Below are 54,793 nucleotides of genomic sequence, written 5' to 3' on the forward strand. Positions count from 1 at the left end.
GTGTCACCAACACTAGATATTATAGAGCCCTTTTTTACTTTTCAAAGATCAATCCTTGTTGTAAATAAATCCGTGTTCTGAAGTTGTAGAAATTACAATAGCCAAATGCAATCTGTTTAATCAATTTAATTTTGTTGTTTAGCCCTTCTGTTACACCAATTGAAAGTTTCACTTTAAACGCATTGGCGATACCAGAATGATAGCGATAAAAGATCTTGAATTTCTTTTTGAATGATTTAGGCAAGGTAGAGTCTATGTGTTTCAGCGTTTATTGAAGAAATAGCGTAGAAGCTGCACAAACGTAAAGGCCTTTCTTAGTTCTTCGCTATAACTCAGGAGTTCGTCAATCACTTCTCTCTGGCTAATTTCCTTTTTGAACAGCCGATGATAGTGCCGCTTGAGCGGCTCTATCTTGTCCGAATCTTTGAGTAAAGTTTCCAATAGTGCTTCAGTCGGCGGTATTTCTTTTGACTTTCTGAACTAGAGAGGCGAAAACGGTTCATGATTTGTACGCGCAAGTGATTGAAATTCCGATTAACGTGCTGCACAATATGAAAGCGGTCCATGATGATTTCCGCATTGGGAAAGGCCTATTTTAGTAGCTGATTATAGCTGAAGTTCATGTACATGAAAAGGAATTTGACATTTAGTCGCGCCTTTCGATCCAGCGACGTATTTCATAGATTTGAATTCATCCATACATAAAACAGCGGGCTAGTATTTTTTGTTTGGTTGATAGACCTTCGTCGCTTCTCGCAAAATCCGAGTGATGGTTCCGTCAGAAACAAAGTATTTCTTTGCGATTAATTTGCGGGACTGATTTTCAAATAGCTCCATGAGTATCGCATGTTTCAGTTCTTTCGTTAGTTGTTGGTGATCATCAACTACGTCCGTTTTGGCAGAAAACTTTGTGCCGCAAGCATGGCACAAGAAGCGAGAACGTTTCAATTCTAAGATAGTCAGCTTTTCTTTGATTCTTAGCATCTGAGAATGGGACGTATAAGGAGCCATTGCGAATGATTTCTAAGGAGCCGTAGTTTTTACAACGACAAGGAAATGTGATTAGTTTTACTTTAATGAATTGGGCTTGAACCCCTTTGTATCTTCTTTCTTCGAGCCAATCGTCATCGAAGTGTAAATGTATGTCTGTTAATCCAAGTAAATTTCTAGTGTGATTATCCATAGAGGGGCTCCTTTGGTTGAGGTGGTTTTAGAAGGCTAAATCTTACCAAACGGTAGTCTTTTTTTGAATTGAGGACAAGTAAAAAGTGTTGGTGGAAAATCGGGGTCGATTTTCCACCAACACAAAATATTATAGAACCAAAAAACTAAATGAACATATATTATCGTTATTGGTAATGGGTTCGTTCGATTTTTTCTCACTTATTCCTTAATCGCTTACAAGGATTTTATACAATAGTTATTTATACTAAAGCACTCAAGTGGCGAATAATTTTATCATTGTCTTGATTTTCCAACTCTTGAATAATATGCAGATACGTTTCCTGAGTGGTTGTCATGCTTGAATGCCCTAACCTTCTAGCAACACTCGCAATGGAAACACCCGCAAAAAGTAGCAAAGAGGCATGAGTATGACGTAAACCATGTATAGTAATGATTGGAACATTTGCTTTTTTACACAACGCTTCAAGTCTTTTATTGATTGTTGAATTGAACACTCGTCCATTCACAAATATCAAGCTATCTTCATTCATATTCTTGGTTAATTGAGAGAACTGCATACTAACCTGCCAATCAATTTGAATTTTTCTTTTTGAGGATTCATTTTTTGTAGGTTGAATTTCACCATTTGATTTTTTGTAATTCCACGTTTTAGTTACTGTTAGACTCTGGTTGAAATAATCAAAATCTTTTGGAGTTAAGGCAAGAGCCTCTGAAAAACGTAGTCCAGTTTTTGCGATAAGCAGAATAAACCAATCCCAGTTAATTTCTTTTTCTAATTCCAATTGCTTAAGTAAAGATTGTAACTCAAATTGATTCAAAAACTTTGGTTTCTTTTTGCAAGGCTCTTTACCTTTAATAATAATTTTCCGAGTAGGATTTTTCTCAATTAAACCTTCATCAACTGCGTCCAAAATAGCCCCTTTTATTTGATGATGAAAATCCATAGTTGTCTGCTTTTCATGGGTAATAGCATATTCATTCAAAAGTCTTTGATAATTTCTCCGATCCAAATCAGATAATCGTAGATTAGGTGCCAATTCCATAATCCTCTGATGTGTTACGTAATATTTGTCCAATGTAATCTCTCGAATCGCTCCAACTTTATAAAGTTCCAACCATTCTTTAAAGTATTGGTGAAACAGTACATCCTTTTACCTTTTTCGCATACAAAATACCTCCTGAAATAGTTATTCAGATTCCATCATAACTATTTTTAGAAGGTAATACTTTTTTATATGAACATTTTTTTAGGAAAGCAGATTTTAAAATATTAAGTTGAGTAATTAGATTCTGTTGAATATCGACAATGTTGTCGAATTGTTTGAAGAAGATTCCTATTTGTTTTTGTTCCTCTAATTCTGGATAAAGCAAATTCACTTGTTTTAAATCAGAATTATGAAGATGAACAACAGATTTCCCTTGAGCCCTCTTAGTCATTTCTTTCTGTTGTGTCCCATTAGAAATAGTCAGCGCTAAAAACACTGAATCAATAAACTTTTTGGGTCTGATAATATTTAAATCTCCACCAATGATAATGCCAGACTTTTCAATAACAGATGCCCTAGATATATCTTTTGACGTTTCACCTGATGCGGGAACAATAACTTCATTTCCCTTACTAATTACGGAATTATCTTTTTCAATAGCAAAAGAATCAACATTATTGATTATTGTTTGGTACTTGGTATAAAGCCTTCCGTATAATATAATTGGATTCCCAATTTCGGTTAAATCATTTTTTGTATAGCCATTCCCCTTTGAAAAGTTCGCTAACCCTGCTAATTTACGCTGTTCCCATTTCTCGTCAAAATCCGCAAATCGTATTTCAGGTACTTTCTCCCCATTCTTAGGAAACATTTTCTGTAAGTAAGCCTGCTTCAACTGCTTTAATAAGTCAAGTTTACGCTGATGAAGGGCGATAGAGTTGTCGAGTTGTCGGAAAAACAATCCTATTCTCTGTTGTTCTTCCATACTAGGAACCAATATAGATGTTTTCAAGAAATCTTTCGCAACTAGATTGGTCATCATTGTTGCTTTTGTGGTTACTTTTCTAAGAATATGTCCCATGACATTTTCATTGTTAATATAATATTTCCAAAAACTTAGATCGTAATTTACTATCGGTCGAAACACATCAAAAACGTGTGAGACTATACCATCACCAATATCGTTTTCAACAAAACGACCATAAGAGTAATTTTTATTTTTATTTCCTTCAAAAGCAATATCTCCAACTCGCATGATATTATAAGTCCTCATGTAATCTTCCGTTGATTTCGATTTATCCTCTTGATCCTTATAATACATATTTGCTACTGAAATAATCTGAGATGGACCAAATGACAAATCATTTTTTTCAATGACCTTTTTATATATCTTATTAAACTTACGCAGTTCCCAATCGTCAAAACAATAGTAAGGTTAAAAATAGTACATTAATTGATTTCTTTCCCTCCTTGACTTTCCCCAAAGAACCCGTATCATAGCTTATGAAAGTTTGCTGAGGCGGAGGATGGGGAGAGAGCTTGCTGAGAATTAAGAAGATTTTTAACAACAATGTTGTCTTGGTGATTGATACGAAGGGTCTGGAGCGGATCTTGATCGGCAGAGGGATCGCCTTTCGGAAACGGGTTGGCGAAACAGTCGAGAAGGATAAAATCGAGAAGACGTTCGTGGTGGATTCGCCGAATGTGGCGGATCGGTTTGTGCAGTTGATCGAGGAAGTTCCGATCAATCGGCTGGAGATGGTGACGGTGATCATCAAGGGTGCGGAAGCGGAGCTGGAGCGGACCTTTGATGGGAATACTTATATAGGGTTAGCGGATCACATTAATTATGCGGTGAATCGGTTTAGAAAGGGCGAAACGATTCAGAATGCGTTGTTATTGGAGATCAGGAAGTTTTATCCGAAGGAATTTGCGGCGGGGATGAAGGCGCTGGAGCAGATCAGCTATTATGAGGGGATCGAGCTGAATGAGGATGAGGCGGGCTTTATCGCGCTTCACTTTATCAATGGCGGCTTGAACAATGATACGGCTCAGACGTTATTGACGACGGAGATGCTGCAGAAGGTGGTCTTGATCGTCGAGGATTGTTTGGGGATTGAGCTGGATACGGAATCGCTGAATTATGTTCGTTTCGTTACCCACTTGAAATTCTTTATTCAACGTGTCATAATTAACGAACCGAGGCAGGAGTCGGTGCCGGAGATGTTTGAGCAAGTCGTTCAATTTTATCCGAAGGCGACGGAGAGTGTCGGGATCATCAAACATTATCTACAGGACAAGCTGGCTTGTCGGATCTATCCGGAGGAGGAGATGTACTTGATTCTCCATGTCCAACGGTTAATTAAATAAACGGGATTGTAACTGATTATGCAGGCAACACCCAAGCAAGGGATGAAGAGTCTCTTGTTTGAGTGTTGCCTTTTTTATATGCCAAAAAAGGGGGAAGCAACATGGATAAGTATCAAGCTTTGGTGTCATTTATTTTGGAAAAGGTCGGAGGAAAGGAGAATGTGTTGAGCGTCACGCATTGTATGACACGGCTGCGTTTTACCTTGAAGGATGATTCACTGGTGCAGAAAGAGGAAGTCGTGAAATCACCGGATGTCATGAGTGCACAGTTTGCCAGCGGACGGTTTCAGGTAGTTGTAGGGACAAATGTAGCGGATATTTTTCAAGTGGTTCAGGAGCAATTGAATGGGAAAACTGTCGAGGCAGCGGAAGAGAAAAAAGGCTTAGTCAGCACTTTAGTGGATACCATTACCAAGGTGATTACGCCAGTCTTAGGGATATTAACGGCTTCTGGTCTGCTTCAGGGGATCTTGGCTTTATTGACAGCGACAAATGTTTTGTCGGTTAATGATGGTGCGTATATTATTTTACATGCGATGGGACAGGCGGTCTTTTACTTTTTACCTGTGACATTAGGCTACACGAGTGCGAAGGCCTTCAAGATGAATCCTTTTGTGGGGATGATGCTAGGGGCAACGTTGCTGATTCCAGAGTTGATGACGGGATTGACGAGCGGCGATGCTTTGTACACCTTGTTTAAGGAGACACTGTTCCAAACGCCGGTGTTTAATACCTTCTTTGGTATTCCGATTCTTTTTCCGTCTAACGGCTATCAGTACACCGTGATTCCGATCATTTTTATTGTGTATGTCGGATCGAAGGTGGAAAAATGGTTGAAAAAAGTCGTGCCGACAGTGATTGCCCACAACGTGAATTCCTTCTTGACGATCCTAATCACGGTTCCTTTAGCGATTTTAGTGGTTGGTCCAGTCACGAATGTTCTTAGCTCACTGATCAGTGCGGGCGTGTCAGGGTTGTATGGTATTTCACCTGTAGTGACTTCTTTAGTTGTCGCGTTGCTATATCAGCCATTAGTTATCTTTGGCTTGCATTGGCCGATTTCAGCGATCGGGATCACGAATTTGGCGCAATCAGGTGTGGACTATATTTTCCCAATGTCCTTTACCTCCAACTTTGCGCAAACAGCGGTTGTTTTGGCTGTCTTTTTACGGACGCGTTCGAAGGATCAAAAGGCTTTGGCGATTCCGGCGATGGTATCAGGCTTGTTCTGTATCATCGAACCGGCGATCTATGGGTTTAGCTTGCCAGTGAAAAAACGTTTTGCTTATTCTATGATTGGTGGCGCGGTTGGTTCATTGATCTTGGCGTTAACTTCTACAAAAATGTACGCGATGTCCTTTGGTATTCTTGGATTTGCGGCCTTTATCAATCCTAAGAGCGGCAGTATGAATGGCGTGATTCTTGCGGTCATTGCTTCCGTCGCTACAGCTGCGGTGGCCTTTGTCCTTACGTATATGACGTTTAAGAAGGAAGAAGATGTCGTTGATCCAGAGGAAAAAAGCTTAGTGAAAGCTGAAGTGCTGGTGTCTCCTTTAGAAGGAGAGATCAAACCCATCGAAACGGCAGATGATCCAAGCTTCGCCTCAAAAGCGTTAGGCAACGGATTCGTGATCGTTCCTGAAAAAGGGGACGTTGTTTCTCCAGTATCAGGCACTGTCGAAACAGTTTTTCCAAGCGGGCATGCGATTGGACTGGTTAGTGATACGGGTATCGAAGTGTTGATCCATATCGGGATCGACACTGTTGAGCTAGAAGGCAATGGCTTTAAACCTTTAGTTGAAAAAGGTCAATCAGTGACGCAAGGTGAGAAAATCTTGGCCGTCGATTTGGAAAAAATTGCCGAAGCTGGCTATTCTATCGAGTCCTTTGTGACGGTCACAAATTCGGATCAATTTCTCGATATTCTTAGTCAGCAGGATGGTCATGTTAAGACTAAGGACAAAGTAATGACTGTCATTCCTTTTAATAATCAAGCAGAAACAATCAATTTAGCGGAGGTAAATTAAGTGAGAGAAAAGATTTGGGGCGTACTAGCTGGCGGAGCATTAGGTGACGCGATGGGAATGCCGACAGAATGCTGGTCGCAGGAAAAAATCCGTCAGAATTTTCCCGATGGAGTGACCGAATTAATCGCTTCGAATGAAAATGATGTCTTTGGTCGGAAATTAGCGGCGGGAGCGATTACGGATGATACGTTAAATGTGCTGATGATCCTGTCCATGATCAAAAAGAATCAAGGAGAGATTCGGGTGGAGGACTATATCGCAGAGCTGCGAGAGTGGAATGACAACTCGCCAGTTTCCGCATTTGTTTCAGGACCTTCCACCTTGAAGGCATTGGATAAGATCGCTCAAGGAGTGCCGATTGAAGAGACAGGTGTCACGGGAACAACGAATGGGGCATCGATGAAAATCGCGCCGATTGGATTGATCAGTGATTATCGTGATTTAGCTGCATTGGTGAAAAATGTCGCGGAAATCTGTCTGCCGACACACAATACGAAAATCGCAATTGCAGGTGCCAGCGCTGTAGCAGCAGCCATCAGCTATACCGTTCGAGGCGGTCAGTCCATTGAAGAAATCTGGTCAATCGCCTTTGATGCAATCAACGCAGCCAAAGAGTACGGACACGATTTTCCAGCTGCTTCCTTAACCTTCCGTATGAATCAAGCACGAAAGATCCTCCGGCAGGAAGCGAATGAGCAGCTTATTTTGCAACGATTGTACGAAGAGATCGGCACAGGAATGGAAACCATCGAAACGATCCCCAGCGCCTTTGTGATCGTCGAATTAGCCCAAGGCGATCCATTGAAGGCCGCACAATTAAGCGTATCCCTAGGCTGGGATACCGATACGATCGGCGCTATCAGTGTAGCGATCTGCGGCGGAATGAATCCCGAACTGCCGAAGGAAATGATCCAACAAATCGAAGCGGTCAATCAGTTGGATTTTGAGCAGTTGACGGATGATGTGGCGAGATTTGTAAAGTAGGTAGTTGAAATTTAGAATAATGAAACTGTCCTACAGAAAAAAATAAATTAACAAAAAACTTCCAATGAGGCTTGGGAAGAGCTATATCGCAGAATAACTTCCTGTATAGAGCTGTCGATGTCTTAAACATTGACAGTTCTATTTTTTATTTTACTATCTGATAATTAATGGTGCTATATTACTTCATGTCGAAAAATTATGGTGGAAGTAGTTGTTACATTAGGTACATCATATTCGATGTTCTTTTTTAAACTAAATAGGAGAAGTATCCCTCCTCTGTTGGTCATATCACTTTTTTTGTTAATATTTTCAGTTATAATAGAATCAATACTAAATAAGGATTGAATTTTATTATGGTAACCATTTATATGGATGGGCAAGACAAGACGAATCAAATTAAAGACTGGTGTATAAAATTTGATGAAAAGACCCAAAGAGCAGAATTAACAGTTTATTTTCCATCAGGGAAGAGTTGGTGCCGGCCTTTGAGAAACTGTCAGGTAGAGCCGTGCAGGGAGTTTAATAGTGATCTTCTTATTCACACAAGTTACTATTGTAAAGAGTTTGAACGAGCTGTTGAGTATGGAAACAGATTTATTGTTGTGAAATATAAATATAACAACGAATTAGATGTTTTGAAATCTGAAAATGTCTCTTTTATTCCTAAAACGAATTTGGAAAATGAAGATCTGTTCAAATACTTTACGGAAATTGCTGCTGAGAGAGTTTCTACCGCAGATACTGACACTAAGAAAAGTATTGCAGAAAATTGTCAGCGACAACTTAAAAAAATTACGCCCTTTCCAGGGAATGCGCTGTATGCTTATTGTTATGGAAAAAATGAAACGAGAGAAGTCCCCGAAAATTTGATCTTTCCTTTTGGAATAAACGCGAATCAACTGCAGGCAGTCACTAATGCTTTTTCCTCTCAAATAAGTGTCATAGAAGGACCACCAGGAACCGGAAAAACGCAGACAATACTGAACATAGTCGCAAACATTTTACTAAAAAATGAAAAGGTAGCGATTGTTTCAAATAACAATGAAGCCGTCATCAACGTTTATGAAAAGATGAGTAAGGATGATTTGGATTATTTAGTGGCGGAGCTCGGTAGTGTAGATAATAAGGATAAGTTTTTCTCGACTATTAAAACCATTCCTAAAGCAACAAAGAGTTCTGAGATTGAAATCAAAACCATTCAAGAGAGCTTTGAAAAAGTGAAGAATTATTTGCAGGTAAAGAACAAGTTTGCTCAATTTAGTGCGGAAATCAAAGAATTCGAAACAGAAAGACATTATCTAGAGGAATGGCGCTCTGAATATCCCTCAGTAAAAATGGTTGATGTTCAAAAATATAAACTAAGTCCCCAAAAAATGACTGATTTGATGGTGTATATCAAGTACTTAGCGAATAGACATGTTTCTCTTGCAGATAGATTCAGGCTTATTTTGAACTTTAGAGTATTCAAAACGGATTTTTTGAACGAACCGTTAGAGCAGATGAACTTTATTTATAGTTTACAATTCTCATACTACGATAGACAAATTGAGAATCGAAAAAAGAAGCTCAAACAGCTAGAAAAGACTCTGAAAAACGCTAAATTTGATGATACATTGGATAAGTTAAAAAAAGATTCTCTGCTTTTTCTTAAACAACATTTAGCAAAAAACATAAAAGAAGAGAAAACGACTTTTACTACTAAAAGCTACAAGAGCAAAAAGAATTTCAATGCCTTTTTGAATAGATTTCCTGTTGTTGGTAGCAGTACGCATTCCATTATAAATTCGGCAGCTGAAGGCTATTCATTCGATTACATCATTATGGATGAGGCCTCTCAGCAAGATATCGTGCCAGGGATTCTAAGTTTAGGGTGTGCAAAGAACATCATTATTGTAGGTGATAGAAAGCAATTACCTCATATTCCGGAAAAATCGAAACTTCAGTGTCCATCAGAATACTATGATTGTTCTAAATACAGTTTATTGGATTCTGTCACCAAAGTTTTTGAAAATGAAATACCAATGACTTTATTGAAAGAGCACTATCGATGCCATCCTAAAATTATTCAGTTTTGTAACCAACAGTTCTATAATAACCAACTTATCCCGATGACCGAAGATAATGGAGAGCAAGCGATTGAGATTATTACTACTTCTAAAGGGAATCACACAAGAAATTATTCCAACCTTCGAGAAATCGAATCTCTTTTGGCTGTAAGGTGTTCCGAAGAAAAGAATGTTGGATTTGTTACTCCATATAGAAACCAAGTAAAATTAGCTGAGCAAGCCTTATCAGAAGATTATATTAAGAAAACGGTGCATAAATCTCAAGGAAGGGAATACAATGAGGTGATCTTTTCTACAGTTCTTGATAAAAAGAGCTCTTATAAAGGAAGTAGACAATTCGTTGATCAATCCCCATTGGTCAATGTAGCTGTTTCAAGGGCAATTAAACGATTTACACTTGTTACTGGAGACAATGTTTTTGATAAAGAAAGTAATATTGCTGCATTGAGCAGATATATTAAGTATTATGCTGAAACTGACTTCATCCATGAAAGTCCAGTAATTTCTGCTTTTGATTTATTGTACAAGGATTACGATAAATCATTGGAAAAGCTAGCCGCACGACTTTCAAAATCAAACGCTGAACATAAATCGGAGAGAATCATCGATATATTGTTAAAAGATCTTTTGATCGAAGAAGAATTTAATTCACTTGTTTCACGCAAACAAATTTACTTGTCACAACTCGTTTCCGTTAAAAATAACTCTTTTACTAATAGAGAGTTAGAATTCATCAATCAGAAGTCTAGCTGTGATTTTATTTTATATTATAAGGTTGGAAAAACGCCCTTATGCGTTATCGAAGTTGACGGAAGCCATCATGATGAAGAAGTCTCAAAAGAAAGAGATGATCAAAAAAATTCCATCTTAGAGAAATCGGGCATTCCACTACTCAGATTGAAAACAATCGAAGGGAATATTGAACTGAAATTACAGAATTTTATTAAAGCATGTCTATCTAAAGATGTAATCATTTAAAGCCTGTATAGACTGAATCAAATAGAGTCCAGAACCACGATTATTCAACCTAGCTAGCGCTGCAATTAATCCAATTGTGGCGCTATTCATTTTAATAACCTATCTTCTAAAAATCACCAAAAAGTCATTTTCTTGTATGTTTTGCAATATTGAAGATATAAATACACAAAAAAGTCATTATTTAATTGAAAACACTTTCATTGATAAATAATCCATGTTTTAATAATAATAAGAATAATTATTTTATAGGAGGGTGAACATGGAGAAGAAGCGTTTTAAGATGTATAAGAAGAAAAAAACGTGGGTTGTAGCGCCGATCGTCTTCTTGGGATTACTGGGTGCTTCTGCATTTGCAACGGATGAGCAGGCCGTCTATGCAGATGAGGTTGGGAAGGAACAGGTGGTTCAGGTTGTCGAGTCGGAGCCTGCAGCGGTGGAGGAAGCTGCTCCAATAACCGAGAATCAAACGAATGATGCACAAGGAGAAGTTGCAGAAACACCATCGGCAACTGAAGCGAGCGAATCAACAGAACCAACGGACCCAAATAAGCCTGCTGAAACGGAAGGCACTTGCGAAACGACTGAGCCAGAGGTTCCGAAGGAGGATCAAGAAGAGACGACGGATACACAGCCGAAGGATCAAGAGGAAACGACGAATTCTACTGATTCTACGGAGGTAGACGAAGGAAAAACAGAGGACACTACAGCTTCTGATTCTACAGAAGTGGTTGAAACACCAATGGTAGATAGCAGCACTAAAGAAGAGGTGGTCAAGGATGAATCTGCAAGTAATAAGGCTGTAGCTGCGACCACAACAACACAGCCAAAAGTAGCTGCGGCAGCACCAAAAGCAGCGGCTGCTGCTGCGACGAAAGCGGCGACTAAGGCTGCTCCAGCGCAAACGATCGCGATTTACCGTGTGTATAATCCGAATTCTGGTGAGCATTTGCATACGATGAATGTCCATGAGAAGAATTATTTAGTGAAGCTGGGCTGGCGCAATGAAGGGATCAGCATGCGGGTGCCATTGACAGGTAGACAGCTGTTTAGAATTTATAACCCAAATTCTGGCGAACATTTCTTTACCCTGGATGCCAAAGAGCGAGACCATTTGAAACGTGTTGGCTGGCGTTATGAGGGGATTGCTTGGCACACGCCTTGGGCTGGAATGCCGATGTATCGGGTATTTAATCCGAATTCAAGAGGTGCGGGTTCTCACCATTATACGATGCTGCTGAGCGAACGGAACCACCTATTGAAGCTGGGTTGGCGCAATGAAGGGATTTCTTGGTACACCTTAGGCGGCGCGCAGCCAATCGCTCCGGTTGAACGGACATTGAATGTGCCATATGTGAGTCAATATGTGCCTGTGTTTAGTCCGTGGGGCTGTGCTGGGGCTTCCATGACGATGCTGCTGAGATACAAAGGGAAAACGGTCGATCTGAAATATGTTCAGGACAATTTGCCAATGTATCCGAATGATAAAGGCGGCCAAAAGGGGAATGTTTACACTGGCGCAGGCTTTGGCTGGGTAATCACCCCAGATTCCTTAGCGAATTATGCCAAAAAATGGTATAAGAATGTCTCAAACATCAGTAATGTCAGCACCCAAAACATCGTAGACCGCATCATCAATGGCAATCCGGTGCTGTACTATGGCTATTCTTCGTATCAAGCGAATACGATCCGCAATCACTGCAAGGTCATCGCAGGCTACAAGGACAATAAATTCTTGGTCTACGATCCGTTGTACTATAGCGCAAACGCGAAGGCTGGATCAGGTGGTCCCAATAAGACCTATGACCGAGGCGCGATGGCATGGGTATCAATTACCGACTTTGCCAAGGAATGGGACGGCCGAGCGATTGGTGTTAGCTAATATCAGGGGCTATGTGCTTCTTGATTGCTGAAACTGATGGAAAGTAGGATCGAAACTTAGGAGGTTAGACAGTTTAGGCTGTTTGACCTCTTTTTTTGATGGTTTTATTAAAAAAGAATACCGAAAATCAGAATATTTTTGTAAGGGTTTTCATTATTTTATCCTTGGATAAAGTTTGATATGACAGCGATTAGCAGCTGAAAATCATTATTATTTATTTCAAATTAATTTTTTGGAGTGTAAAAGACGTGACAAATGGCGTATTTTGTTGGTGTAGATATCTCAACTAATAATGACTAAAATCTAACTCGAAAGGAGGAAGACGTTTGACCGAACACGGATTAAGCAACCAGCAATTATTCAGACTCTCCCGTCGGACATTGGAGAACCGCATTCGCCATTTCTACCAACAAACAAAAGATGAGAAGGCCACCATCGAAATGTTGATTACACTGCAGGTAAGGGAAGAATTGTGTGAGGCGGATTTTTCAAATATCCTACGAGGAATGGTTCAACATATCTTTCTAAAAACACGATCCACCGCCGCGATGCGACGCTATTATTTATATTTTACAGATTATTTTGGCAAAAAAGACTGGCAATTATTGTCGGTAAAATTATTTCCAGCACAAACATTTATCGCGGAAAAGCTTGAGCAGCTCTATACCCAAGTGATCAAAAGACCCTTGGCAGGATTAGCTGAATCATGACCGTACCGCGAGAAAGGAAGGTGAAAAAATAAAAAGAAAGGATTGAACGAAATGATACGAACTTTTACATTAGATGCAGAATTCGCGGATAGTGATGGCAAAGCGCGCCATCTCCGCTTAAAAAACGTTGATCCAACCAAAACGGCGGATCAAATCAAGACAGCCTTGACTAAATTAACCAAGCTTGACCTGTTTGAGAAAGACGGGGTCGGCTTATTTAAAGAGGTGCGCCACGCGACCATTATCGAAAAGATCGAAGAAACGATCTTTGATAAAAGAATCAATGAACAAGCAGAGCCATCAGGGAAAGGGATGGAGACTGCAGAGGCACCGACTGTCGAAGCCCTCTCTCCAGTAAAAGCTGAGTCTGCGAAGACTTTTGAGGATTCCCAGATTCCTCAGGATGTGACCATTACGGAGGAGCGTCCTGAACCGGGCGTGTTGATCCAGGCGATCGGATTACCGATAGGGTGTGATCCTTGGTCTTTGAATGAAGAACAAGCCTTTAGCCTGATACTGTCCTGCATGCCAGCAGGGGCAGCGCTATTAAATATCGAAGTCGATGATCAGTCCGTGCCGGCGCGACTGATTGTTACAGAGGCGATTGAGGAGAAGGCTGTCCAAACAGAGGCCTCGGATATCGATGAATCGCTGCCAGAAAAACCGAAAAAAAGACGAAAGCGACTCATTGACCGCATTCGCAAACGAGAATAGCAGATGATTATCGCCTCATCAAAAATCCAACGTTGGTATGGGGCGGATTGAAAAAAACGAAATATTAGGATGTAGTAAAATTTTTAGCCCGCTATCCTGTGGGCTATTTGTCGTGAAGCTGATAAGGAGCGAAGAAGCGATGGAAGGAGAATAATCATTTGTATTCTGTTAGATAGAAAGAGGAGTCAACGATTCAAAAACTGTTGACTCCCCTCTTTTTATTCTGCTATTTCGTATTTGAATACGCCGTTGTTTTCGTAGTTTTCCAATTTCACATCGGATAGGCGACGTTCAAAGAAGGTACGTTTATTGCCGTTTTCATCGTATTTGTCAGGCAAGACAAGGGTTGGCTCGCTATCTGGCACTGGTTGCGACAATTGTTCTTTTAATGCATCGATATGGCGATCGTACACATGGGCGTCGTCGATACACCAGTGCATCGTGCCAAGCTCGAAGCCTAGCTGATCCGCGATCAGGCGATGCAACACAGCGTATTGATAGGTGTTGAAGGGTTGACCTAATGCCATGTCGGCTGAACGTTGCTTCACGTGCAGGTCAAGGACACCGTTATTGACCTTCCAGTTCGTTGCCCATACACAAGGCTCTAGAGTCATTTCGTCTAGATCATCTACATCCCACAGGCTGGTCATGATGCGACGAGAGCCGGGATTGTTTTCCAACTGATGCAGCACATATTCCACCTGATTGAGCTTTTCTTCATGATCGGGCAGCTTACGGCATTTTTTCGCTAATTGGAAGCCGTATGCCTTACCGATGGTGTTGTTTTCGTCAGCCCATTCGTTCCAAACTTTACATTTATGGTCTTGAAGCCAAGTGACGTCGTTGGATAATTCTTGCCAGATCCATTCCAATTCGACTAATGGCGTCTTTTGGAAGACACGTTTTGATTTCAAGATAGGAATCCCATCGGCTGGGGTGATCTTGAAGTTGACCCCTTGAATGAAACGAGTAGGCGCGGGGCTGCCGTCCGCGTATTTTGCGCGAACCAATGCTGGGTCTTGATCCGTGCCGTTTTCAATAATATCCATGACGATGTCGCGATAAATTTTGTCGAAGCCAGTATATTCAGTCACAAGAATTCTCCTCTGTTTGCTTTTTTCTGAGTTTAACACATTTGGAGGAAAGATTGGATTAAAAATTCTTTAGAGGAATCATCCTGACTGTAAATAAGCATTCTGAGAACCTGATAAATGCTATTTAGCAAACTTAGTCGTAACTAACTTAGTCATGACTAAGTAAACGATCTAGTAAAACGAGTATAATCAATGAATTTTGTGATAGCTGAAAGGTTTCTACTGTTTTATACCTCTTTGATCTTTTGAAATGAAGATAAAAATGAAAAGGGAAATTCTAGTTGCTCCTAAGTAGTGATTTTGATATGGTTGAAAAGACTACGGTGTTAGGTTGTACTGAGATTTATTTGAACGATCAATCATTTTAATAATCTGGGTTCAAAAAATTTGGGCTTGTATGCTAATTTTTGTAAATCACCGCTAGGGAACCATTCAGATTGTACAATGTAGAATAGTTATTTTGAGTTCGTATTTAGACGGAAGATTTATAAAAATATATCTTGTAAGTATAGGAGAAACAATGAGAATTGAATTGCTTAAATCAGAAGATTTAAAATCGTACAAAGAGCTTATTGATGAATGTTTTGGTACGAGTAATGATTTGGAATACTATCAGAAGTATTACGAAAATCAAATGTACAAGATTTTTGTGATTAAGGATGGAAATAGAATAATTGGTAGTGCTACGCAATATGCTATTGATTTATTTACGTTTGACTTCCAGCCTTGTTTGATGCTATTTAACGTAGCGGTAAGAGTAGCTTTTCGTAATAAAAACATTGCAAAAGACCTATTAGAATACATTATTGATAATGCAAGACTAGAGGGCTATCGCTCAATTTCGTTAACTTGTTTGGATAATGCTTACTCCGCGCATAAGCTCTATGAAAGTGTTGGCTTTACCAAAGCCAACAGTATCAAGTGCGGGTTTTCTCAGGGATAGAGTGATATTGAGTTAACATAAAAATTTCGACGACGCTCAAGCTTTAATAGCGGGAGTTTTTTTGTTTTCTTGTCAACACAAGCCATCTTTCCACCTAACCGAATATGATACAATAACTGACAAGTGTTATAAAACTAAAGGAGCGGGTAAAAAATGGAAAAGAAGCTATTTTTCTTTGATATCGATGGGACATTGACGGATCGAAGGACGGGGCAGGTGGTTCCTAGTGCGAAGCGGGCATTGGAGCTTTTAGAGGAGAAGGATCACTTTGTCTCGATCACGACTGGGCGAGCGCATTATAAGAGTCGGAAATTACTGACGGAGCTTGGGTTGGAAAATATGGTGTGTTCCGGCGGTATGGGTGTCGTTATTAACAATAAATTGGTGAAAAATACGCCATTGGATAAAGAGGAAGCGTTGGCGGTGATCCGCCAAGCCGAGGAAAAAGGTATCGGTGTCCTTGTTGCGATAGATGATTCGGAGAAGGTCTATGCCAAGAATGATTTATTTAGAGAACAGGTAGGGCCGAGACAGGAGCCGACGGAGTATTTCATTGCCCCGGCATTTAACGTGGAGGAAGTGGATATTTTCAAGTTCTATTTGGCATTGCCTAAGGAGCAGGATCATTTGATTCCTGAACCGAAGAATTTTGCCAAGCTGCGCTTTGTTCCAGAGTATACGATGTGCCAGCATGACAACAAGAAGCAGGGCATCCTCGATGTGCTAGATTACTTTGATCGGCCGCAAGAAGATGTCGTTGTGTTTGGCGATGATGTGAATGATTTGGTGATGTTCGATAAAAGCTGGACTAGCATCGCGATGGGAAATGCGGTAGATGAGCTGAAGGAACGGGCTGACTATGTGACGGATCGCAATGTGGATGACGGAATTTATAACGCCTGTCGGAAGTTCGGCTGGATTTGATTTATTTTGAAATGATCACTCAAGAGAAAAGAGGAAAGCGGGATGAAAAGCGGAGAGTTCTACCAGAAAATTGAAGAACGGTTTATTCAATGGGGGCAGGCGCAGGACGATGTTCACGTTGCCTATATAGCGGGTTCGCGGGCAAGAAAAGATCATGGTGCAGATGAGTATTCTGATCTGGCTATTCAAATGTACGTGGATGATCCGAAGCGTTATCTTGATACCAGCAGCTGGATTCAGCAATTAGGAAAACTAAACACGGCAATACCGTTTCAAAATGGCGGTGGTGGTTTGGAATGGCTGACGCTTTTTGAAGGCGGTTACCAGGTTGATTTTGTGATCGATTCGCTGGCGACGTTTCAAGCGCAAACCGAGCGGGGTGTTCCACTAGAATGGTTTCGTCGCGGTGCACGGGTGCTCTTTGACAAGACTGGTGACGCGGGGCGGCTGATACCTCAACATTTTGAGCACTCTGGTTCGTCCACAATTTCAGCTGAAAGCTTTGACTATACCGTAAACATGTTTTGGTTCCTAGCGATTTATTTAGCAAAGCAGATTCTGCGGAAAGAATTGTGGACCGTCAAGCTGCGAGAAGCGGAATGCAAGCAGGTGCTGCTGCAAACGATTGAATGGTATGAAAAAATGGTTCACGGCGATGACTATGATACATGGCATGCCGGTCGTTTTATCTATGAATGGGTGGATAAGGATATTTTTGACCAATTGAATGGCGTGTTTGGCAGATTCGATGCGGAAGACAGCTGGCGTGCGCTGCAGGAGACGATGTCATTATACGAAGGTCTGTCACGCAAATTAGCGACCCATTATCAGTATACTTATCCGGAACCCCTGGTAGCTGAGGTAAAGCAGTGGTTGGACAACCACGGGGGGATATTTGGGTAATAAGAATTAAATAATCAGTGTTGAAAAGGTATCGCATAAAATCGATGCCTTTTTTCAAATTACTGGGTTAGTTTTACATTTACACCCGATTATTTGGTAATTTTATCGACAGAATGGATAAAACAACCTATGAAGCATAATCAAATAGACAATAAATACTAAACGCCCAATCGATCTGGAGTCGATTGAGCGTTTTTTACATACTTACTTCATCGGCAGCTTAATCTGGAACACCACGCCTCTTGGCTCCCAATCTCTCACCGTCAGCTTGCCTTTGTGCTGGCTGATGATCTGCTTGGCGATAGCGAGGCCGAGGCCGTAGCCGCCGGTTTCTTTGGAGCGGGAGCGGTCTTCACGATAGAAGCGTTCGAAGATGTGCTTCTTGTCTTCGTCACTAATGGAAGGCCCATTGTTTTTGACTTCGATTAGCCAGTTGTCGCCGGAAACTTCCGATTGCAGGACAATTTTTTCTTTGGTATCGGTGTATTTCAAGGCGTTATCCAGCAGGATCACCAGCACTTGATGGATACGTTTCTCATCGATCCTCATGGGCTGATCTGCGAAATTTTCCAAGATGAACTGTTTTTCGTTCATTTCTGCGATTTCCTGGAAGGGCTGAGCCAATTGTTGAATGAAGGCTTTCGGTTCGATGGCTTCTTTTTGTAAAAGCAGCTCATTGGAGTCGCTGCGGGCTAAGGTCAATAGGTCTTCAGTCAAGCCCTTCATTCGTCGGGTCTCATTCAGGGCTTGGGCAATCGGTTCGGATTCTTCCAAAATCGTATGATCCGGTTTAGTGAACAATTGCTGGAGACTATTTTGGATAATCGCTAGCGGCGTCCGTAATTCATGAGAGGCATTTTCGACAAATTCCTGCTGCTTGCGCCAAGAGTTCATGATTGGCTGCATATTCATTTTTGAAATGTAAAAGCTTAAGCCGATGGAAAGCAGCCAGAAAACGATCATACACAGAATAAGCGTTGTCTCGAAGGTTTTCATGGAATCGGCGATCTGATTGGTGTTGGCTAAAAATTGGATATAGGCGACACCGTCTGCTTCTTTTTCTTTATCTGCCGCAATCGTGTAGGAATGAAAGGCCAGCTTCTGGTCTGAATCAGAGGTGTTTTCTAACTTCAGCGACTGAATCGTGTCCAAGTTCTCTTTATCTAAGGTCAGGTATTCTAGTTCAGTGAAGCGTCCCCCCAAAACATCCTTGTTCAAAATTTCCCCGTGCTCTGACCACAAAATGATCTGAGTATTGAAACGGTTGTTGCCGCCAGGGCCCTTGTCCATCTTTTGCTCGTCAGGCATTTGAGCGAGGAAGGGGTTGTCCTGCTGGTAACGATTAATCTCCATTTCGATCAGATGATCATTTTTCGCCATTTGCTCTAGTGAAAGGTCTGTTTGGCGATAGGCGGAGCTTTGGAGCAGCTGCAGGGTAATGAACCCCAACAGCAGGAAGATTCCTGCAAAGGAACCGGTATTAATCAGGAAAAATTTTAAGCGTTGTTTTAGTGTTATTTCCGTGTTCATGGCATCAATCCTTTTGTAAAATATAGCCGACGTTCCGTAGTGTTTTGAAGTACTGATCGACACCGGCCGGCTTCAGATGTTTTCGTAAATGGCTCATGTAAACTTCTACGACTGTAATGGTCGTATCTGAATCGAAGCCCCAGATCCGATCGAAGATTTGCTCCTTGGTCAGGATCACGCCTTTATTTTGGATAAAATAGACCAGAAGATCAAATTCCTTTCCTTGGATCGGCAGGATTTCTTCCTCTACAGCGACTTCTTTTGTTGCGAGGTTGCAGGTAATATTTTTATACATCACCTGATTTTCGGCAAACAGTCCCAACGAGCGCTTTAGTAAGGCTTTGACACGCATGATTAGCTCTTCGCGGTAAAAGGGTTTGGTTAAATAGTCGTCCGCGCCTTTTTGAAAGCCGGTCACCTTATCCTCTAGACTATCCTTGGCTGTTAAGATCAATACGGGGGTCTGGATATTTTTTTCTCGCAAATCTGCTAAGACCTCGTAGCCGTTCTTCCCCGGCAGCATCAAATCTAGCAAAATCAGATCATACACGCCGCTCTCTGCTTCGAACAGTCCTTCTTCGCCATCGTACACTTGAGTGATTTCTCCTAAGTCTGACAAGATTTCTTTGATGTTATCAGAAAGTGTCACTTCATCTTCTACTATTAATAGGTTTATCATATTTATAATTCATTCCTTTCGCTTCGCTCAAGGCACAACACTGCATGAAAATGCGTGTACGCCTCTGGCGTTTTTTTATTTTGTTGTTATTCTAATCATGAGAATAGCTCCATATACTACAATTCACGGGGGGGGTGAGTAAGTGTGTATTTTACATACAACCTCGCATGTTTATATGTGTAGTTCGGCACTTCAAGCACAACTAAATATGTCTTTGAGCATGAAAGCTTATCTTTGCGTAAACGACTCGTTTATAGAGTGCCTTACAGTCCCTGTGGTGCGATTCTCAAATTTGATTTGGAGGTGTATCTGATGTTAAAAATCGTCTATCCAAATTGTTGTGGGATTGACGTGCATAAAACTTTTGTGTTGGCGGTTATCGCCATAACAGACGAACATGGAGTTACACAATATTTTCGCCATCGCTTCTCAACTTTCACAAAAGGGTTGGGTGAGTTGAAACAGTGGCTGGAATATTATTCTTGTAAGGACGTCTGTATGGAATCAACGGGTAAATATTGGATTCCTGTTTACAATGTTCTAGAAGACTCTTGTTCTATTTGCCTTGCCCACCCTAAGTATGTCAAAGCGATTCGTGGTAAAAAAACAGATAAAAAAGACGCAAAATGGATTGCCGACTTATTCAAACACGATTTAGTTGCTGGAAGTTTTATTCCGCCACTCCCTATTCGTGAATTACGTGATTTAGTCCGCTATCATTTCAAACTTACAAATTTTTGTTCTAGTGAAGCCAATCGGCTTCAAAATTCCTTAACCGTCTCTAACATTACACTTTCTAGTGTTTTAACCGATGTACTCGGTGTAAGTGGTAGTCGGATTATCGACGCCATCCTAGAAAATCCAATAGGAAAAATTGATTTACCAGCTTTAATACATGGACGTTTAAAATCAAAATTATCTGATTTAGAGTTAGCTATCGACGGTAAACTGACGGAAGAACAAGCAGTCAAAATTCGGATTATTAAATCTCATTATGATGCATTAACTCTGTGTAAATCTGATCTTGAAAAAGCAATCCTTGAAATTGCTGAACCGTTCAAATTACAACAAGAACTCATCCAAACAGTACCTGGTTGTGCAAAACAGTTTACAGCGATTAAAATCCTTTCAGAAATTGGTTCGGATATGAGTCAATTTCCAACCGCTGGACATTTATGTTCCTGGGCTGGATTAACTCCAACAAATAACGAAAGTGCTAATAAGAAAAAATCCGTTCGGATTTCTAAAGCGGGGCAATATCTTAAACCTCTTTTAGTCCAGATTGCCAACGCTATTGTTAAAAGTGAAAAATATCCAGAACATCGAAATAAATATCTTCAGTTGAAAAAACGCAGAGGCCATAAAAAAGCGATTATTGCTATTGCACGGCGGCTGTTAACAGCTATCTATCACGTTCTACTAAAAAGAGAACCTTACGATTCGTCTCATTATTCGATTGAAATTGTTCGACCTAGTAGGACAATGACAATTAATGAGGCTGTATCATTTGCTAAAAGCCACGGGTTTGTTGTCTCTTAAAAAAAATTTTTGAGATAAAACCTTTATTTGGTATGCTCTTTTTTTTAAGTACTGATCGTTAAAACCTAGAAGGTTTATTTTCAAGCTTATTCCCCTTATCTTTATTCCTCCTTCAGTTTACCATGCTTTCCTAAATCAACCTTAAAACTTTTTATCTCTCGCTTAAGCTTCGGTTAAGCCAGCTTGACTATTCTACAGGCAGACAAATGAAGGAGGAACCATTATGAACTATATCAAACGGGCGATCCAAAGCCTTTGGGCAAAGAAAGGGCGCAGCATTTTAATGATCGCTGTCTTTTCAGCCATATTAATCTTTGTGCTGGCGGGGTTAACGATCCGCAGCGGCGCAGACTTAGCGACCACAAACGCGAAAAAGAGTGTCGGAGCGACCGTCACCTTATCGACGAATCGGGAGGCAATGTTTAAAAATGCCGAATCAGATTCTGATGGAGAAAGCAGCCGACCAGATCCCGGAAGCTTCGAACAGACGCCGGTCAATCTGAGCGATGCGGAAAAAATCGCGAAATTAGCCAATGTCAAATCGTATTCCTTTGAGGCAAGTACCTCCGCGGATAAAAGTACTGGTATCACACCGATATCTAGTGACAGCGACAGTGACGAGGAATCTTCTGATGAGCAGGCAGCCGGCTTCGGTGGACAGGGTGCACCTGGCGGGATGAGCCAAGGGGATTTTCAAATCAAAGGCGTTTCAGAAAGCAGCTCTTATAGTGAATTCTCAGCGGGAACAGCTAGCCTCGTAAAAGGGGAAGCCATCACGACAGAGGATGAAGGAACCAACAATGTTTTGATCGAACAAAGTCTAGCAGAGGCCAATGATTTGAGTGTGGGTGATAAATTCAAGATCAAAGACAGCGACGACAAGGATGTTGAAGTGACCATCAAAGGAATCTACAAAACCAGCAGCTCAGGAGACAGCATGGGGGCACGCTTCAACTTTATGAATCCATCAAACACGATCTTTTCTTCTTATACCATGGTGAGCACCTTGACTGGTTCAGATGGAAAAACCATCGATTCGGCTGTTTACAACTTGGATGATCCAAAGGAAATGGACAGCTTCGTGAAGAAAGCCAACAAGCTGATCGACACAGATACCTTCAGCTTAGAGACCAATGATCAAATGTATCAGCAAATGCTGCAGCCATTGAACAACGTGTCAAGCTTTGCCAAAAACATCGTGATCCTAGTAGCCGCAGCCGGCGTGATCATCTTGACGTTGATCATCATGCTTTCGATTCGAGAACGGAAATATGAAATCGGCGTCCTACTCTCATTAGGCGAATCACGGATGAAGGTGATTTCTCAATTTTTCGTTGAAATTTTTGTCTGCATGGTCTTTGCCTTAGGAATCGCGGCAGCCAGCGGGAACGTTGTCGGTAACGCTGTAGGAAACCAGCTACTAAGCCAGCAGACCACCTCGCAAAAGACGGATAGTCAGGCAGATGCCGCAGATAATGGCGGCCCTGGACAAGGACAAATGCCAGGAGGAGGCAATGGCGGACCTCGTGGCGGCGGACAAATGGGCGGTAATCCATTCACTCAAACAGATGAAATCCAGGACTTGAACATTTCTGTTCAACCGATGGAAATTCTTAGTCTGGCAGGCATTGGCTTAGGCATCAGCTTATTTTCAATTGTCCTATCATCGGCAGGTATTCTACGATTGAACCCGAAAAAGATTTTGATTTCGTAAGCGAATAGAAGAAGGAGGAAGTATTTATGACACTATCAACAAAGGATTTAGGCTACTGGTATGAAAATAGTGGTCCATTATTTGAAAACGTGAATTTGACATTTGAAAAGGGCAAGATGTACGCGATTTTAGGCACTAGCGGATCAGGGAAGACGACGTTTCTGTCCCTGATCGCAGGCTTAGATACACCCAAAAGCGGGGAAATTCTCTATGATGACACTTCGTTGAAAAAAATCGGTTTGCGAGAATATCGTCGTAAAGATGTATCCATCGTCTTTCAAGCCTACAACCTGCTGCCGTATTTATCGGCTGTGGACAATGTGGTGACGGCGATGGAGATCGCCCAAAGCCAGCAGGCAGACAAAAAGGCCTATGCGCTGGCGAATCTAGAAAAAGTCGGCATCACCAGAGAATTAGCGGAGAAAAGAGTGACGCTGCTATCTGGTGGGCAGCAGCAACGGGTCGCGATCACACGGGCTCTGTGCTGTGAGCATGATCTGATCGTCGCGGATGAACCAACCGGAAATTTAGACGAAGTGACTTCAGGTGAGATCGTCAATTTGTTTCAGGAAATCGCTCATGAGCAGAAAAAATGTATTGTTTTAGTTACCCATGAACAGGAGGTGGCGAAGGCCTGCGATGTGGTCTATGAGCTGAAGAATAAAGAATTTAGCCAGGTTTCTTAGGAAGGAGGAAGCGCGTGAAGGGATATTTTAAGAGAACGACATTTTTTATTGGATTGGTAGTCTGTCTAGCAGGCTGCGGTGTAAGCGGCACGGTGACCAATGAGACGGAACCGGAAGAGCTGTCGGTCACATTGAATGAAGAGTGGCAGGAGGATCAAAGCGAAAAAGAAAAGGAATATCAAGAACTGCTGAAAAGCGGCGATTACAATGAGGACAATATCTATGTCAAGGTCGATCCATACGATGCCAGTCCACTGTCGGCATTGCTGCTTTTCCAGACAGAAGAAGCAATGAAGGTAGAAATTTCAGTAGTTGGCAAGGACGATGAGAGTACCATCAAAAATAGTTTTGAAGAGTATACGACAGACCACAGCATTCCCGTTTTAGGCTTATACGCCGATACGGACAATGAAGTGACTGTAAAACTGACGAATGAAGCAGGTACCAGAGTGGAGAAAAAGGTAACGATAAAAACAGGAGCGTTAGCGAAATCCATCGCTGAGATTGAGGTCAACGAAGCCGATACAGAAAAAATGGCGCTAGGAGACAGTGAACTAACCTTTGTCGTTCCAAGTACGAAACGCGCCTATGCCTTTGATGCAAATGGCGATGTTCGTTGGTATTCCACCCGCTACAACAGCCATATTTTCAAAGAATTAGCCAATGGAAATTTGCTATATCTCACAAAAGAAAGCAATGACGCTGATACCTACAATGTGCTGCTAGAGACGGACTACTTAGGAAAAATCTACAACCGTTACGATTTTTCCAGCTCTAGCGCCTCCAATGATACCGGTAAAAGCGAAGGTGAAATGACTGTGATTCATCATGACGGCATCGAGCTGCCAAGCGGCAATCTGCTGCTGACGGTCAATGACGGCAGTAACTACATTGAAGACACGATGATCGAATTAAATCGTGAAACAGGGGAGATTGAGAAAACGATTGATTTAAAGGATATATTACCAGAATCTTTTTACGAAGAATATGATTCAACCAGTCGTGAGGACGGCAAGATCGATTGGTTCCACCAAAACTCAGTAGAATACGATGAAGCGGACAACAGCATTATTATTTCGGGGAGGCATCAAGATACGATTATGAAAATTGATTATGCCACAAACGAGATCAAGTGGATCATGGGCGACAGCAGCAGCTGGCCTGAGAGTTATCAGAAATATTTCTTAGACGGCGACATCAAAGCTAGTGGCGGACAACACGCCGCGATCGTACTGCCGGATCAGGATGACAACGCTGAGACCACCGATATCCTGTATTACGACAACAATATCTCCGTTACCCGCGGCGATGAAGCCGACTCCGAGAAATACTCAGAGGCCCGGCAAGTCCGGATCAATGAAGAAGATAGGACGATCGAAGAAGTATGGAACTTCGGCGAAGACCTAGGGGAAGCCTACTTCACCAAAATTATCGGAAGCGCCCGTTATCTGACCGATAATGGCAACCGCCTAGTCAACTTTGGCTATCGTGAAGAGGGCAAGACTAGCTCGATCATGGAGGTCACCGAAGACGGCGAGACCGTGCTGGATGTTGATTTAACAGACTTTCCAACGAGCGCTTGGGCATATCGGGCGGAGCGATTCTCGCTGTATAATGACAACTGGACGTATCAATTAAATGAGGACTAAGTAATCGCTATAGAACACGTTACTAAATGCCATCATTAGTTGAAAAAATCAGTTTGCTGAATCAATAATCACAAGTAAAAATAAACAGAATTTTTTTGCTGTATACGTAAATCCCTGATCACTATGCAAGATAGCCTGACTTGATATTTTCCTTAATTGATTGAACGTGTCTATTATTAATTTGGTATCAGGGTAATAGTTATGATTTACCAATAAAAAAGAGCACCTCAAATTTAGTAAAATAAATTTGAGGTGCTCTTTTTTATTGTATCTAATTATAGTGTCACTTCCATATAAATAAGTCCTATTTTTAATGTGGACAAAATATAAGGAATACCAAAGAATTCGTTATGTATTTTAGAACAGGTAACGGTGTAAAGAACAATATTTCATAACAAAAAAGATGGTTTTAGTTTTTCCTTTCGGAATTTGAAACCATCTTTTTGTTTGTTGTCACAGACTTTTTATTGAGAAATTGAGTGTCCAACTATATACAGAATAAACTATATAGAATGCTAATTTTACTTAATCATGATCAGTCCACAATGCTTTCTAAAAGCTCTTGAATCTTCCTAGTGATAACCTCTCTCTTCTCTAAATTAAAGCTATTAAGAGTATCAATTAGTTCATTGGTTGCATTTTTTTCGGAAGATGGCAGAGTACTGAAAAAATGATCATAAGAAATTTCTAAAGCGTTCAAAATTTTGGAAAGTGTAGGAATGGTTAAACCAAAGCGGCCATTCTCTAATTTGTTTATATATTTTGTATCCAGGCCAGCTAATTCAGAAAGTTTATCTTGACTGAACCCTTGATTGATTCTTTGCTGTTTCAATGCTTCTATTAGAATTTGATTTAAGTCCATCATGAGTACTCCTCTATTAATATACTTCTTAATGGTAAATTCAAAATAAATAATTTGTAAGTTGCAAAAAATGATCTTTTGATATAAAATAAGATCATTAAAAGGAACCATAATGTCTTCTAACTCATTTCTCTAAAATAGAGAGCTAGAAAAATTAAAAGACAAATTAATAACTGAATTCGGTACTGGTGAATACTACTGAACTTTTGTTTGCTTAATGAAATATGTTTTCAGAGATCTTTGTACGAAAAAATGGGAGTGAAAAAAATGGATCAACATACAACTAACTATAAAACTTTAAATCAGCTTTCGTATATTCGTTTTGGTCATAAAATTGGTCGAGGATGGTATGCAATTCTAATTACTGCTGAAAAAGAATTGGCTGAACTAGGGTATTCGATTAGAAATGTAAAGCGAGAGGGTGGCACACTAATAATTTCTATTGAAGGAAAATCAGAGGATGTGTCATCTGAAGTTCAACAAATTTTATACAAAGCTGAGCTTGCAAGTGAAATGACTTGTGAATGGTGTGGAAATTATTCAGTATCACAGACTGTTATAGATAATGAGACCTATACAATTTGTGAGGAATGCCAAGAAAATTGTGAAAGTTTAGCTGGAATAGAAAAAAGAATTTTGCTACAAAAAATTCGTGAATTAGAACAGATGAATTATCTTATGAGAAATGAAGTAATTGCTCAAAAAGCCAAATCAGAACATTATAAAATGGGGCTTGAACAATATAGAATGCGTGCAAAAAAACTATCTGATCAATTAGGCCAAATAAGAGGAAAACCATCCGTGTATAGAATTGACACCGAGCAATGACAGACCAAGGATTCAAATTCAAGTATTCCTTTGGGTCATTGGATAGAAGTACTAATAGGAGTTTCAAGGAGGAAATTATGGAAAAAAGAACGATTGTTAAAAAAAGAAGAAATCAAGAGAAAAAACGTCATTTTGAGAAAAAAGTGACGGCCAGTTTACTCATCAGCTCAGTAGTTTTGGGTGGGATTTTATTAACTGGGGTACAAAGTATTCAAGCATCTGAAGCAGACGGAAAATGGGAAGCACGTTCTATTGAACAAATCAAAAAGGATGTAGAAGGTAAAAGTGAATACACGATTGTTTGGGGAGATACTTTAAGTGGTATCTCACTAGCGACGAACATTACTATGGATAAGTTAGCATCATTAAACGGTATAGGCGATTATAATCTAATATTTGCTGGAAATAAACTTCTTTTCGAAGGAAATGTTGTTACTGTGCAAGATAAGAATGGTGTAGTAACGGATCAACAAAAAGTTACTGAAGCGGATAAAGTAGTTCCTAATCAGCCGATTGGTGAATCTGTTGGGCAGACTGTACAGCCTTCTTCTGAATCGAACGCGCAAAGTCAATCAAATAGTCAGCCTACTGGATCTACCACTACTTCTTCGAGCGAAGTAGCAAACCAAAATGAAGGAAAAGTAGATCATGGAAATTCATCTGGGGGGACAAACAATAATGATGAGTCTACTAAACCTGAGCCTGTTCCTACACCAACCCCAACCCCAACTCCAGATCCAGATCCAACGCCTACGCCAGAGCCACAAGTACAGTATACCGTATGGTATTATGTGTCCGAAGGTGATGATTCGTCTGTAAATATTGAAAAAGGGAGTCGCTTGTTTTCGACTGAGGCTGAAGCAACAAATTTCATTGAAGGTTACGCAGATAATCTCCTAATGCAAGGTATTACCGGAAGCTATGGAGTAATGTCGTGGGAATAGAAACAAATAAAAGTAAAAATAGTTTTGTATAATTAAAAAGATGACTTTGGATTTCTGATCGAGAAATTTAAAGTCATCTTTTTTGTAATAGAGGAAAGTTATGTTTTTTAAATGATAATACACTTTTTATGCTTATCAGTTGCATACGAACTTTATTGAGAAAAAATCTGAGCGTGAATTTTAACTGAAAGTTTATAAGGGCAAATCGCCTACGATAATTCACTTTTATAGAGCTAACCTATGCTGTTTTATCATCTGTTAATAGCTATTGACAGAGTGCCAAATCACACATTCAACAAACCATCAAAAGATTCCTCCGAGCAACGAAATAGTCGAATTATCTTGGTTTTACCAATGATACTTTAATATATTAATATATCATATATAGAATATCGATTAAGTCGTCAACATAAATAAGTGCCAGAGGAAATTTAGAATCTTTCTTCTGGCACTTAATCATTAAGAAAAAGCTTTATGTGAATATCAGATGTAGCTATGTTCTTTCCTACTCTTTTTTCAATAAATTAGGGTCTTTTTTTGCAATATAACTTTCTAATGTCATACGATCAACTAAAGCAGTGGTTATTCCGTCACGAGAGACCAGGAACCCGGCTGCATAACTAGCAATTTGAATAGCCTTTTCTAAAGAGTAATCTCTTAAAAGATAGGCGGATAAGGCACTGATAAAAGCATCGCTTGCTCCAGTGCTGTCGATGACAGAAAAATCAGCTGCAGGGAATAATTTTTCTTGCTTGGAATTTTTTAAGAAACATCCTCGATTGCCTAAGGTAACTATCACATTCTGAACGCCTTTAGAAAGCAAGTATTCTGCTTTTTCATTCATCGTCTCAAAAGAAGGACACATAGTAGATAATTCCTCTTCATTCGGAATCAAATAATCTATTTTTTTCAAAATTGAATCAGAAATGCTTTTTGACGCGGAAGGCTTTAAAATAAGTTCAATATTTTTTTCTTTTGCTAACAAACAAGCTTTTTCTACTGCATCTATTGGAATTTCAGTTTGAACAAGACAGTATTTGACATTAGAAAATAGATCAATATTTTTTTCGAGTATTGAAGGAGATAATTCAGCGTTAGCTCCTGGTAAAATAGAAATCATTGAATCACCAGTAGATTCCACAAAAATATATGCTTGACCTGTTTCGGCATCATTTGAACGAGATAAACCTTTCGTGTTCACGTTGTTTTTTCTAAGTTCCTGGAACATAGTATTCGAGTCACTATCAGATCCGACACATCCTATTAATCGAATTTGATGACCGAGCTTCGCAGTTCCAATGGCTTGATTAAGTCCCTTTCCTCCCGGCCGTTTGCTCAGATTAGATAAGAAATTTGTTGAACCATTATGAGGGAGTTTTGAAGAATAAAGATACGTATCCATATTTAGACTTCCTACTACAAGAATCTTTGGCCGTTCACTTTCAGCAGGAAGCCCTAATGATTCTGTATTACTTAGTACTAATTCTTCCTGATAAGGATTCAGTTCGGAGTCTTTATTAATTAAGTCCATAAGAGCTTGACAGGTATACTCGCCAAAACGTTTGTTAGTGAAGGTAACGGTGGAGAGCTTATTTTGAAAGTTTTTAAATTCTAATTCTGTATCATTACGAATAGAAACCAATGAGAAATCTTTTGGTGTGCTTAACCCACTTTGAATAGCTAGGTTATACAATTCAATGGATTTATAAAAATCGGCAGAAACGAAACCAGATAGTTGTTTTTCAATAATAAAATCATTGATTGTATTATCCAAGGATTCAATAAGCAATGAATCATGAAATTTTAGATTGTGCTCAAAAAGAGCCTGTTTATAACCGGTGATAAAAGCTTCTTTATTTCTACTATCTCCTGTTATACAGGCGATTTTTTTATGCCTTTTTTCAATTAGTTGCTTTGTGAGAGAATAACCAGCTTTTTCATATGGAAGAGAAAAGCTATTGATTCCTTTCAAATGGCCAACCAATACAAGTGGGATACCAGAAGTATCTATATGAGTTTGATTTTTTAAACTATCTTCATCTATTGGTTCCCAAATGATTCCATCCACTTGTTTTGTACATAAAGCTGTAATATTTTTAAGCTCCTGTTCGTGATTTTCCAGACTACTGAAAATAATGGGGCTGTATCCTTTTTGCTGCGCGTATTCAATCATCCCATTTAATGATTGATCGACAGTTATATCAGAGCGAAGCAATATACCAATAGAACCTGTACTTGTAGCATTATTAATGGCAGATGAATAGGGAGTGTAGTTATACTCATGGACTATTTTTAATACTCTTTCGCGAGTTTCGTTGCTAATACTGGCATCTTTCTTATTCACGATTTTAGACACTGTTGAAACGGAAACACCTGCTAATTTTGCGATATCTCTAATATTCATAAGCTTCTCCTTTGAACTCGACTTCTCTTTTCCCATCATACTCAACTAGTTCAAAAAGGGTCAAGAGTGTTTAGTCAAAAATATGAACTATTTTTTGATAAATGGAAAAAACATATTGACAAATTTAATTTCGGATGATAACTTCTATTCAAGGAAAACGTTTTCCGAAAATGTTTTCTTTGATTGATTTTATCACATATTAAAGAGGGAAACGATCATGAATAAATCTTTTCAAACATTTCTTCAAAAACAGTTTTCAACAAAGGCACTTGTGCTAATACCAATTGCTGTGGGAATCAATTTAATTGGAGGAACATTGTGCTCTACTTTAAAACTACCCCTTTTTTTAGACATGATCGGAACGGTATTAGTAGCTTGTCTGTCAGGGCCATGGGTAGCTGCTCTTTGCGGGCTAATCACAAATTTATTTTTAGCAATTGTGACTAATCCAGTATTTTTTCCTTATGCATTGGTTAGTATTTTATGCGGATTAGTTACAGGTTATTTAGTGAAGGCTGGATTTTTTAAAAATATTCTCGGGGCAATTTTTACTTGGTTAGCTTGTACTTTGACAAATTCTTTTGCTTCATCACTAATAACTATCTTCGTATATGGTGGAGCAACAGGAATTAATACTAGCTCCATTGCGACGGCAGCTTTAATTGCAACAACTAAAAAGATTGTCCTTTCTGTTTTTTCAACTTCACTGATAGAAAATCTTATTGATAAAGGAATCGTTTTTTTGATTGTTTATTGGTTAGTAAAGAAAATACCTAAAAGATTTTCGAGCCAATATGCTCCATTAGATCATGCTTCGTTAATAAATGAAAAGGCGAAGAAATGAGGGGGAAGAATCAGTGAATACTAAAAATAAAATATATAGGAACGCACGTGATTTAAATCCAATAACTAAACTTTTACTTGTACTGAGCTTTGGGGTTGGTTGTATGGTCTATCCTTTCCCATATTTAGGCTACATACTTTTATTGATAATTTTAGGACTTGCTTATTTTATGGGCCTTGGAAAAAAAGTGATACTTTTAATTTTAGGCTTTGGTGTTCCTGTGACGCTCATGCTCTTATTTATCCAAGGTTTATATAGTCCGAAAAATATAACAATGATCGCTGATTTGGGTTTTGCTCAAGTTGGTTTAGAAGGCACTCTTTATGCCTTAAAAGTATCATCCACATTGTTAGTTTTTCTAACTACATTTTATCTTTTTATGCAGACAACTAAGAATTCTGAAACGGTTGCCGCTCTCACTCAGTCAGGACTTAATATGAAGATAGGTTATCTGATTTTAGCTAGTCTAAATGTTGTCCCTCAAATGCAAAGAAAAGTAAAAAATATCCAAGAAGCTCAGGAGTCTAGAGGAGTTGAGGTGACAGGTAATTTTTTTCAAAGAACGAAAGCGTTTTTACCATTAATTGGTCCGGTTGTCCTTTCATCATTGACAGATGCTCAAGAAAGAGGAATGACTTTAGAGACAAGAGGATTTAGCATTAAGGGAATCAAGCCTACAAGCTTTGTTGAAGTAAATCATCGTAAAATCGATACCATTTTAAAAGGGCTCGCTGGAGTATTTTTATTATTTACCATTTTTATTCGTTTTTGCAGATAAGGAGGAAAACAAATGAATACAATAATTGAAGTAACTGATTTTTCTTATCGCTATAACGAAGCTCATGAAGCGGCACTCAAAAAAATCAACTTCAACGTTCAACAAGGAGATTTTATTGCAGTCATTGGTGGGAATGGTGCAGGAAAGTCAACTTTGTGCAATGCCTTAGCAGGTTTAATTCCTAACTATTTTGTAGGTCATTATGAAGGAACGATTGAGATTAAAGGTAAAAGTACATCAGAAGTTGGGGTTGGAGAATTATCTCAAACAGTAGGGTTAGTTTTCCAAAATCCGTTTAATCAGTTATCGTACACTGCTGAGACGGTTATGGAGGAACTAGCCTTTGGACTAGGAAATAGGGGGCTGCCAAAAGAAGAAATGCTGAAAAAAATTAATAAGGTAGCCGAAGTCGTTCAAATTACTGATTTGTTAGACAGAAATCCTTTGGAACTTTCAGGCGGACAAGTTCAAAGAGTTGCCTTAGCTGCTGCGATTATTTTAGAACCAGAAATTTTACTTCTTGATGAATGTACTACTCAGTTGGACCCTGTTGGTAGTCAGCAAATAATGAAAACAGTTAATGAACTTAATCAAAAAGGAATGACAATCATAATGGTAGATCACGATATGGAAAAAGTTGCTGAGCTAGCTAATAAAGTTATTGTTCTACACGAGGGTAGAATTGCTTTATGGGATACACCCGAAAATGTATTTACCACACCCAATTTAGTTGATTATAAAGTATCCACGCCAGACTATTATGAAATAACTAAAGAGTACAGTCCTGATTCAGCAATTTTAACCGAAAAGACAGCGGCTAGAACGTTACAGGAGGTTTTAAAAAATGAGGATCGAAGTTAAAGAACTATACCATGAGTACCCTTCTGGAGAAGTTGCATTAAATGGAATCAACACTGTTTTTGAAGGAACAGAACCAGTCGCGATCATAGGTCAGAACGGCGCTGGAAAAACTACATTTGTCAAACACTTAAATGGTTTGCTCCGACCAACCGCTGGAGAAGTATTGATCGATGGTGAGACTATTACGAATCATACAACAGCTTTCTGGTCTAGGAAAATTGGCTATGTTTTTCAAAATCCAAATAGTCAACTTTTTTTGGAAAGTGTAAAAAAAGAGTTTGAATTCGGTGCAAAACAGCAAGGAGTATCAAAAAGAGAAATTGAAGAACGTCTAAAAAAAATAGCTGATTTAGTTGGTTTAACGGATAAATTATCTGTCCACCCATTTGACCTAAATGATACGGAGAAAAAATTTTGTACAATTGGCTCGATTTTGATGATGAATCCAAAAATTCTTATTTTAGATGAACCAACTTGTGGACAAGATCTAGAAGGAAATCAGCGTTTAACAAAGATTATTCATGTGTTGAGGGAGAACAATCAATTATGTATAACGATTACTCATGATATGAAGTTTGTTGTAAACAACTTTGATCAAATAATTGTGATGGCAAAAGGGCAGATATTGAAGAAAGCGAATAAGAAAGCAATTTTCTCAAGTCCTGATATTCTGCAAGCAAGTCATGTGAGTCCACCACCAATCACACGGATAGGTGAGACTTTAGAGCTAAAAAAGCCTGTATTCAATAAAACGGGCTTCATTCAATGCTTTGAGGAAAAAAGACAGCAATTATAGTTAAATAGGTGAAATCACCTTTTATATAATATCAAGAAAGTGGGGATAAAGAATGGATACAACAAATGAGAGAGAAAAAATAGTTGGTGTTCCAATACCAGAAGAAGGGAGTAAGGAATTTGAAAAGATGAATCGTATGGCTAAAAAAGCTATACCTCTGATTCTGCTAATATTTACTTTTGGTATTCTTGAGCAACAAGCCTTTGGAATGATTTTCGTTAATATTGGCCAACAGTTAGGTGCGACCAATTTAGCGCCACTTATTACGTCAATACCTGGAATTATTTTGGGAATTGTGTGTGTTGTTTATGGGGCTCTTGGTGATTTTGTATCATTGAAAAAAATGACACTCTTAGGAGTAATCATTTTTGTCTTAGGATCTATTATCGGATTTGGGTTTGGTCCGAGTAGTATTTGGGCGGTAGTAATCGCGCGTGTTTTACAGTCAGCTGGAGGACAAGTAGCGGGTTCTGTCTTTTTAGTTTTGGTTTCTAAATACATCGCTAAAGAGAATCGTGTTATTTACTACGGAATTTTTGTAGCAGTATTTCGTTTCTCAGCTGCTTTAGGAGTTGTGGCAGCTGGGTATATTACAAAAATAGACTGGCGTTGGTTGTTTGCTGTTCCAATTTTATCTGTTCTATTCATTCCATCATTGGCTAAAAACTTACCAGATGAACATGCAGAAGGTGCAAATATCGATTGGATTGGATTTGCGTTAATCGGTGCATTTGCAGGAGCAATGACCATGTTCTTCACAGACATGAATGCATTTTGGGCAATTTCATCAGTTGTAACACTAGTATTGTTTTTCGTTTACATTAATAAAGCGAAAAATCCGTTTATTACACCGGAGTTTTTGAAAAATCCTGCACTAATTGCTACTATGTCAGTTATCTTTATTGGCTATTTCTTTAGTTATACTTTGAATGCGGGTGTAAATGCGATAGGCTTGAATGTTTTTGGCATTGATTCTGCAGAAGTTTCGTTACTTTTAGTAGGCTCTATTTTATTAGCTGCTGTTTTAGGATTTGTTTGTGGGCCTGTCGTTAAGAAAATTGGACGTTCAGCAGCAATCATAATGGCTTTATCTTTTATGGGCTTGGGATTACTGGCAATTGCATTTGCAATTCCACACGGTAAAGTTTGGGCATTAGCATTTGCCCCATGTATCTACTATTTTGGAACATCATTTTTCTATTCACCAATCGTAGACACAGCTACGTTGACAGTTGCTCCTGAAGAGTCTGGCCGTGTATTAGGTGTAAATGATTTGGTTCAGGCTATTACTGGCTCAGTAGGAGTGGCTGTATTTGGTGGGATGATGTCTTCAGGGGTTATGTCAAGCAGTAGTATAGTTGGTTCTGCTGAAGGCGCTGCTTCGACTTATGCGAATGTCTTCCTTATCGGTGGTGTTATTGTATTAATAGCTTTAGTAATATTTGTAGTTACGAAAAAAATGATTTACACACACGGTCAAAAGATCGAACAAAGTAAATAAGTTATATTGGGGGATTTATAATGGTAAAGAAGGTAATTTTAGATTGTGATCCAGGACACGACGATGCCTTGGCTCTGTTGATGGCTATTGCTTCAAAGAATATTGATTTATTAGCAGTAACGACATCTGCAGGTAATCAGCTTCCGGAAAAAACTTACTTAAATGCAAAGAGACTATTAACACTGGCGAAGTGTGATGATATTCCTGTGGCAAAAGGCGCTAATAAACCATTACGCAGGGAATTGATTATTGCAGACGATGTACACGGGGAGTCAGGGATAGATGGAGCAGAATTACCAGAGTCCACTATACAAGATTTGGATATTTCGGCAAATGATTTAATCGCAAAAATTTTAAGAGAATCTGAAGAAAAAATCACATTAATTGCAACAGGGCCATTAACTAATATTGCGATTTTCTTGTTATCACATCCTGAATTAAAAGAAAAAATCGAACTGATCTCCTTTATGGGAGGGGCATGTTTTGGTGGAAATATGACTCCTCATGCAGAGTTCAATATTTATGTTGATCCTGAGGCGGCCGATATCGTTGTTAAATCGGGCGTTCCAGTTGCAATGTTCGGTTTAGATGTAACCTTAAAAGCACAATTGTTTGAAGAAGATATAAAAGAAATTCGAGCTATTGGAAATCAAGTAGCCACTACTATGGCTGACCTGTTAGACTTTTTCAATCTAACAACTACACGTCCATTTTGGGCGGATGAAAACCACGTGGAAGGAATACACATGCATGATCCTTGTGCTGTCGCTTATGTCATCGACCCTGAAATGTTCACAGTATATCCAATGAATGTTCAAGTAGAAACTAGTGACACGTTATCATTAGGAAGTACTGTCGTTGACTATGATGATGTTTATAAAAAAGAAAAGAATGTTCATGTTGCATTTGATCTTGATTTAGATAGATTTAGAAAACTGACGATGGATACGATCAATTATTTTTCGTAAGATTATTTAAGAACAATTACAACGTAAGTGAAGTCAAATGGAGAGAAGTGCAGAGATGAATAAGATTACAGTAGTAGGAAGTATCAATTTGGATACTACGATTCGAACAGAACAATTTCCAAAGCCAGGGGAAACAATCCATTCAAAAGAAGTTTTTACTAACGGTGGAGGAAAAGGAGCGAACCAAGCAATTGCGGCAGCTAGAACTGGTGCAGAAGTGAATTTTATTGGTGCAGTTGGTAACGATGATGGAGGCAAAGCTCTTGTTGATCTTTTGGAACAAGATAAGATTAATACTTCAGGCATTGATCGTTTGGAAAGTGCCAGAACGGGTAGTGCTTATGTAACTGTTGATGATAACGGTGAAAACAGCATTGTAATATACGGAGGGGCTAATCAAAATATTACGAATGAGCATGTATTGGCTAATCGTGAATTGATTTCTACAAGTGATTATGTGATTGCCCAACTAGAAACCAATATTTCTAGTATTGAAAAAAGTTTTGAAGTCGCACGAGATTCATCCGTATTCACAATTCTTAATCCGGCACCTGCTCCAGAGTATCTACCAGAAAAAATTATCCAAAATACAGATATCTTAATACCGAATGAAATTGAATTAGAAACTATTTGTGGGAAAAAGGTTACGACTAAAGAAGATTTAGTCAATACTGCCTCAGAAATTCATGATTTAGGCGTGAAAGTACTTATTGTTACGTTAGGCAGTAAAGGAGCTTTCTATTCCATTTCAGAGGGAAAACATGGCTTTGTTTCTGCTTTTAAAGTGAAAGCAGTGGATACTACAGCCGCAGGTGATACATTTATTGGTGCGTTAGCTTCAAAACTATCCCGTGACTTAAGCAATATTGAAAAAGCTATAAAATACGGTAGTAAAGCCGCTTCATTAACTGTTCAACGGTATGGCGCCCAACCATCTATCCCTTATCAAAATGAATTTTCTATGTAAAAAAGGAAGTAAATACAATTTGGCTCTTTGTGAAACAGGTTAAGACAAGTAGTGCAATACTATGATAATGGTGTTGCACTATTTTTTTTCCCTGAAACTTTACTAGTCTTATCGAAGAGAGTAAAGGTAACAATCTTTCCCAAATGTATAAATAGGAAAGCGAAAATTCTTCTTTTTTTACGCAGCGCTTGAAGCAGTATTGATTATTTTATCGTATTCACCTATCGACTTGCCTGTCACTTGTAAAGTAAAAGACTAAATTTCTGGCAATTCTATATTTAATTTCTTTGCGATATTTTCGATTCGATGTCTGGTTTTCTCAGATAAATAATCACGATTAATTACTTTATAATACGTACGATGAGTTTGTGCGATTGATTTTATCGCTTCGCTAAGAGTCATATCAGCATACTTTCCCCGTTTAGCACGAATTAATAGCAATCGTTCAATTTGCTTATCAGTAAGTTTACATCCGCCACGAGGATGCTCTTTTTTGACTGTAAAAATAATTTTATTTTCGCTGTTAGGTTGAGGTTGTTTGCTTTTCAAATGATCAATCTCTTCTTGTAAAGCCGTTATTTGACTTTCTAGCTTCTTATTATCGGATATTAATGAATTTTGTTTAGCCAACAAATTATCGTAATAGTCTAAGTACATACTATTCAGGTCAAAAATAATGAGAGGTAATAGACCATTTGCACTTGAAATCTGACATTGAATGTTATGGAGGCTATTTGAATAGAGGTCAATTTCTTTGGAATACTCTGACGAATTTATCGGTTTCTTAAGGGGTTTCATCTTACCAATCTCTGAGAGCAAGGAATCAATTTGAGTAGGATACGAATGAGGAACTAGTATTTTAATCACGTCGTTTAGAGTGGCTTCAATTGCTGATAGCTGTTTATATTTTTCTTTATATGCTTTTTTGTAATAATCTTTTCTATCCTCAGTGTCATCATTGTCGTCTCCAGGATAAGGTGTAACAGATTCTAAAGTAACCGATTGTTTTTGAAGAGTCAAAATGAGTGAATTCAATTTCTTAAGTTGGTTTGGATTGATGGTCATAGATTGTTCCTCCTTAACATTCTGTGATACATTATATTATTAATGTATCATAAATTACTCGATAAAAAATCATGATTGTAAATTAAAACGAAGCTCCGTAAATTTGAGTCATTTAACAGAAATGCGTTTAATTATTGCTGGGCTGACATAAAGAGTAGAAAAGGAATATAAAATCACGATTTTTGGAAATAGTATTTCTTAAAGAGCAAAGAAATTTTAATTAATAAGATGGAGACTATCCAATTATTCATCAGGGAATAGATAAGAAATTCTCTCGCAAAGTAAAAAACAGACCACAAAATATTTACTTTCTCAAGTGTTGGGATTGAAGTTTATCGTCCCTTTAGGAAGTTTATGAAAAAATCTCAAATAAATAGAAGAATACAATCATTAGTGCTTGAAGCATATGATTTTGTCATAAGGAGATACGTTATCTAACTAAAAATTTTGACGAAAAAACTGTTAAGTGTCATTTGATAGTTTTTAATTTTGAAACAGAGATTTCAAGATTTTAGATCTGAATTCTTCCTAGACAGCTAGTTTCGGTAGTAAGAAAAAAAGATGATTTATTGAAAGATTCATTATGTAAGGAGAATAGATTGTTATATTATTCATTGGATTGAACCAATTTAGATTCTTTTAATGAAGCTGCGGAGATTCTCCGCAGCTTTTTTCGCAGTTAATTGATAATAAACTTCTTCCGATAGGTGGAGGGTGAAATATTGAGTTTAGAATGGAAAAACTTAGAAAAATAGGAAGAGGAAGAAAAGCCGGTTTCATAGGCGATCTCCGTAATCGTCAACGAACTTTTCCGCAGGAGGGAGCAGGCTTTTTGCAGCTTCAAATCCTGGATATATTCACTCGGACCAATGCCTTTGTAAGATTGAAAAAGTTTGTAGAGATAAGTCCGATCGATGCTGTTTGCCTCTGAGATTTGGTTTACGCTTAGGTTTTCTGATATATTCTCATCGATATAATTCAGGATGTTTTTAAAGAGCTGCTCACTTTGCGAATAATCTTGTGTTTTTAAGTTCATTCGGTCGATGGTATCGAATAGAATGAAGGAAGAAGCCATCGTGCGAAAATGATTTTCCCGCTTAAAGGACTCATAAATATCTTGAAATAAGACATCGATGCGATGATCGAAGGAGTGACTGATGACACAATGATCTTTGTCTAAATTTAGTTTAGAAAAGCATTGGTCTACTCGTTTCCCCGAAAAGCCTACCCAACGATAGTGCCAAGGGTTCTCACGATTTGGATAATAAACATTTTTACAATTTGAAGGGATGATAAAAAAATCACCTGCTGTAATCTTTCTTTCAGGAAAAGAGGGCGTCGAGAAATATCCTTCTCCTTCGACACAATAATGAATTACCCAGTAATCGATAGGAGCGTACTCTGTTGGCTTGGTTGAGCGACATTTCTCAAATCCGACTTCGCAAATATGAAACTCCGAGCTTATTTGATTGTTGTTAATCAAGATGCTGATATCGCTAGGTAATGAGTTGTACATGGGTAGTCTCCTTCTCACATTTTTTTAATAGGCAACATTATTACAAATTTTTGGAAACATTTCTTATTTTTTATATCATGAAAGCGCTATAAAATCAATGTGTAAATAAATATTGAAAGGATGTTTGAGATGGAGAACTCTAATTCAAGACAGCGCTTGGGGTCGGTTGCATTAATGTTGATGACCTTTTCGGCAGTTTTTGCATTTCCAAGTATTGTCAACAATAGTATCCAAATTGGTCTAGCAACAATTCCAGGCTATTTATTTGGTACGATCTTTTACTTTTTACCATTTATTTTGATGATTGCGGAATTTGCTTCAGCCAATTCAGGGAAGGAATCTGGAGTCCACAGCTGGCTGCAATCAGTTCTGGGAGAGAAGTGGGCATTCCTAGGCGCTTGGTCTTATTTTTTCGTGAATCTATTTTTCTTCTGCTCCTTGTTGCCGAATACGTTGATCTACGGGTCTTATGCTTTTGTTGGAAGAAATGTGTTTCAAGGCAGGAAGAGCACGGTGATTATTGCAATTATTTCAATCTTGCTATTTTGGCTGATGACATGGGTCTGTATTAAAGGTGTTTCATGGATTTCCAAAGTAACTAGCTTTGCTGGCAGTGCGCGGTTATTTATGGGTGTAGCTTTTGTTGTCTTGGCTTTTGTGGTTGTATTTGGTTTTGGTAAAGAACCTGCACAGGACTTTACGATGCAGTCGATCACACCAAGTTTCAACTGGACTTTCTTCATGACGATGGCGTGGATTCTACAGGCGGTCGGCGGAGGCGAAAGTATCGGTGTTTACATCAAAGACGTGAAGGGCGGGAACAGCACTTTTGTCCGTACGATGATCGGTGCAACGATTATTGTCGGCATCATGTATGTTTTAGGCGCGGTTGCAGTAGGTTTTATCGTACCGTCAGAAGTCTTAAAAGGTAATTTCTCAAATGGCATCTTTGATATCTTCAAAATCTTAGGAACGCATTTTCATATACCAAACGGGGTGATGGTACGACTAGTAGGATTGATTCTTTTTATCGGGAGTTTAGGTTCTTTAGCGTTATGGACAGCAGCTCCTGTGAAAGTCTTCTTCTCTGAAATTCCAGAAGGTGTATTTGGTAAATGGCTAGTGAAGACGAATGAGGAAGGGAATCCGACAAATGCGTTAGTTGTTCAAGGTTTTATCGTAACATTGCTTTTGATCATTCCTGCATTGGGAATCGGAAACATGGACAGTTTTCTTTCAACATTGATCAATATGACAGCATCTACATCCTTATTGCCGGTATTGTTCTTATTGATCGCCTATATTGGCTTACGATTGAAAAAGGATGCGATGCCTCGCAGCTTCCGTTTTGGTAGTCGCCCCTTTGGCATTGCGGCAGGAATTGTTTTGCTGCTGATATTTATCTTTGTCTTCTTTATGTCGACGGTTCCAGATCCTCAGTTAATCATAGCAGAGGTAAATGGCACATTGCCTGTGGGTGAGGCAAGTCCAATCGGTATGCTGGTCTACAATATCGTAGGGCTGGTAATATTTATGGGCTTTGCGTGGATCTGCTGGAATCGTTATGAAAGAAAGACAAACTTGCTTACTAAAGAAGAGACAAATGTAGAGGTGACAGGAAAATGAAAATTTGGGAAAACTATCAATTAGATCAGATCAATCGTTTAGAACCGCGTGCGCATTTTTTAACGTTTCCAACAAAAGAGAAGGCGTTGTTGAATGAGAATAAATACACACATGCATTTAAAAATTTGAATGGGACATGGAAATTTTTGCTGGTAGATGCGCCGGAATATAGTCCAAGCAAGTTTTATGAGCCGGATTTTGATACGAACGAGATGGCAGATATCAAAGTCCCCGGCAATTGGCAGGTGCAAGGTTATGGAAAGATGCATTATTCCGATTTGTGGTACAACTTTCCAATTAATCCACCTTATGTTCCAACTGAAAACCCAACAGGAATCTATAAGCGACAATTTGTGATTGATGAAAGCTTTAGAGAAAAGAAAATCATTCTTCGTTTTTGTGGTGTTGATTCAGCATTTCACGTTTGGGTTAACGGGAATGAAGTGGGCTACAGCAAGGGTGCTAGAAATGAAGCGGAATTTGATATTACCGAGTTTGTTCAAGAGGATGCCACAAATGATCTAACCGTGAGAGTGTATCAATGGTCGGATGGTACGTATTTAGAAGATCAGGATATGTGGTGGCTTAGTGGAATATTTAGAGATGTGGAATTGCTTGGCGTTCCTTATGCCGGTATCAACGATATCAAGGTTGTCGCTGATTTGGATGAGGACTATAAAAACGGTTTGTTGAAACTGTCGGTCAAATTTCGTGAAGAACAAGGGCAACGCCTCGAGGTCGAGTTGATGGCGCCTACTGGTGAAAAAGTCTTCACTCAATCTGTGGAAAGCGACTTCCTTCAAGCGGAAATTCCTAATGCCGCACATTGGACGGCGGAAACACCAGAATTGTATCAACTGCTGATTTCCGTTTATGAAGATGACAAGCTCATTGAAGTTATTCCGCAAAAGGTTGGTTTCAGAAATATTCGGCTGGCGGGAGAAGTATTCTTAGTCAATGGTGTGGCGATCAAATTCAAAGGAGTCAATCGCCATGATTATCATCCTAGAAATGGTCGTGTCGTATCAAAAGAGGAAATTGAACAGGATATTATTTTGATGAAGCAGTTCAATATAAATGCGATTCGAACGAGCCATTATCCGGCTTCTTATTATTTGTACGATCTATGTGACGAATACGGGATGTATGTTATTGATGAAACAGATCTGGAATGCCACGGTTTCGAATTAACAGGAAAATACGATTGGATCAGCAACGATCCGAAATGGGGAATGGCTTATGTTTCCAGAATGGTGAGAATGATCGAACGAGACAAAAACCATCCGTCTATCATTCTTTGGTCGCTAGGAAATGAGTCTGCTTTTGGTCATAATTTTATCAAAATGACTGAGGTCGCAAAAGAAATGGACCCGACTCGCTTAGTTCACTACGAAGGGGATTTTGAGGTAGAAACGGCAGATATTTACTCAACGATGTACACCTGGCTAGAGCATCCAACAAAGAAACCACTGATGCGAACAATTATCGAAGAATCGAAAAAGCCGCATATTTTATGTGAATATTGTCATGCCATGGGAAATGGTCCAGGTAACTTAAAGGACTATCAAGATCTCTTCTATGAACATGATAAATTGCAGGGTGGATTTATTTGGGAATGGTTTGACCACGGGATTGAATCCTATACTGATGATGGGGAAAAATACTATCGCTATGGTGGCGATTTTGGTGATGATCCATCGAATAAAGATTTTTGCATCGATGGAATGTTAATGCCGGATCGAACCCCTTCTCCAAGTCTGTACGAATACAAAAAAGTTATCGAGCCAGTCCAAACCACAGCGATCGATTTGAGTAAAGGGGAAATTGAGCTATTAAGCCGTTTCGATTTCCAGAATCTGCAGATTTTTGATTTGTATTATTCGATTTTCGAAGATGAAATCTTAATCGAAGATGGCACGATCTCCTTGCCATCGATTCCAGCACGGGAGAAAACAAAACTCACGCTGCCTTATCAATTGGATTTTGCACCGAAAGCAGGAGCACGATATTTCTTGAATATTTCTTACCAATTACGAGCAACGACAGCCTACGCAGTGAGAGGGTATGAACTAGCTTCTGCGAATTTTGAACTGCCCATTCACGCTGTAGGTATAGGAATTGTACCAAGGGGAAAATTGAGTATAAATGAAACAGAAACGCTACTGCGTGTAGAAGGGGAAAACTTTATAGTAACCTTTGATACAGTTCGAGGAACGCTTCAAAAATTAGTGAAAGACGGTCAATCGATCATTGAGCGAGGACCGAAATTCACGATGTGGCGGGCACCAATTAGTAACGATATGGAAATTATCGATGAAATGAAGAAGAAGCATTTTCTGCATTTAGAGCATGAAATCGTGAACTCTTTTGAGTGGGAAGAAATCGATCAAGCGGTGCAAGTCCGTGTGAAGACGATCAATTCAACCACAAACAGCGCGTGGCATTACAAGTGTGAATACACCTATACGATCTCTGGCAGTGGAGATATTCTCTTTGACCTAAAAGGAACGCCAAGTGGAAAAATCGATACGGCACCCAGTATGCTTCCGAGATTAGGGATAACTATGCACGTGAACAAGGACTTGGATCAAGTGAAATACTTAGGTCGCGGTCCAAGAGAGAATTATGCCGATTCAAAAGAGGCAGGCTATCTTGGGGTCTACACCTCAACTGTCGAAAAAATGTTTACGAACTATGTAGTTCCTCAAGCCAATGGAAACAGAATGGATACAAGTTGGGTAGCTCTTACAGATGATCGCGGACAAGGTCTTTTCGCGGAAGCAACCGCTGGATTCAACTTCAGTACTTCCTACTATGAGGAATCGGATCTGGATCATGCCAAGCATGCGTGTGAGCTAGAAGAGCGAGAGTACATTGTCATGAATGTCGATTACAAACAAAATGCATTAGGAAGCTATTCCTGTGGGCAATGGCAGTTGGAGAAGTATCGAACAACTTTTGAAGCCTTCGATTTATCTTTCAGACTCACTGGATTTAATGCAAAAGAAGCAGATGCCGTATCCCTCTCGCATGAGGTAATTAAGTTTCAGTAATGAATAGCAAAACTCCTTCCCCTTCAGTTATGACTAAGTGTCATTACTGAAGGGGAAGGAGTTTTGCTTATTCTCTGTACATTCATGGGACTATTTTTGGATTTAAATGGCATCAAAATCTATTGCAAAAAAACATTTTTTTCAGCAAACGAACATCTTCTAATGAATAGATTTCTAGGTCAAAATACTTTGCATATAGTTTCTTTTTTTATATAATTTCCATATAGAAACTATATTCAAGGAGGACTTATAATTGACTCAGTTAGAGAATGTATTAAAAAATTTGCAATGTGAATTGGTGGCAGAAAGAACAAGGATTAATCCTCAAACGATTAGTTGGCTTCAATACGATATTTTAAATATTCTAAATTCAGAGTCCGGGCTGCTGCCATCCAAAATTAGTATTTTACTTGGAACAAATCGAACAAAGCTGTCAAAGGCATTAAAGGAATTAAAAAGAATGAACTATATTAAACAGAAGCCAAGTGAGAAAGATGGTAGGGAATTACTTACTTCTCTAACAAAAGACGGCCGCCATTTGCTAGCTCAAATTGACAATGGGCACACCCATCTTTTACAAGTTGCAAATTCAGTTTTTGAAGCGGAGGAAAAAGAGCAATTCAAGTATCTGGCAGAAAAGTATCTGAATGCCCTTAAGCTAGAGAGGTTGGAATATCATGAATGAGTACATTTCAATAGAAGGAGCTAAAACAAACAATTTAAAGAATGTTTCTCTTGAATTCCCTAAATATCAAATAAGTGTCGTTACTGGTGTTTCTGGATCGGGTAAGTCTTCATTAGTATTTGATACTTTAGCTGCTGAATCTCAACGATTATTAAATGAAACCTACTCCAGTTATATTCAACAGTTGCTTCCACATTATACTCAACCCATCGTCGATAAAATAGAAAATTTGCCAGTCTCTATTGTGATTAGTCAAAAGAAAATAGGAGGGAACGCTCGCTCGACAGTAGGTACTGTGACAGATATATATTCTAGCTTGAGACTCCTATTTTCAAGAATCGCGACCCCTTTCATTGGCTACTCTATGACATATTCGTTTAATAATCCTCAAGGAATGTGTGAGATGTGTAAGGGATTAGGTGAAACGAAGCAGATTGATCTATCTAAATTGATTGATTTTGATAAGTCTTTAAATGATGGAGCGATTGATTTCCCTACCTTTCAGCCCGGCGGTTGGCGTCTGACTAGATATACAGAATCTGGTAATTTCGATAATGATAAAAAAATTAAGGAATATAATGAAAGAGAATTGGATCTTTTACTAAATGATCTCGGAAGCTCTCCGATTCATCCATCTGCAAAATGGCCAAAGACTGCCAATTATGTTGGAGTTATTCCAAGAATTACAAAAAACTTCATTGAAAAAGAAAACGATAAATATATTGAGCAGTTAAATCGGATTTTAGAAGTGAAAGAATGTCCTAGTTGTCGAGGAACTAGAGTGAATAAACGAGTTCGCTCTGCAAAAATTAATGATAAATCTATAGCAGATTGTGTAACCATGCCTATTTCTGAGCTAGTAACATTCATCAAAGAAATCAAATCGCCTGCCGTTCAGATAATTTTAGAGGATCTAATTAAAAAATTGAAGAGTTTGGAAGATGTTGGGTTAGACTATTTATTTCTTAATCGTCCAACGACAACCCTTTCAGGAGGAGAATCTCAAAGAATAAAAATGACCAAACACCTGAACAGCGCTCTTAGTGATGTTCTATATATTTTTGATGAACCAAGTATTGGACTTCATCCAGAAGATATTCAAGGAATATCAAAAATAATTAAGGGGTTAAAAGACAAGGGAAATACGGTAGTGCTGGTCGATCATGATCCAGATATTATCGAAATTGCGGACCATATTATCGAAATTGGTCCAGGTGCTGGTGAGAAAGGCGGACATATTACCTTTGAAGGCACGTATGAAGAACTATTGAAGTCAAATACAGTGACCGGGAAAGTGTTATCCACTAATCTAACGATTAATCCAGAAAGAAAGAAATTTTCTTCTCAGTATACCTTAGAGAAGGTCTGCTTACACAATGTTACAAAAGCTTCGATAAAGATACCCAAGCAGTCCTTAACAATTGTAACAGGAGTAGCCGGTTCAGGTAAGAGCACCCTCATTCGCTACCTTTTTAAAAGTAAATATCCTGAAGCAAATATATTAGATCAGAGTCAGATAATTGGCAGCGTTCGTTCAAATGCCCTTACGTATTTAAATGTATTCGATAAGATTCGAAGCATATTCGCTCATCATTCAGGCAAAAGCGCATCGCTTTTCAGCTACAATGGTCAAGGAGCTTGTCCTATCTGTAAAGGGAAAGGATACATTAAACTAGACTTGGCTTATATGGGGGACGTTGAGCAGGTTTGTGAAGCATGTCATGGGAAAAGATATAACGCTGAGGCTCTTTCTGTTTTATGGCAGGGCTTAAATATTTATGAACTCTTGCAATTGCCAGTTAATAAAGCGATAGATTTATTTGACGATGACGGACTAACAAGAGTTATGCAGGCTCTCATTGACGTCAATTTAGGATATATAAAGCTAGGTCAGTCTTTGGATACGTATTCCGGTGGAGAACGCCAACGGTTAAAGATAGCTAAGATAATTTACCAAGAGGCATCTGATTTATTAATTTTAGATGAACCATCAACAGGGCTGCATGAAAGCGATATTGATAAATTGCTTCTTTTATTCCATAAGCTTTTAGAAAAAAAGAAAACATTAATCGTTTTAGAGCACAATCTCAAAATTATTAGTAATGCTCAATGGATTATCGATATGGGACCGGGTGGAGGTAATCTAGGTGGGAAGGTATTATTTGAAGGGTACCCAATTGATTTATTAAAGATGAAAGACTCCTACACGGCAAAGCATTTACAAAGGTATATAAATGATAGAAAATAGCTCAATACGTATTACTTGCTGATATTTTCTAGTACAGGATATTAAAAGAAAGTGTATAGAAATTGAGGACATTCTGTCACTTTCTTTTGACTTGTCCTTCTTCATATGAAATAATAGACATATGAATAATTTATCATGTGTTTGAAGGAGGATAAAAGATGATCATCAACTATTTAACGTTGCTAGGAGCGGCACTGTTTTATTTGATTTATTTGGTAAAAGGGTGGTTATTAAGAAAACAGGGAATCACCGTGAACCTATTAGGAGATAAACGTCGTTCTCGCGAAAAGTATTTTGAAATCGTTTTACGGGCTCTGACTGGGTTCGGAGGGGCTATTCAATTTGTGGCACCGTTTTTGTTCGAAAGGAATTCGACTAGCTGGGGGTATCTAGGTGTGTTCCTGATTTACTTAGGAGTTCTGCTGTTTTTAATTGCTGTAAAAGCAATGGGGTTGAATTGGCGGGCAGGGTTCAATGAGGAACAGAAGACCAATCTAGTTACAACTGGGATTTATCAGCTTAGTCGCAATCCGGCCTTTGTCGCCTTTGATTTGCTATATATCGGCTTTGCTTTTGTCTTTCCGAATTTTTTGATGATTCTGACCGCTTTGATTGCAATTTTACTATTTGATTTACAAATCCACGGAGAAGAAAAGTTTTTACTGAAAACATTTGACGAGCGGTATCGTCAATATCAGAAAACGGTGAGAAGGTATTTTTGATTATCTCTGATATTGAGATAAAGACAAGTAATTCGATGATTTTAATGGGTGCGTTGCTGATTTCTCTAGTTATGTAGAAATAAGAAAGGAAACCAAAACAATATGAAAACGCCTCCAAAATGGTTTGGAGGTGTTTTTTTGTTGCTAAAATATAAAAAACATCAGAGAGAAAGGCGGGTTTTTCAGAAAAGACACAAATGAAAGATATCCATTTTTTTGTAGCATAGCGTAAAAAAAAGTTATTTTTTCTTGGATTGATGTAATTCAAGAAAAAATAACTAGAATGATTCTAAAATGTAAATTTAGTATAAAATACAAATCGTTTTTTTTCAATATAAACTATAAATTTTTCGAAAAAAAGAGAAAAAATTACCCATGTAGATAAAGGTTCATGATTTTTTAGAAAAAAATGTGGAGCAATTGCCTTAAACTGGCTACTTAATTTTTAGCCGTCAGAAACGCCGTCACTTTAGTGCAAAAGGGGATTAAATTATGAGTCGTCGTGGAGAAAATATTTATAAAAGAAAAGACCAACGCTGGGAAGGTCGCTACATTAAATTTAGAAAAGAATCTGGTCGTATTCAATATGGCTATGTTTATGGCCATTCTTATAAAGAAACGAAAGAAAAACTTCTATTAAAGAAATTTGAATACCGAAAGGTTCAAAAAGAAGAAGCTAACCAATATTATCCATGTTCATTCAAGGACTGGAGTCAAAATTGCCTTGAAAATTGGAAGGCTACGATTAAGGATTCTACCTATAATACATACAAATATAAATTAGAAAAGTACATTCTTCCGTATATAGGAAAGCAACGTTTAGTTGAAGTGAATCAGAGGCAGCTAAGCCAATTAATTGAAAATTGGAAAGGATTAAAGCTATCAGCGCAGATGATCCATATGTTATTTCAACTAGTTAGTAGAATATTTCGAGATGCTTTTAATAATAGATTAATTTCTCAAAATCCATGTACAAGTATTACCTTACCAAAGCAAGAACTGAAAAAAGTGAATCCATTATCTTTAACTGAACAAAAATGTTTAGAAAAAACTGCAAGGTTAGAAAAAAATGGAGAGTTAATTATTATCGCTCTTCACTTAGGCTTGCGTATTGGTGAAATATCTGCCTTAAAGTGGGAAAATATTGATTTTGAAAAAAAGCAGCTCCATGTAAAGGAAACCTATCAACGTCTAAATAAGCTTTCTAATACAGCGTTATCTATTGGGCCGGTAAAAACGCGTTCATCAAATCGTATTCTTCCATTAACGGATCAAATGATTGTGCTATTTCAAAACTTAAAAAAAGATGATTCACGGTCCTTTGTTTTTCAAGTAAGAGGCAAACCGATGGAACCGCGTTTAATTACCTACTATTTTCATAAAATTCGAGAGAAGGCAGGTTTGTCAGAAATCCATTTTCATCAGTTGAGACATACGTTTGCAACAAGATTGCTGGAATCAAAAGTAACCATCACTTCAATTAGCGAATTATTAGGACATAGATCCACACAGATGACGTTAGATATATATGCCGGAACCGTCTTTGATGAAAAATATAGTTCATTAAAAATGATGGAGAGGGTTGTTTGATTATCTACTAAAAAACTAAAGATAACGAATGATTTTTTTCTAATGCACGTTTTTAAGAAGCGTTTTATGCAATTTTCAATAACGTTTTTTTTAGAAAAAATCATTCCTTATTCTTTTTTTATACCGTCAATTAGCCGTCAGCAATTTTTTTTAAGAGCTATTTAGTAACTAAAATCTCTGTTTTTCTTAGATTACATCAATCCAAGAAAAAATAAGTTTCATTGGAACCACTAGATATTAGTCAAGATAACAAAAGAATTATTGATTTTTATCTAATAGAAAAAATGAAGGAGTTAGCACATGAACATTGATTAAAGTAAATAAATTCCATTTTAAATCAAAAAAAACGATGAAGACTATCTCAGGATAAATTCAACATTCATATTACCGCATTAAGAATATCATATCCTACTAACCAAGAAAACTCATACAAATTAGGAATTTGATTAGATTTTACAATGGTTTTTGAGGAGTTTGCTGTATCAGAAATTTTTAGTCAAGCTAGTTTGTTTGAGAATCGAAAAAATAAAATCTCAAGAATATCTGATTTTCGGTTTTTTAAAGGATGACTCCTTAGCAAGAGCTTTTTGATGATCAAAGATTACTTAAATTAGCAAAAAAGCATAAATGGACATAATGGCAAATTTTTGCCACTTTGAAAATTTTTATACAGTTCATATTAGAACAGAGGTGTGTTAGTTATTGAATATTTCCGTTTTCGGATTAGGGTATGTAGGTCTCTCAAACGCTTTACTATTAGCTCAAAATGAAAGTGTAGTTGGATACGATGTAGATTCGAAAAGAATTCAACTTTTACAAAAGAAGAAAAGTCCAATTGATGAGCCGGAATTTCAAGACTTTTTGTCAAAAGATTTAAATGTACATTTTACTGATCAGTTTAATGAAGCTGTAACGCACGGAGAGTTGTTAATTATTGCAACACCAACGGACTATGATGATAAATCGAATTGCTTTGATACTTCTCCAGTAGAAATGGTCATCCGCTGTGCTTTGGAGATCAATCCTGAGGCACTCTTTTTGATCAAGTCTACCATACCAATCGGTTTTATAGATTCCTTAAAAGAGCGCTTTTCAACAGATCATTTCATTTTTTCACCCGAGTTCTTAAGAGAGGGGAAATCCTTGTATGACAACCTATTTCCTACAAGAATAGTTATTGGCGAACGGAGTCAACGAGGAGCTGAAATCGCCGAACTTTTTTCGCGAAATGCACAAATCGATAATGTACCAATTTTGCTGACAAATTCTAGAGAAGCAGAATCAATAAAATTATTTTCAAATACCTATTTAGCTATGCGGGTAGCTTATTTTAACGAATTGGACTCCTACGCGGAACAGTATGGCTTAGACACTCGCAGTATTATTGAAGGTATTGGGTTAGATAAAAGAATTGGTAATTTTTATAATAATCCCTCCTTTGGATATGGTGGATATTGCTTGCCTAAGGATAGTAAGCAATTGTTAGCTAGTTATTTAGAGGTACCAAATGACTTAATTAAGGCAATTGTTGCGTCAAATGAAACGAGGAAAAACTTTATTGCAGATCAAATTTTAGAGCAAAAGCCTGAAGTTGTAGGTATATACAGATTAACTATGAAAACAAACGCCAATAACTTTAGACAGTCTTCAGTTCAGCATATAGTCAAGCGCCTTCAAAAGGAAGGAATCAAAGTGATTATTTATGAACCAAGTATTGAAGAAAACAAGTATATGGAGGCGTTTGTTCTTAATGACTTAGAGACGTTCAAAAAAACGGTGGACATGATTGTGTCGAACCGAATGGATAACAATCTGCAGGATGTCTTGGATAAAGTCTATTCAAGAGATATTTTTGGTCGGGATTAATGAGAATCTGCAGATAAAATCCTTTCTCAAAATAGGAAGTAATAATTTTTCTAGTTTATAGGTAGCTCTTAATCATCGAAAAAGGATTTAAAGTCCTAACTATCATATATAAGGATGTGTTTTAATTTGTACGTTTGGCTTCTGTCATTATTATATGTAGCTGTAATGATTTTATGTGGGTTAATCCTCTCATTGCTAGGAGAGAAAAATGAAGAAAACAGGATACGAACTTTTGCGAATGATTCCAAAACTAGTTTAAAGCGAAATAAATGGCACAAGATCACGTTGGTGATGTACCTTCTCTCCTTTGTATTAGTTCTCATCTATCATCATTATTCAATCAACACTATTTTGTTTTGGACGATTCCTTTTGTTGTGATTGCGTTCTTATGGAATAGTTTTCTAACAGTTTCTTCCTATTTCAACCCAATTTACATTTGTCCTGAAAATCGATCCATAAAAGAATTTCGCACAGCAGTTGTTATTCCTGTTTATAACGAAGATAGAGAGCTATTCAAAAAAGTATTGAATAGCCTGTCTCTTCAAACCAGTTTACCTGACTACGTATATGTGATTGAAGATGGATCACTTGAAGAAAACAAGTGTGAGGACTTATTCAATGAGTGGAAAGATCGTTTTCCTAATAGTACGAAATATATTTATAAAGAAAATGCTGGTAAACGTGAGGCTCAGGCGGTAGCTTTTAATGAACTAAAGGATTTAGTAGATATTTTTATAACGATAGATAGTGATACTATTTTAAATGTCGATGCTATAGAACAAGGATTATATCCCTTCTTTGACGAAGAAATTATGTCAGTAGGAGGGGCACTTTTAGATTATAACAACAGTGATAATTTTTTGACGAGATCAGTGGGGGTTTCTTTTGTTTCCGCTTTTTCAAATGGTCGATCTGCTTATTCTCGTTGGAAGGCTGTCAATGTGAACCATGGCTGTTTAGCTTTTTATCGCTCTGAAGTAATTAACAGTTATATTGATCATTATCTGTCACAAATTATTTTTTCGCAGAAAGCTAAATTTGGTGATGATCGCATGCTAACTCAATATGCGTCGATTATGGGAGATACAGTCTATCAAGAAACATCAATCGGCTATACCTTGAATCCAGTAAAACTAAGTCATCTGCTACGACAACGTACAAGGTGGTGGAGAAGCTTTTGGTGGGGTGGACTTTGGTTTATCCAAAATCAAAGCCCTAAAAAAGCTGCGTGGTGGATACAGCTAAGTCATTACATCTCTTTTGGTGCATATACTCCTGTGTTCATTGCTGTCTATTTTTATTATCCTATTGTGAATAGACAATTACCAATTATTGTCTTGCTCTATATGATTGCATTGGGCTATTTTAGAAATATTCGTACGTTAACCTTTGAAAGAAATGACATGAGCAAACTCTCCCAGTTTATTTCCTACCTTGTTTTCTCTCCATTTTCAACGATTATTAATCTTTTAATTTGTAGTATTTTACAGATATACGGCTTACTCACTGTATGGAAAGTTGCGAGCTGGGAGACGCGTGAAAATGTAGAAGTAGGAATTGATGAAGGGAAATAAACTAAGTTTTCGTAGCATATACGTGCACGCGGTTCATGTTTTAAATATAATTTTCAAAAGACGAACTCTACTAATTTTAAGAGTTCGTCTTTTTAGTGATTAATAATGTTAGCTATTTATTGGCTGGTTTAAAAATGAAACTCTGTTCAATCAAGTATAAAAATTTTCTCAAAATTTTTTCAATTTTATCTTCTGAAAAAAGGCTATATATAAAAGGTCGTATTATTATTTGAATGTATCTTTTTTTGGTATCATAAAAATGAGTGAGATAGTTAATTATAGTGGGTGAAAAAATTGAAAATTTTTGTAATTGATGATCAATTTGCTATAAGAAAAAAAATAATTAAGATTGTCAGTGAACTAAATCGTGAGTCCTTTGAATTTGTAGAGGTAAGTAATGAACGAAGCTTCTATCAGGAACTTGATGCTCTTGAAATTACCGATTCGGATCTTTTTTTAATTGATATTGAATTAAAGAATTATTTTAATGGAATTGATTTAGCCGAAAAAATTAGGAGAAAAAACGCTGATTGTTTTATTGTATTTATTACTTCTTTTGAAACCTATGGGATTGAAGTGATTAATCGTCAGATTATGCCTTTTGCCTATTTAAGCAAAAATTTACCAATGGATCAACTTATTGCAAGATCTAGAATATTAATCGACAGTTATTTAAGAACTGTTCAAGATAGAGAGAGTAATGAAATGAAAATAACAGTTGAGTCGAATAACCAAAAAGTTATTGTTTATGAAAAGAACATTCTATACGTATCAACGATACCAGGATATAAAAAAATGCTGTTGATAAAGATCGTTGAGGGGGAGATGCTAGTATCCAGTCGGCTCAAGGACATTCGAAAACAATTAAATGGCCCTTATTTTTTTAAAGAATTAAAGTCGTTTATCATTAATTTAAATAAAATTGAAATAATTAATCAAATTGAAGGGATTGTGCAGTTTGAAGATAAAACAATTCTAGACGTAGGCATTACTGGTACGAGAAAAATAAATCAATATTTAAGAAAGAATGATTTAAAATGACCAATACCTATTCTATTGCACTCTATGCACTGAATTATATGATCATTTTGTGGACGCTATTGAACCATCAATTTATTTTTCAGAAGGGGACGAATTTCTTAACCATTTTTTTGATCATTTCTTTTGCCATAAGTTTCTTTTTCCATGATCTATATGCCGTAATTTATATCTACGTATTGTATGTAATAGAGTATTTTATTATGAGGCATTATTTATCGAGTTGGCTTTTGCCCTCTGTACTCATTATTCTACAGGATATGTTAGTAACTTTTGTTCGATTGGTCACTTTTTACCTCCCTGTCTATTTTTCCCAAAATTCCATTTTTACAAATATGTACGATCTTTTTTTGATTGCGTGTATTCAAGCCATTCTTATAGCGTGTATTTCGTATATTCTGAAAAGATTAGATAAGAAATACAGAGTTGACCCCATGCTAAAAGAGTTAAAAAAGAATTATCCATTCTGATATGCTACCCCTAACTAGGACAAAGA

The 54,793-nt window shown here is 38.1% G+C and carries 41 protein-coding genes and 1 pseudogene; 32 read left to right on the top strand and 10 right to left on the bottom strand.

Features of this window, described 5'->3' with window-relative positions:
* Positions 1-34: 34 nt before the first annotated feature.
* The 3 genes and pseudogenes from RV13_RS14945 to RV13_RS14955 form a co-directional block, all read right to left on the bottom strand.
* Positions 35-1,183: pseudogene (locus RV13_RS14945) on the bottom strand (transposase).
* A gap of 241 nt (positions 1,184-1,424) precedes the next feature.
* Positions 1,425-2,222: a site-specific integrase gene (locus RV13_RS14950; RefSeq protein WP_373278379.1), complete on the bottom strand. Its 798-nt coding sequence runs from the start codon at positions 2,220-2,222 to the stop codon at positions 1,425-1,427.
* A gap of 154 nt (positions 2,223-2,376) precedes the next feature.
* Entirely contained in the window at positions 2,377-3,492 is a 1,116-nt protein-coding gene (locus tag RV13_RS14955) for a restriction endonuclease subunit S (RefSeq protein WP_249024488.1), read from the bottom strand.
* A 218-nt stretch (positions 3,493-3,710) separates the two neighbouring features.
* Here RV13_RS14955 and licT point away from each other — a divergent pair, with 218 nt between their 5' ends.
* From licT to RV13_RS14995, 7 genes are all read left to right on the top strand, one after another.
* Positions 3,711-4,541 carry a BglG family transcription antiterminator LicT gene (gene licT, locus RV13_RS14965; RefSeq protein WP_060789202.1) on the top strand — a complete coding sequence of 277 codons (831 nt, stop codon included), beginning with the start codon at positions 3,711-3,713 and terminating at the stop codon, positions 4,539-4,541.
* A 101-nt stretch (positions 4,542-4,642) separates the two neighbouring features.
* Positions 4,643-6,568: a beta-glucoside-specific PTS transporter subunit IIABC gene (locus RV13_RS14970; protein WP_060789201.1), complete on the top strand. Its 1,926-nt coding sequence runs from the start codon at positions 4,643-4,645 to the stop codon at positions 6,566-6,568.
* Complete coding sequence (locus tag RV13_RS14975) at positions 6,569-7,552, top strand: ADP-ribosylglycohydrolase family protein (protein WP_060789200.1); 984 nt, start codon at positions 6,569-6,571, stop codon at positions 7,550-7,552. It abuts the gene before it with no gap.
* A 353-nt stretch (positions 7,553-7,905) separates the two neighbouring features.
* Positions 7,906-10,596: an AAA domain-containing protein gene (locus tag RV13_RS14980; protein WP_060789199.1), complete on the top strand. Its 2,691-nt coding sequence runs from the start codon at positions 7,906-7,908 to the stop codon at positions 10,594-10,596.
* 259 nt (positions 10,597-10,855) lie between these two features.
* Positions 10,856-12,475 (top strand): C39 family peptidase, encoded by a 1,620-nt coding sequence (locus RV13_RS14985; RefSeq protein WP_060789198.1) that lies wholly within the window; start codon positions 10,856-10,858, stop codon positions 12,473-12,475.
* 326 nt (positions 12,476-12,801) lie between these two features.
* A complete protein-coding gene (locus RV13_RS14990; protein ID WP_060789197.1) occupies positions 12,802-13,185 on the top strand; it encodes a hypothetical protein in 384 nt (127 codons plus the stop codon).
* Between the two features lie 51 nt (positions 13,186-13,236).
* Positions 13,237-13,899 carry a DUF2922 family protein gene (locus tag RV13_RS14995; protein ID WP_060789196.1) on the top strand — a complete coding sequence of 221 codons (663 nt, stop codon included), beginning with the start codon at positions 13,237-13,239 and terminating at the stop codon, positions 13,897-13,899.
* Positions 13,900-14,117: 218 nt separating this feature from the next.
* On the opposite strand, the gene thyA is transcribed toward RV13_RS14995, so the two are convergent.
* Entirely contained in the window at positions 14,118-14,993 is an 876-nt protein-coding gene (gene thyA, locus RV13_RS15000) for a thymidylate synthase (protein ID WP_060789195.1), read from the bottom strand.
* Between the two features lie 520 nt (positions 14,994-15,513).
* Here thyA and RV13_RS15005 point away from each other — a divergent pair.
* From RV13_RS15005 to RV13_RS15015, 3 genes are all read left to right on the top strand, one after another.
* Positions 15,514-15,936, top strand: a complete 423-nt coding sequence (locus RV13_RS15005) for a GNAT family N-acetyltransferase (protein WP_060789194.1) — start codon at positions 15,514-15,516, stop codon at positions 15,934-15,936.
* A 153-nt stretch (positions 15,937-16,089) separates the two neighbouring features.
* Positions 16,090-16,860: an HAD-IIB family hydrolase gene (locus RV13_RS15010; protein ID WP_060789193.1), complete on the top strand. Its 771-nt coding sequence runs from the start codon at positions 16,090-16,092 to the stop codon at positions 16,858-16,860.
* Positions 16,861-16,902: 42 nt separating this feature from the next.
* On the top strand, positions 16,903-17,763 hold the full coding sequence (locus RV13_RS15015) for an aminoglycoside 6-adenylyltransferase (protein WP_060789192.1): 861 nt from the start codon (positions 16,903-16,905) through the stop codon (positions 17,761-17,763).
* A 204-nt stretch (positions 17,764-17,967) separates the two neighbouring features.
* Here the strand turns inward: RV13_RS15015 and RV13_RS15020 are convergent, their stop codons facing one another.
* Both RV13_RS15020 and RV13_RS15025 read right to left on the bottom strand, forming a co-directional pair.
* A complete protein-coding gene (locus tag RV13_RS15020; RefSeq protein WP_060789191.1) occupies positions 17,968-19,293 on the bottom strand; it encodes a sensor histidine kinase in 1,326 nt (441 codons plus the stop codon).
* Between the two features lie 4 nt (positions 19,294-19,297).
* Positions 19,298-19,972, bottom strand: a complete 675-nt coding sequence (locus RV13_RS15025) for a response regulator transcription factor (protein WP_060789190.1) — start codon at positions 19,970-19,972, stop codon at positions 19,298-19,300.
* A gap of 312 nt (positions 19,973-20,284) precedes the next feature.
* On the opposite strand from RV13_RS15025, the gene RV13_RS15030 reads away from it, so the two are divergent.
* The 4 genes from RV13_RS15030 to RV13_RS15045 all read left to right on the top strand — a co-directional run bounded on the left by RV13_RS15030 (position 20,285) and on the right by RV13_RS15045 (position 25,560).
* Complete coding sequence (locus RV13_RS15030; protein ID WP_174520505.1) at positions 20,285-21,511, top strand: IS110 family RNA-guided transposase; 1,227 nt, start codon at positions 20,285-20,287, stop codon at positions 21,509-21,511.
* Between the two features lie 223 nt (positions 21,512-21,734).
* Positions 21,735-23,225 carry an ABC transporter permease gene (locus RV13_RS15035; RefSeq protein WP_060789189.1) on the top strand — a complete coding sequence of 497 codons (1,491 nt, stop codon included), beginning with the start codon at positions 21,735-21,737 and terminating at the stop codon, positions 23,223-23,225.
* A 26-nt stretch (positions 23,226-23,251) separates the two neighbouring features.
* Positions 23,252-23,911 (top strand): ABC transporter ATP-binding protein, encoded by a 660-nt coding sequence (locus RV13_RS15040; protein ID WP_060789188.1) that lies wholly within the window; start codon positions 23,252-23,254, stop codon positions 23,909-23,911.
* 14 nt (positions 23,912-23,925) lie between these two features.
* Positions 23,926-25,560, top strand: a complete 1,635-nt coding sequence (locus RV13_RS15045; RefSeq protein ID WP_060789187.1) for an aryl-sulfate sulfotransferase — start codon at positions 23,926-23,928, stop codon at positions 25,558-25,560.
* A gap of 535 nt (positions 25,561-26,095) precedes the next feature.
* Here RV13_RS15045 and RV13_RS15050 read toward each other — a convergent pair.
* Positions 26,096-26,425: a helix-turn-helix domain-containing protein gene (locus RV13_RS15050; RefSeq protein ID WP_169794372.1), complete on the bottom strand. Its 330-nt coding sequence runs from the start codon at positions 26,423-26,425 to the stop codon at positions 26,096-26,098.
* 264 nt (positions 26,426-26,689) lie between these two features.
* On the opposite strand from RV13_RS15050, the gene RV13_RS15055 reads away from it, so the two are divergent.
* A complete protein-coding gene (locus RV13_RS15055) occupies positions 26,690-27,250 on the top strand; it encodes a hypothetical protein (protein WP_060789185.1) in 561 nt (186 codons plus the stop codon).
* Between the two features lie 77 nt (positions 27,251-27,327).
* The gene (locus RV13_RS15060) at positions 27,328-28,194 is read left to right on the top strand and encodes a LysM peptidoglycan-binding domain-containing protein (protein ID WP_060789184.1); all 867 of its coding nucleotides are present in this window, start codon (positions 27,328-27,330) and stop codon (positions 28,192-28,194) included.
* A gap of 505 nt (positions 28,195-28,699) precedes the next feature.
* Here the strand turns inward: RV13_RS15060 and RV13_RS15065 are convergent.
* A complete protein-coding gene (locus tag RV13_RS15065; RefSeq protein WP_060789183.1) occupies positions 28,700-30,598 on the bottom strand; it encodes a PfkB family carbohydrate kinase in 1,899 nt (632 codons plus the stop codon).
* Positions 30,599-30,815: 217 nt separating this feature from the next.
* Here RV13_RS15065 and RV13_RS15070 point away from each other — a divergent pair, with 217 nt between their 5' ends.
* The 7 genes from RV13_RS15070 (at position 30,816) to rbsK (ending at position 37,313) form a co-directional block, all read left to right on the top strand.
* Complete coding sequence (locus tag RV13_RS15070) at positions 30,816-31,442, top strand: ECF transporter S component (RefSeq protein ID WP_060789182.1); 627 nt, start codon at positions 30,816-30,818, stop codon at positions 31,440-31,442.
* 13 nt (positions 31,443-31,455) lie between these two features.
* Entirely contained in the window at positions 31,456-32,220 is a 765-nt protein-coding gene (locus RV13_RS15075; RefSeq protein WP_060789181.1) for an energy-coupling factor transporter transmembrane component T, read from the top strand.
* 12 nt (positions 32,221-32,232) lie between these two features.
* Entirely contained in the window at positions 32,233-33,081 is an 849-nt protein-coding gene (locus RV13_RS15080; protein ID WP_060789180.1) for an energy-coupling factor ABC transporter ATP-binding protein, read from the top strand.
* Positions 33,065-33,877 (top strand): energy-coupling factor ABC transporter ATP-binding protein, encoded by an 813-nt coding sequence (locus tag RV13_RS15085; RefSeq protein ID WP_060789179.1) that lies wholly within the window; start codon positions 33,065-33,067, stop codon positions 33,875-33,877. The genes RV13_RS15080 and RV13_RS15085 overlap by 17 nt, the downstream gene beginning before the upstream one ends.
* A gap of 127 nt (positions 33,878-34,004) precedes the next feature.
* Positions 34,005-35,378: an MFS transporter gene (locus tag RV13_RS15090; protein WP_249024487.1), complete on the top strand. Its 1,374-nt coding sequence runs from the start codon at positions 34,005-34,007 to the stop codon at positions 35,376-35,378.
* A gap of 20 nt (positions 35,379-35,398) precedes the next feature.
* Positions 35,399-36,346 carry a nucleoside hydrolase gene (locus RV13_RS15095; RefSeq protein WP_060789178.1) on the top strand — a complete coding sequence of 316 codons (948 nt, stop codon included), beginning with the start codon at positions 35,399-35,401 and terminating at the stop codon, positions 36,344-36,346.
* Positions 36,347-36,401: 55 nt separating this feature from the next.
* Complete coding sequence (gene rbsK, locus RV13_RS15100) at positions 36,402-37,313, top strand: ribokinase (protein ID WP_060789177.1); 912 nt, start codon at positions 36,402-36,404, stop codon at positions 37,311-37,313.
* A gap of 255 nt (positions 37,314-37,568) precedes the next feature.
* Here rbsK and RV13_RS15105 read toward each other — a convergent pair whose 3' ends face one another.
* On the bottom strand, positions 37,569-38,378 hold the full coding sequence (locus RV13_RS15105; RefSeq protein ID WP_060789176.1) for a hypothetical protein: 810 nt from the start codon (positions 38,376-38,378) through the stop codon (positions 37,569-37,571).
* Positions 38,379-39,057: 679 nt separating this feature from the next.
* The gene (locus tag RV13_RS15110; RefSeq protein ID WP_060789175.1) at positions 39,058-39,894 is read right to left on the bottom strand and encodes an AraC family transcriptional regulator; all 837 of its coding nucleotides are present in this window, start codon (positions 39,892-39,894) and stop codon (positions 39,058-39,060) included.
* Between the two features lie 129 nt (positions 39,895-40,023).
* Between RV13_RS15110 and RV13_RS15115 the strand changes: the two genes are divergently transcribed.
* The 9 genes from RV13_RS15115 to RV13_RS15155 all read left to right on the top strand — a co-directional run bounded on the left by RV13_RS15115 (position 40,024) and on the right by RV13_RS15155 (position 54,300).
* A complete protein-coding gene (locus RV13_RS15115) occupies positions 40,024-41,520 on the top strand; it encodes an amino acid permease (RefSeq protein ID WP_060789174.1) in 1,497 nt (498 codons plus the stop codon).
* Entirely contained in the window at positions 41,517-44,573 is a 3,057-nt protein-coding gene (gene ebgA / locus RV13_RS15120) for a beta-galactosidase subunit alpha (RefSeq protein WP_060789173.1), read from the top strand. The genes RV13_RS15115 and ebgA overlap by 4 nt, the downstream gene beginning before the upstream one ends.
* Before the next feature lie 253 nt (positions 44,574-44,826).
* A complete protein-coding gene (locus RV13_RS15125) occupies positions 44,827-45,258 on the top strand; it encodes a MarR family winged helix-turn-helix transcriptional regulator (RefSeq protein ID WP_060789172.1) in 432 nt (143 codons plus the stop codon).
* The gene (locus tag RV13_RS15130; RefSeq protein WP_082718849.1) at positions 45,251-47,506 is read left to right on the top strand and encodes an ATP-binding cassette domain-containing protein; all 2,256 of its coding nucleotides are present in this window, start codon (positions 45,251-45,253) and stop codon (positions 47,504-47,506) included. The genes RV13_RS15125 and RV13_RS15130 overlap by 8 nt, the downstream gene beginning before the upstream one ends.
* 158 nt (positions 47,507-47,664) lie before the next feature.
* Complete coding sequence (locus RV13_RS15135; RefSeq protein ID WP_060789170.1) at positions 47,665-48,228, top strand: methyltransferase family protein; 564 nt, start codon at positions 47,665-47,667, stop codon at positions 48,226-48,228.
* A gap of 492 nt (positions 48,229-48,720) precedes the next feature.
* On the top strand, positions 48,721-49,818 hold the full coding sequence (locus RV13_RS15140; RefSeq protein WP_060789169.1) for a tyrosine-type recombinase/integrase: 1,098 nt from the start codon (positions 48,721-48,723) through the stop codon (positions 49,816-49,818).
* Between the two features lie 702 nt (positions 49,819-50,520).
* Positions 50,521-51,684 (top strand): nucleotide sugar dehydrogenase, encoded by a 1,164-nt coding sequence (locus RV13_RS15145; protein WP_060789168.1) that lies wholly within the window; start codon positions 50,521-50,523, stop codon positions 51,682-51,684.
* Positions 51,685-51,810: 126 nt separating this feature from the next.
* Positions 51,811-53,259: a glycosyltransferase gene (locus tag RV13_RS15150; protein ID WP_060789167.1), complete on the top strand. Its 1,449-nt coding sequence runs from the start codon at positions 51,811-51,813 to the stop codon at positions 53,257-53,259.
* Between the two features lie 294 nt (positions 53,260-53,553).
* A complete protein-coding gene (locus RV13_RS15155) occupies positions 53,554-54,300 on the top strand; it encodes a LytR/AlgR family response regulator transcription factor (protein ID WP_060789166.1) in 747 nt (248 codons plus the stop codon).
* Positions 54,301-54,793 lie beyond the last annotated feature (493 nt).

It is taken from the genome of Enterococcus raffinosus (assembly GCF_001886185.1).
GTDB lineage: Bacteria > Bacillota > Bacilli > Lactobacillales > Enterococcaceae > Enterococcus_A > Enterococcus_A raffinosus.

Bases quoted from the DNA above. Each gene is read 5' to 3' on its own strand.
- RV13_RS14955 (WP_249024488.1), bottom strand. From the start codon at position 3,492: ATGTATTATAAGGATCAAGAGGATAAATCGAAATCAACGGAAGATTAC.
- RV13_RS14970 (WP_060789201.1), top strand. From the start codon at position 4,643: ATGGATAAGTATCAAGCTTTGGTGTCATTTATTTTGGAAAAGGTCGGA.
- RV13_RS14980 (WP_060789199.1), top strand. From the start codon at position 7,906: ATGGTAACCATTTATATGGATGGGCAAGACAAGACGAATCAAATTAAA.
- RV13_RS14985 (WP_060789198.1), top strand. From the start codon at position 10,856: ATGGAGAAGAAGCGTTTTAAGATGTATAAGAAGAAAAAAACGTGGGTT.
- RV13_RS14995 (WP_060789196.1), top strand. From the start codon at position 13,237: ATGATACGAACTTTTACATTAGATGCAGAATTCGCGGATAGTGATGGC.
- RV13_RS15005 (WP_060789194.1), top strand. From the start codon at position 15,514: ATGAGAATTGAATTGCTTAAATCAGAAGATTTAAAATCGTACAAAGAG.
- RV13_RS15010 (WP_060789193.1), top strand. From the start codon at position 16,090: ATGGAAAAGAAGCTATTTTTCTTTGATATCGATGGGACATTGACGGAT.
- RV13_RS15015 (WP_060789192.1), top strand. From the start codon at position 16,903: ATGAAAAGCGGAGAGTTCTACCAGAAAATTGAAGAACGGTTTATTCAA.
- RV13_RS15020 (WP_060789191.1), bottom strand. From the start codon at position 19,293: ATGAACACGGAAATAACACTAAAACAACGCTTAAAATTTTTCCTGATT.
- RV13_RS15025 (WP_060789190.1), bottom strand. From the start codon at position 19,972: ATGATAAACCTATTAATAGTAGAAGATGAAGTGACACTTTCTGATAAC.
- RV13_RS15030 (WP_174520505.1), top strand. From the start codon at position 20,285: ATGTTAAAAATCGTCTATCCAAATTGTTGTGGGATTGACGTGCATAAA.
- RV13_RS15035 (WP_060789189.1), top strand. From the start codon at position 21,735: ATGAACTATATCAAACGGGCGATCCAAAGCCTTTGGGCAAAGAAAGGG.
- RV13_RS15040 (WP_060789188.1), top strand. From the start codon at position 23,252: ATGACACTATCAACAAAGGATTTAGGCTACTGGTATGAAAATAGTGGT.
- RV13_RS15050 (WP_169794372.1), bottom strand. From the start codon at position 26,425: ATGATGGACTTAAATCAAATTCTAATAGAAGCATTGAAACAGCAAAGA.
- RV13_RS15055 (WP_060789185.1), top strand. From the start codon at position 26,690: ATGGATCAACATACAACTAACTATAAAACTTTAAATCAGCTTTCGTAT.
- RV13_RS15060 (WP_060789184.1), top strand. From the start codon at position 27,328: ATGGAAAAAAGAACGATTGTTAAAAAAAGAAGAAATCAAGAGAAAAAA.
- RV13_RS15065 (WP_060789183.1), bottom strand. From the start codon at position 30,598: ATGAATATTAGAGATATCGCAAAATTAGCAGGTGTTTCCGTTTCAACA.
- RV13_RS15070 (WP_060789182.1), top strand. From the start codon at position 30,816: ATGAATAAATCTTTTCAAACATTTCTTCAAAAACAGTTTTCAACAAAG.
- RV13_RS15080 (WP_060789180.1), top strand. From the start codon at position 32,233: ATGAATACAATAATTGAAGTAACTGATTTTTCTTATCGCTATAACGAA.
- RV13_RS15085 (WP_060789179.1), top strand. From the start codon at position 33,065: ATGAGGATCGAAGTTAAAGAACTATACCATGAGTACCCTTCTGGAGAA.
- RV13_RS15090 (WP_249024487.1), top strand. From the start codon at position 34,005: ATGAATCGTATGGCTAAAAAAGCTATACCTCTGATTCTGCTAATATTT.
- RV13_RS15095 (WP_060789178.1), top strand. From the start codon at position 35,399: ATGGTAAAGAAGGTAATTTTAGATTGTGATCCAGGACACGACGATGCC.
- rbsK (WP_060789177.1), top strand. From the start codon at position 36,402: ATGAATAAGATTACAGTAGTAGGAAGTATCAATTTGGATACTACGATT.
- RV13_RS15105 (WP_060789176.1), bottom strand. From the start codon at position 38,378: ATGACCATCAATCCAAACCAACTTAAGAAATTGAATTCACTCATTTTG.
- RV13_RS15110 (WP_060789175.1), bottom strand. From the start codon at position 39,894: ATGTACAACTCATTACCTAGCGATATCAGCATCTTGATTAACAACAAT.
- RV13_RS15115 (WP_060789174.1), top strand. From the start codon at position 40,024: ATGGAGAACTCTAATTCAAGACAGCGCTTGGGGTCGGTTGCATTAATG.
- ebgA (WP_060789173.1), top strand. From the start codon at position 41,517: ATGAAAATTTGGGAAAACTATCAATTAGATCAGATCAATCGTTTAGAA.
- RV13_RS15130 (WP_082718849.1), top strand. From the start codon at position 45,251: ATGAATGAGTACATTTCAATAGAAGGAGCTAAAACAAACAATTTAAAG.
- RV13_RS15135 (WP_060789170.1), top strand. From the start codon at position 47,665: ATGATCATCAACTATTTAACGTTGCTAGGAGCGGCACTGTTTTATTTG.
- RV13_RS15140 (WP_060789169.1), top strand. From the start codon at position 48,721: ATGAGTCGTCGTGGAGAAAATATTTATAAAAGAAAAGACCAACGCTGG.